The sequence below is a fragment of the Candidatus Kurthia intestinigallinarum genome (assembly GCF_003991225.1).
Lineage (GTDB): Bacteria > Bacillota > Bacilli > Bacillales_A > Planococcaceae > Kurthia > Kurthia populi.
Genome location: NZ_JTFC01000026.1, coordinates 173015 through 230685, shown reverse-complemented (window position 1 = coordinate 230685; position 57671 = coordinate 173015). Strand labels below are relative to the sequence as shown.

Below are 57671 nucleotides of genomic sequence, written 5' to 3'. Positions count from 1 at the left end.
AATATTCACATTATGGGCATGAAATATATTTATATCCCGAATGTAGATATTGAACGTGCATTACAGGCGATTCGCGTCTATCACCTACAATGTACGCTTGAAGAGGGACTGCGTAATTACTTATCCCTTTACGAAGGAGCAACGGCAACGGTCCTAGGCATTATTGATTTTATCAATGAGGAAAATGCGCGCTTATATGGTGAAAAAGAGCCGCTCATTTTTGCGAATAATCAGCGCTATTTAAACTTATTCTTTAACGATTATTGCTTTGAACATCAAATCGAAGAAGGCAAGGACTCACCACGCGTTCGTCAATTTTTACATGCGCTAGCAAAAGATTATACACGTCAAAAAAGTAAACAAGACGGTGGCATGATGAAATGCACCGCCATTATTAAAAATGCGCTCAGCAAAAACCGCTTAATGGGGCGCGAAAAGTAACGAAAATAGGGATTTTGTGGTATAGTGATACGTGGAAACGTAGCATAGCTACAAGCCTAACAGGACATGTTAGGTTGAATATAAAGGAGTCTTACCATTGAATAGTCGAATCGTAGAACAATTTTTAGAATTAGTACAAATTGATTCAGAAACGTATCATGAAGAAAAAATTTCACCTGTATTACAAAACATTTTAAAAGAGCTAGGATTTGATGTTTATGTAGATGATGCCGATACGAAAAACGGCCATGCATCAGGTAATATTATCGCGACATTAAAAGGCAATACAGAGGGCATTGATGCGATTTACTTCACAGCTCATATGGACACTGTTGTTCCAGGCGTTGGAATTAAACCAATTATTAAAGAAGACGGCTATATCTATTCAGATGGCACAACGATTTTAGGTGCTGATGATAAAGCAGGTCTTGCTGCATTAATCGAGCTTGCACGTCGCATTCAAGAACAAAAAATCGCACATGGTGACATTCAATATGTCATTACAGCTGGTGAAGAATCAGGCCTTGAAGGCGCGAAATTCTTAGACCATGAAAAAGTCTATGCAAAATATGGCTTTGCAGTTGATTCAGATGGCAAAATTGGTGAAATTGTTGTCGCAGCACCGTACCAAACAAAAATCTTTGCCACATTAAAAGGTAAAACAGCACATGCTGGTGTTGAACCAGAAAAAGGCATTTCAGCAATTACAATTGCAGCTAAAGCCGTTGCACGTATGAAACTTGGTCGTATCGATAGCGATACAACAGCAAATATCGGTCGCTTTGAAGGTGGTAAAGCAACAAATATCGTGGCGGACGAAGCAACGGTATTAGCAGAATGTCGTTCATTGGATCAAGACAAAGTAGAAGCACAAGCGGCATCAATGAAAGCTGCTTTTGAAGAGGCAGCTAAAGAAATGGGCGGCGCTGCTGAGGTAGAAGTGAAAAATATGTACCCTGGTTTCCGCTTCACAGAGCAAGATGTTGTTGTACAAATTGCACAACAAGCAGCTCGTGCTATCGGTCGCGAACCAAAATTAGCACAATCAGGTGGCGGTAGTGATGCAAACGTTATCGCAGGCTACGGCATTCCAACAGTCAACTTAGCGGTTGGTTATGAATTTATTCATACAACAAACGAACGTATTCCAGTAGAAGAATTAGAAAAATTAGCTGATTTATTAGTAGCAATCGTTAACGTAACAACAACTCTAAACTAATTTTTTAACGCAAACTACTTGGAAAAATATTATAAATAAAACCCCAGGAGTCGCTAAACGAAGCGGATTCTGGGGTTTTTTATGCGTTTATTGTTGTTTCTTTGTCGTCGTTGTTTGATTTGCCGCTTCTTGTTGTTGTGGGTCTTCTTGTGGGTTCCAAATAGTTAAAATAACTCCTTGATCGTTATCGCCAGAAACGGTGTAACTTTGTTCAAGTGGCACTTCAATTGTTGTTGTGCCCGTCGCTTTTACATCATGATGTTCAATCGTATACGTCATGCCATTTACTGTTGTTTTTAATGCGTCATGCTTTTTCAAATAGTTCATGTACTCTTCTAGTACCCAATCACGCTTTTGCATAATTAAACTATGTGGTAGGCCAACATAACGGAAATGCCAAGCTTCATATTGAATGCCTGTAATATCCGTTTTATCGCTAGGGTAGCGCAAGATAAAGCCATATTTTGCGGCATTTTTTGCTAACCATTTACCTTCTTCTGCATTTTCCATTAAACCAAGGCTTGAACCAATATCCATTGATAAGCCTAAGTTATGTTCGCTCGCACCGGCTGGTAGTGCAATGTCTGCACCTTTCGTACGGTAAAGTTCTGCTTGAACCTTTTTCGAACGATAGCTGCTATTGATAACAAAGTGTGTGACATTGTCTTTTTTCGCATCGTGAATCATCTGCTGAAAAGCGCTTAGCATGTCACGAGAAATCTTAATCGAATCATCTGCTGTTGTAAAATTTTTAATAAGCTTTGGATGCTTCGATAAGGTTACTAAATCTTCCGGAACTGCTTTGTCATTGACTTCATGATCGGCATTAATGAGTACAAGCTGTCCTTTTGAAATGTCATCGGCTGTAACAGAAACCGTTTGTGTTGTTGGTTTCTTTGGCACAGTTTTTTTCACTTCTTCGGTCGATTGTGTAGCTGATACGACACTGTAAACAACAAGAGCGAGAACGATGGCGACAAGTGCTAATGCAAGCTTCTTCATCTTTCTCCTCCTAAAACTCATTCGTTACTAAGTATATAGTAATTAACGAGAAAGTGTAGCAAAAAGTTACAGTTTATTTGGACATTAATGAAATAATTAATACAATGCCAAGAATTAAAGCCGCACCGAGCATTTGTAGACCGGAAAATGCGAGACCAAGCCAAATAATACTACTAAAAATCGCCATTAATGGTTCTACTGTACCGAGTAAGGTAGATTCTTTAGCCGATAAGTATCCAACGCTTTGGAAGAAAAACCAAAATGCGATGGCTGTACCAAAGAAGATAGTAAAGAACAGGCCAATATTGGTTTGCCATGTAAAATCGATCGTGCCGACCGCCCAAATCGGATGAATAAAGTTCATACCAATGCCGGCAATGAGCATTGCCCAACCGATAACGACAAGCGCTGAAAAATGCGCGAGTAGCGTTTTTGCATACAGTGTATAAAATGCTAACGTTACAGCCGAGATAAGGCCCCAAATAATGGCTGACATCGGCACCGAAAAATTAGCGAGAGAGCCACCTGTTAACAAAAGCCATGTGCCAACAAGTGTAGCGATAATCATCAGAACATCCATACGTAAAAAAGGTTGCTGACGAGAAAAAATTAAATACAAGATAATAAAAACGGGTGCCGTATATTGTAGTAGCGTTGCGACAGCAGAGTTACCGTACGCAATTGCCGCCATATAGGAATATTGCACACCAAGCATACCAACGATACTAAAAAATACTAAATGAAGCGCGAATTTCTTATAATGCCAAACCGCCATAATCGGCTTTTTACGAATTAATTGTAAACCGAGTAAAATAACACCTGCCCCGAGTAAGCGGGCGGTCACAAACCAGTTGACATCGACATGCTGATGCTGAAATAAATATTGTGACACCGTACCATTTAATCCCCATAAGCTTGCGCCGATTAGCGCGAGTACGATACCAAGAAATCGTTGATTCCTCACATTATCACCTATTTCTATCAAGATATATCGACTATAATGGAATGATAACGGAAAAAATAGCGGTTTATCCGCAAAAACTATCAAGATATTGAGGTGAGCAACATGCAACGACGTAATATTCCGATTAATCCTTTCGGTCAGGAACAAGTACTGTATGACAACCCAGAATTTCCATCGATTGTTTATAATACGTTGATTGTCGCAAATAGCGTAGGCTATATACCACTTCATTGGCATGATGAATGGCAAATGCAAATTGTTGAAGCGGGCAGTGTCGAAATGCATGTTCAAGGAGATGTACATACGATTGAAGCGGGTCAAGGTTTGTGGATTCATTCAGGCGTTGTGCATGAAGCGTATGCGCTAACGGACGACGCGAGATACCGCTGTTGGAATATTCAACCAGATTTATTGCCGCGTTTTTTACGTCAATGCTTTGAACAACGTGGGCCAAAGCATGGATATGTATTACTAACAGATGATGGATGGCAACAGGAATGTTTAGCCATCATCGCACATGCAATGGCGAGCGACGATGAATTTACCATTTACGATGATTTTGTTAAAGTCGCTCATTTGCTCTGTACACATGCTGAAAAAGGCGTGACAAAGCCGGCATTTGATGAGCGCTTAAAAGAACTACTAGCGTATATTCATATCCATTATACGGAGAAGCTAACGCTTGATGAACTTGCGGGCGTCGTGTATTTAAGCACTAGTGAAACGATTCGTCTCTTCAAGAAATCGCTTCAGATGACTCCTTTTCAATATATTTTAAAGTATCGTTTAGAGAAAAGTAGGGAATTACTGCAGCATACAGATGAAGCCGTAACGGATATTGCACTAGAAATTGGTTTTTCAAGTGCAAGCTATTTTATTCAAAAATTCAAAGAAGCATATGATATTACACCGAAGCAGTTTCAAATGTTATAATAAAAATAAGAACAAAAGTTCGGGAGGAATCTCTATGGCCATTTTATTCCATATTGATATGAACTGTTTTTATGCATCGGTTGAACAAGCAATTAATCCAGCGCTAAAAGGCAAACCGATTGCAGTTGGTGGTGACCCAAAAGAGCGGCGAGGAGTTGTTGTGACATGTTCCTATGAAGCGCGTGCACGAGGGGTTTATACGACGATGCGCGTAACAGAAGCGCGTAAGCAATGCTCGGAATTGATTATGCTAAAGCCTAATTTTGAGCGGTACCGCGCCGCATCGAATGCGATGTTTACGATACTACGGGAGTATACGGATTTGGTAGAGCCGGTATCGATTGATGAAGGCTATATGGATGTGACGGCGATTGTCCACGGAGCAGATGCGTTAAATCTTGCTGAGGACATTCAACAGCGCTTGAAAAAGGAGCTTGATTTGCCGTGTTCAATTGGCATTGCGCCAAATAAATTTTTAGCAAAAATGGCATCCGATATGAAAAAGCCGATGGGCATTACCGTACTTCGAAAGCGTCAAGTTGAAGCTGTTTTATGGCCTAAGCCAGTTATTGAAATGCATGGCGTTGGCAAGCGTACAGCAGAAAAGCTCGCGGCACACAATATTAAAACAATTGGGGATTTAGCGGCTACGAGTGAAGTAGATATGCGTGCTTGGTTTGGAAAAAATGGTGTACGGATGCGTGAAAAGGCATATGGTATCGACAATCGTGCAGTTGACCCAACTTCGATATATGATACGAAATCTGTTGGTAATTCGACAACACTTTCAGAAAATATTTTGTCTGAGCGCAAGCTAAATGACGTGATTTCACAGCTATCACAGCGTGTAGCCAATCGCCTACAAGCAAAAAATCTTGCAGGGAAAACCATATCCATTCAGCTTCGTAGCGCCGATTGGAAGCAGACGACACGTAGTAAGACGCTCGTCAATGCAATTTATGAGCAGCATGATATTGCACGTGAGGCGAAAGAGCTCGCGACCAAGCACTGGAATGGTGCGCCGCTACGATTAGTTGGCGTCAGTATTAGCCAGGTCGAGAATCGTCAGCAACGTATGGAACAGCTCGATTTATTTACATTTACGGACCATGTGCGAGATGAGCCAGTTATGAATATTATGAATGAATTACGCGATAAATTTGGACAAGATATTATTGTGCGTGGTGTACGTGTGAAAAAATCGACATATGATGCACCAACGAGTTTTTCAAAAGATTTTTTAGATGATCATAGAAAGTAGGAACGACAATGCAACTACAATTTTTAGGGACAGGTGCAGGAATGCCCTCAAAGGAGCGTAAGACAAGTGCGCTCGTTATGAAATTATTAGATGAACTAGGAACGATATGGTTATTTGATTGTGGCGAAGCAACCCAGCATCAAATTTTAGAAACGACCATTAAGCCACGTAAAATTGATAAGATTTTTGTGACGCATTTACATGGCGACCATATTTATGGGTTGCCAGGATTTATCGGCTCGCGCTCTTTCTTAGGTGGTGATACACCGCTAACGATTTACGGGCCAAAAGGATTGAAAGAATGGGTAGAGATGACAAATGATGTCACAGGCACGCATTTAACCTATCCGCTTGAATTTGTTGAAGTAGAGGAAGGTATTGTGTTTGAAAACGAGCAATTTATCGTACGTGCGATGCCACTACAGCACGTAGTCCCTTGCTTCGGCTACCGTATCGAGCAAAAGCCGTTAGCAGGGGCACTAGATATTAAAAAAGCAACTGCACTTGGTGTCCCAAAGGGGCCGCTACTTGGCCGCTTAAAAGCTGGGCAAGACATTGTACTAGAAGACGGGACCGCTGTTCGTAGTGTCGATGTTTTAAGCGAGCCGCAGCCAGGCTTTATTGTGACCATTTTAGGCGACACACGCCAATGTGACAATGCATTAGCATTAGCACAGCAAGCGGATGTCTTGGTGCATGAATCGACATTTGACCATGCGACAGCAAAGCTTGCACGCCAATATGGTCATTCGACGAATATAGAGGCGGCAACGGTTGCGCAGCAAGCAGGTGTTGGTACCTTGCTGTTAAATCATTTAAGCGCCCGTTTCTTAGCGAAGGATTTAGCGCGCATGACGAAAGAAGCGCGTGCTATCCATGAAAAAACATACTTAGTATCGGACTTTCGCACGTTTGAATGGCATCAACGTCAGTTAATTGAAAAATAATAAAAAACGAGGACTGCATTTTATGCATTTCTCGTTTTTTTCTTTTATAATCAAAAAAATTCTCTTTAATACATATTTTTTGTTTTCCTTTTTTAGTAAATTGGATTATAATATGGAATGTGAATAGCCATTCATTCCATATAAGGGGGAACAAACATGAATTTATCAACGCGTTTTACGGAAACAGCCCGCGAGTGTGCGGATAAACATGCGTATGTTTTTATGGACCAAGGAACGACGTATCAAGAGCTTGATGCACAGATTAGTCGTTTTGCAGCAGGACTTCAGCATCTAGGTTTACAAAAAGGGGACCATATAGCGCTATTATTAGGGAATTCACCGCATTATATCGTGGCGTTATATGGGGCATTCCGTGCAGGCATTACCGTCATTCCGATTAATCCCATCTACACAGCGGATGAGATTTCATACATTTTAAATGATGGCGATGTACGTGTGGTTGTTGCATTAGACCGTGTCGTGCCAGTTATTGAAAAATTAGAGAATAGCACGCATACGGAAACATATATCATTTGTGAAACAACACCGGATACGAGCTGGGCGACGAGTCCAGTGGCTGAAAAGTTTATTCCGTTTATGTCATTTATGCAACAAACGCATCCACTAGAAGATATCGAGACAGTCGGTGACGATACGGCAATTATTTTATACACATCCGGCACGACAGGAAAGCCAAAAGGTGTGATGCTAACGCATGATAATTTATATGCTAACGCAAGTGATGTTGGGAAATATTTAGATATTCGTCATGATGATCGCGTTGTAACGACACTGCCGATGTTCCACGTATTTTGCTTAACAGTGGCATTAAATGCACCGCTTATTCAAGGTGGGACATTGCTTATTGTGCCACAGTTTAGCCCAGCAGAAGTGACGCGTATTATTAAAAAATATAATGCGACAATGTTTGCTGGCGTGCCAACGATGTTTAATTTCTTATATCAATTCCCTGGTGCGACCAAGGAAGATATGCAAAGTGTTCGTTTATGGATTTCAGGCGGGTCATCACTACCAGTCGCATTATTACATGATTTTGAAGCGAAATATGATGTGAAGATTCGTGAAGGCTATGGCTTATCAGAAGCCTCTCCGGTGACGTGCTTCAATCCAATTGACCGACCAAATAAAGCAGGTTCAATTGGTCTATCAATCGTCAATGTCGAAAATCGTGTTGTGGACCCAGATGGTCATGATGTACCGGTCGGACAAGTTGGGGAGCTTGTCGTGAAGGGACCAAATGTCATGAAAGGGTATTATAAAATGCCAGATGCAACAGCTGCGGCCCTAAAAGATGGATGGCTCCATACGGGCGATCTTGCGCGTCGTGATGAAGAAGGCTATTTCTACATTGTCGACCGCAAAAAAGAAGTGATTATTGTCGGTGGGTACAATGTTTACCCACGAGAAGTAGAAGAGGTATTATATGAGCATCTAGCAATCGCCGAGGCTGCTGCGGTCGGGATGCCGGACCCAGAGCAAGGAGAGATTGTGATGGCGTATGTTGTGAAAACAGAGGATGCTTTGACGGAAGAAGAAGTAATCGCATATTGCCGTGAGCATTTAGCAAAATATAAAGTGCCACGTCGCGTTGCCTTTTTAGAAGAGCTACCGAAAAATGCAACCGGTAAAATCTTGCGCCGCGAACTACAAAAACTATCTTAAAAATTATGAAGAGGGACAACTAAATAGCTGTCTCTCTTCTTTTTTGTTATGCTGACATAAAGGAGTGATGATATGCTTTCAATAAATCCAAACGAGCGTACAGAACGCGAAAATTATAAGTTAATGACAGGGGCCATTATTCCGCGTCCCATTGCTTTTGTAACAACAAAATCATCAGAGGGAATTGTTAATGCGGCACCATTTAGCTATTTCAATATTGTATCAGCCAATCCGCCGCTAATCTCTATATCCGTACAACGAAAAGACGGGCAACCAAAAGATACGGCTCGTAATATTTATGCGACAAAGCAATTAGTCGTGCATTTAACGAGTGAGCAAAATGTAGATATGGTCAATGAAACGGCCGCTAGTTTAGCCTATAATGACAGTGAGCTTGCGCGGACGAATTTAACGGAAGTAGCTAGTGAGGTAATCGATGTACCAGGAATTTTAGAGGCACCGTTTCGTATGGAATGTACGCTTGAAAAAGCGGTCACACTTGATGAATATCCGACATTTGATTTATTTATCGTAAAAGTCGAGCGCTTTCATATAGAGGAAGCATATTATGATGTGGAAAAAGGCTATGTCGATGAGTATGGGCTTCAAGCCGTGAGCCGTTTAGCAGGTAATCATTATGCGAAGCTTGGCGATATTTTTACACGCGCACGTCCAAAATAAATAAAAGCAGCACGTGCGATTATGCGCGTGCTGCTTTTTGATAGCTCGTTATTCAGTGGCAAATACTTGTGTCCATTCATCGCGTTTATCTAAAAATTGCTGTGCTAATTGTTTTGCGCCTTCTAAGCTATGGCTTGCTGCCCAGCCACATTGAACTTCATTACAAGCAGGCACACTGTCAGCTTCTAGTACATCTTTCATTGTTGCTTCTAAAATTGTTAATACATCTTCATAATCATCGTGGTTAATGAGTGATACATAAAAGCCTGTTTGACAGCCCATTGGCGACCAATCGATAATTTGGTCCGAATGATTGCGAATACGGTCAGCTGTTAAATGCTCAAGTGAGTGGAGTGCAGGCATGTCCATATGTTCCTTATTTGGCTGCTTGAAGCGCACGTCGTATTTCGTTACGACATCGCCGTGCTGTCCCGTTTTGGTACCAGCAAGTCGTACGTAGGGCGCTTGCACTTTTGTGTGATCTAGGTCGAAGCTCTCGACATTTGTTTTATCTTTTGACATTTTAAAATCCCCTTTACGATCAATTCCACTTTATTGTACCACTTAATTATTTGAAATATCTAAATTTTTGCATAATGAAGCTGTTTAATTTCATTGGCAAGTGCCATGATACCATCAAAACTATCGCCGATGAATTCACTTTGGACGAAAGCAACTTGTAATTCCTCGCATAATACTTTGCAGTCACGTCCGATTTCAAAGAAAGACTCCATATCTGGAACAATCGATAATAATTCACATGTCACAAAGCCATCAAAGCCAGCAGCTGTATCGCGGCGAATCGCCTCTTTCACATCTGGGTCTAACCAGCCCTTACGACCGCTACGATATACCGCTTCAAAGTCGGGTACACCGGCCTTCTCGGATACAAGTTTCGCGAATGCTTCAAAAGCCGCAACATATGGCGCATTACGCTCTTGGTCAACAATTTGACTATGTACAGTATAAAACACTTTTTTCGTTGCCTCACGTGGTAAGAAATTATAGGCAGCTTTTACACGACGTGCATACATTTCAACAATGGATGCCGCTTCATAATAATTTTTCAGTGGTATAACGGGCATATCTGTTACTTTTTCAGCTACTTCTTCATGGAAGCTACCGCCACCTGAAGCAGAGTAAATGGGATTGACGGTCAGCGTTAAAAGCTCTGTACAGCCATCAGCACGTGCCGCTTGAATCGCATCATCGGTAAATGGTGCTGTATGCTTATAGGCATTGTAGACACGCACCGTGTTCGCGCCGTCTTGGTTGAGTACCGTTTCAAGTGCTTCTGCGATGCGTGGTGCGTACAGCGTGATTGGGTCCGCTGTTTGTAAATCTTTAAACTGCTGTGTAACATTCTCCATCATGGGAGCGGGTGGTGTACGACCGATAATGTGTTCAAAATAAGCGGGCACATCATCAATTGATTGCGGCGCACCGTAAGCATAAAACAAAATCCCTAACATAGAAAAAATTCCCCCTTTAACAAATTTCTTCTATTATAAATGAAAGTGATAATCAATATCAATTGAAATGTGAGAATTGCACTAAAAAAGAGACCGCATATATACAGGTCTCTTTTAACTAACAAGGTGTTAAAAATTTGGCAATTAGCTCGGCTGTTTTTTTCGTTTCAGTATCGAAAAATTCAATTTTACTAAAGTAGCTATGAATGAGTCCTTCAAGCTCAATGCGTTGTGCCGGTACACCAGCTCGCTGAAGATTGTCAATATAACGAATTCCTTCATCTACGAGCACATCATATTGTGCCGCAATTAATAGTGTACGTGGTAGCTGTGCAAAATTTTTCGCTTGAAGTGGTGCAACGAGTGAGTTTTTCTGATTTACAGCATCGACATATTGCTCCGTAAACCAAATCATCCCTTCTTTATCTAAGCCATAGTTTTCACCAAAGGTATTATAGCTTGCTACAGTGAAATCAGTATCAAGTACTGGGTAGATGAGTGCCTGCTGTTTAATCGGTGGCCCATCATAATCGGCACTTAATGCACTAACAACTGCTGCCAAATTACCACCAGCACTATCGCCGCTAACGGTAATATTCTCCTGGTCAATATGTAATTGCGCTGCATGCTCATGCACCCACACAAGGGCATCATAGGCGTCATTTACAGGTGTAGGGAAAGGATATTCTGGTGCTAAGCGGTAATCAACGCTTACAACAACTGCCTGTGTTGCAGCAGTTAAATAGCGGCACCCGCCATCTGCATATTCGGGGCTACCAAATACCCATCCACCCCCGTGATAATACACAATGACAGGGAAGGGACCTTTGCCCTCAGGTGTATAAATTCGCACATTAATTTCGCCGTCACGTACAGGGATTACACGATCCTCAATCGTTTGAATACCTGCAACCTGCACGCTAAATTTTGGTGCGAGTGCGCGCTCACGGCGTGCTTCTTCAGGTGTTTGTTCGTAATATTGTACGCCTTTATGTGCCTCGATATAGTCAACGGAACCTGGATGTAATGCCATGTGAAAAACCCCTTTTCGAATGATTGTAGCGTCAGTATAACATATACAATATTATTCCTACAAGTAAACTTGGTATTAAAATTAAAAAAAGATTCGGAAATAACCGAATCTTTTTATTCTATTATTTAATTAACTTACTAATCGTTTTAAAGTGAGGATGCTTTGCATGACCAAGTACATCAAACAAAATCATTTCAACGCTCGTAATGAGCGCACCCTCTTGTGCCATCCGATCAATGCCGATTTGTTTATTATCCGCTGTGCGAGAATCGACCGCATCTGCCACAACTTCAACAATATACCCAGCCTCCAGTAAATCACGCGCGGTTTGATAAACGCAAATATGTGCTTCAATACCACATAAAATAATGCGCTCTAAACCGTCAACTGCTTGAAGTGCGGCAATAAATGCCTCGCTTTGATATGCACTAAACGATGTTTTCGCAATAGCCTGTACATGTGGTAGAGCCGCTTGAATGGCTTCATCTGTTGGACCTAAACCATCGGGGTATTGCTCAAGTAAAATGGTCGGGATGCCAAGTGTTTGGACACCCGTAAGGAGCTTTACTAGATTTTCAGATGTTTGTGCGGGGTCATTCATTACCGATAAAATTTTTCCTTGTACATCAATAATAACGCAAGCTGTTGTCATAAAAAAACCTCCCTAGCATGAATATAGCTTCACTATACCATGCTAGGGAGTGTGGATTCATGTATTAGATGTTGAAAACAGCGATTGATTGGCCCATGAAATTGGCATTTGGGATGGCCATGATAACCGCATTTGCCACATCATCACGGCTAATTGATTGTGCAGCTTCAGGTACATCATCATAAGAGAGCGCATAGCGACGTTTTGGCTCATCATTTGTTAAGCCCATTGGACGAATAATCGTATATGTTAAGCCGGCCTCTTTGATAGCGTCAATTGATTTATTATGATCGATTAAATACGGTTTTAAATACGTCATCACTTGTTGACCACGTTCACCTTGAATTTCACCATCGACACCCGCACTCGCTGTATACACAATGCGTTTCACATTGTGTTTAGTCATGCCGTCGATAATATTTTTCACCATGACAGAGATTGGATTTTCGATATCACTATCCTTCGGTGTACCAAGTGTAGAAACAACCATATCCGCGCCTTCAATTGCTTGTGCGACCGCCTCCGCGTCAAAAGCATCTCCTTGAATGACCGTTAAATGTTCATCCTCAAGCGTTAATTTTTCAGGAGAGCGCACGAATGCGACAACCTCATATTCCTCTGATAATGCTTGGCGGACAGCATGCTGACCTACGCCACCTGTTGCGCCAAAAATAACTAATTTATCCATTATGTAAACACCTCCACTTCTATTATCGTAGCAATATAGAAAAATGTAAACTACTCTGCTTTTTGATGAATTTTCTGTTAATTCTCAAAAAAAAGTTGACATTTATTGTCTTACAGAATAGAATTGAAACAATTCTTGTTAAAACCTATTCGTTTACTAAGGATTGAAGGGGAGGACACGAACATGGCGCAACCAACACATGCAGAGCGTTTAGAAGCAATTGCAAAGGCAATTGAAGGAATTGAATTTGGTGAAGTACAAATTACAATTCAGGACGGCGTAATTGTCCAAATTAATCGAGTAGAAAAACAGCGATTTCAACAGCAACGTAAAACGCAAAAATAAATCCTAGCTATTGACTTTGTTTACAGTTTATTTTATTATCTGTACATGTTTACTAGGAATTAAAAATCGAACAGCTGACTAGACAACTAGAGGCGCTTATTTTACTTATGATGTGATAGTAATCATGTACCATGGGAGAAATGAGGGCTTTTTTTGTTCACTTACATAATTGCAGCATAGAAAAGGAGCAATCGCTATGACGAAAGTTTACATTGTTGGCGCGGGTCCTGGTGACGTAGAACTAATTACGTTAAAAGGCTTACGTGCAATTAAAGAAGCAGATGTCATTTTATATGACCGATTATTAAATGAAGAACTATTAACATATGCAAAACCAGGTGCAGAGCTTGTGTTTTGTGGCAAACTACCAAACCGTCATGCGATGATTCAAGAACATATTAATGAGTCACTCGTACGCTATGCGAAAGAAGGTAAAGTCGTAACACGTTTAAAAGGTGGCGATCCTTTCGTATTTGGCCGTGGTGCTGAAGAAGCAGCAGTGCTAGCAGACGAAAACATTCCATTTGAAATTGTACCTGGTGTGACATCAGGTATCGCAGCACCAGCGTATGCAGGTATTCCTGTGACGCATCGTGACTTAAGCGGCAGCTTTGCTATTGTGACGGGACATCGCCAAGCAGGCAAAGATGATGATTTAAAATGGGAATCATTAGTGAATATCGAAACATTAGCCGTTTATATGGGTGTAAAAAATTTACCATATATCGTTTCACAATTACGACGCTTCGGCAAAAGTCCACAAACACCGGTGGCGCTAATCCATTGGGGAACATATGATAAGCAGCGCACCGTGACAGGGACATTAGAAACAATTGAACGTATTGTCGATGAAGAAGGCATTGAAAATCCAAGCATGATTATCGTCGGGGAAGTGGTTCGTATGCGCGAGAAGATTGCTTGGTTTAATGAACAGTCCGTTTTGCAAACCGCTTTAAAGTAAAGGAGGAAAAGGCATGCAAGCAGTATTATATGTAGCACATGGAACGAGGGTAGCAGCAGGAATTGAGGAAGCGAGGGCATTCGTTGAACGTGCGAAAAAGCGCATACGTCTGCCAATTCAGGAGATGTGCTTTTTAGAGCTTGCGGAGCCGACAATTGAGCAGGGCGTAGCAAACTGTGTTGCACAGGGCGCTACATCGATTGCGATTGTCCCGATTTTACTGTTAACTGCCAATCACGCGAAAGAGGATATACCCGATGCAATTGAGCCGCTAAAAGCCCGTTTCCCGCATGTACGCTTTTCATATGGGAAGCCTTTTGGGATTGATCGTCGGTTGATTTTACAACTATTCCAACGTATTCAAGAATCACATGAAAAATTAACAGAAGATTCCGAAGTATTGCTAATTGGTCGTGGTAGTAGCGACCCAGCAGTATTACGTGATTTTACAGAAATTGCGACACGTCTAAAGTTGTTTTTTGGTGTACGCAATGTCAATATTGCCTTTTTATACGGCAATGGACCAAAATTCGAAGACTATGTTGCAAATTTACAACAAAATCGAGCGAAGAAAATTTTTATCGTTCCATATTTATTATTCCAAGGGTTATTGCGCAAACATATTGAAAAAACAATTGCAGAGGCAGAAGTCGAGCAACAGCTCGTTATTTGCGAAAGCTTAGGATATGGCAACAAAGTATTAGACGTACTTGTTGAGCGCACAAATGAAGCGGTAGTCAATGCTACCAACATTAATAATGAGGTGATTATTCATGGTTTTACAAGTCGAAAACAGTCCATTTACCGAGCAACAGGTGAAGCTATTAAATGAGCTACTCCCAAATTTAACAGATAATCAAAAAATTTGGTTGAATGGTTATTTAAGCGCACCACAGGCTGTAGCAGCACAGGCAACAGCCGTATTAGAAGGTCTGCAGCAAGTTAGCAAACCTAAAACGATTACAGCAACGATTCTTTATGCATCACAAACAGGTAATAGTCAAAAATTAGCGGAATGCTTTGGTGCTGAACTAGCACAAAATCAAGTAGATGTTAACGTCGCTTCCATGAGCGATTTCAAGCCAAAAGATTTAAAAAAGCTGGATAATTTATTCATTATCGCGAGTACGCATGGTGAAGGGGAAGCACCAGATAATGCGATTGGTTTCTATGATTTCTTGCATAGTAAACGCGCACCGAAACTAGACCAGCTAAATTATGCTGTGCTAGCACTAGGTGATAGCTCATATGAATTCTTCTGTAAAACGGGTGCTGACTTTGATCAACGTCTAAGTGAGCTTGGCGCTACAGCAATCGCACCACGTGTAGACTGTGACGTAGATTATGAGGATGATGCAGCAGCGTGGCTTACAACTGTACAACAAGCATTGTTAAAGCAGTCTGGCCAAACGGAAGTAGCCACTCAGACCGTTACAGCACCGGCACCAACATCAACCTACAATAAAAAGAATCCATTCCAGGCTGAGATTTTAGAAAAAATCAATTTGAACATGGATGGCTCAAATAAAGAAACGTATCATATCGAATTATCATTAGAAGGCTCAGGCTTAACGTTTGAACCGGGTGATAGTCTCGGCATTATTCCACAAAATGACCCGGCACTAGCGGCGCAATTAGTAGAAGTTTTAGGCTTTGATGCTACAGCGCAAGTAACGGTGCAAGACACGACAGTTACTGTACTTGAAGCGTTAACGAATACACTTGAAATTACGGTTGTGTCAAAACCGCTTGTACAAAAGCTAGCGGCGTTTACAAAAACGGACATTACACCGATTTTAGAAGGTGATTTCCATGCATATAGTTACGGCCGTGACCTAATCGATTTTGTGACAGAGTATGGTCCATTTGACTGGACACCACAGCAATTCGTTGAACAGCTTCGTGCAATTCCACACCGTTTATACAGTATTGCCTCTAGTTATACAGCGAATCCGGATGAAGTGCATTTAACAATCGGCAAAGTAGCGTATGAGGCAAATGGTCGTGCGCGTACGGGCGTTACAAGTGGTCAAGTTGCAGAACGCCTAGAAATTGGCGATACGGTATCAATTTTCACGAAGGAAAATCCAAACTTTAAATTGCCACAAGATGCAGATACACCGATTATTATGATTGGTGCTGGCACAGGCGTTGCACCGTTCCGTTCATTTGTTGAGGAGCGTGCAGAAACAGGTGCAGAGGGCAAATCTTGGTTATTCTTCGGCGACCAATGCTTCGTTTATGACTTCCTGTACCAAGTAGAGTGGCTAAATTATTTACAAGACGGCACATTAACGAAAATGGATGTAGCCTTCTCTCGTGACCAAGCACAAAAAATTTATGTGCAACATCGTTTATTAGAACATGCACAAGAAGTATACGAATGGCTGCAGCAAGGTGCTGTCATTTATGTTTGTGGCGACGAAAAAGCAATGGCGAAAGATGTGCATGAGGCATTACTACAAATCATTGAACAACAAGGCAATATTTCTCGCGAGGAAGCAGTAGAGACATTAGTGCAGTATCAACAACAAAAACGCTACCAACGCGACGTTTATTAAGAGGGGGCTTTACCATGACGAAGAAAGTAGAAGCACCGCAAGGCAAACCGAGTGCAAATGAAATTTTTAAAGACGAAAGTAATTTCCTACGTGGAACAATCGAGCAATCGTTTAAAGAGCCATTGTCAGGGAAAATTCCAGAGATGGATACACAGCTAATCAAATTCCATGGTAGCTATATGCAAGACAACCGTGATGAACGCTTAACACGTCAAAAGAAAAAATTAGAGCCATCGTATCAATTCATGGTGCGTGTACGTACACCAGGGGGGACGGCAACACCAGAACAATGGTTAATGATGGATGAAGCGGCAAATACGATCGGGAATGGTACATTGAAAGTGACGACGCGTCAAGCATTCCAAATTCATGGCATTGTAAAATGGAATGTGAAAACATTCATGCAAAAAATGGATTCCGTATTGCTTGATTCACTTGCAGCATGTGGGGACGTAAACCGTAATGTTATGAATGGTGTCAATCCGCATCAATCCGCAACACACGCAGAAATCTATGATTATGCCGCACAAATCAGTGAGCATTTATTGCCCCGCACACAGGCGTATCACGAAATTTGGTTAGACGGTGAAAAAGTAGCCGGTACACCAGATATTGAACCGATTTATGGTGAGCATTACTTACCACGTAAATTCAAAATCGGTTTAGCTGTCCCACCAAGCAATGATGTCGATGTTTATTCACAAGATATTGGCTTGATTGCTATCGTAGAAGATGGCGAGCTACAAGGCTTTAACATCGCTGTCGGTGGGGGTATGGGGATGACACATGGTGAACAAGAAACGTATCCACAACTAGCACGTACGATTGGCTATGTGGCAAAAGAAAAAATCGTTGATACATGTGAAAAAATCTTAACGATTCAACGTGACTACGGGAACCGTACAAACCGTAAAAACGCACGATTCAAATATACGATTGACCGAGTAGGTATCGAATGGTTTAAAGAAGAGTTAAACCGTCGTTTAGGTTATGACGTTGAACCAACACGTGAGGCAGTATTTGAAAGCCGCGGAGATGATTATGGTTGGACGAAGGGCACAGACGGTAAATGGCATTTCACATTATTTATCGAAAATGGTCGTATTAAAGATGTCGACGGCTACCCACTGATGACAGGTATTCGTGAAATTGCCAAAGTACATACTGGGGAATTCCGTATGACTGCGAACCAAAACTTAATGATTGCGAACGTGACACCACAGAAAAAACGCGTCATTCAAAAATTAATTGAAGATTATAACTTAACAGATGGTAAGCACTACTCAGCGATTCGCCGTAATTCGATTGCATGTGTATCACTGCCGACATGTGGTCTTGCGATGGCAGAGGCAGAGCGCTATTTACCAGGTTTAATTACGAAAATTGATGCTATCATTGACGAAGCGGGTCTTCACGAAGAGGAAATCGTTATTCGTATGTCAGGTTGCCCAAATGGCTGCTCTCGTGCCGCAATGGCTGAAATTGGCTTTATCGGTAAAGGGCCAGGGCGTTATAATATGTACTTAGGTGCTTCATTTATCGGTGACCGCCTAAGTAAAATGTATTTAGAAAATATCGATGAAGAACGTATTTTAGCAGAGCTTACGACATTGCTTAATCGCTATGCGACAGAGCGTGAAGAAGGAGAGCACTTCGGTGATTTCGTTGTCCGTATTGGCGTTGTGACAGCAACAACAGACGGTACAAACTTCCATGCAAATGCACCCGCACACGCGTAATAATAAAAGAGTAGCCATCATTCTTAGTGGATGATGGCTACTCTTTTTCTATTTGTAAAAAATAAATAGGAGAAAACACATCCATTTAATTTTAAAAGAACTAAAAACATACGTGTTACAAAATATTTTTTGGGTATATAGGTTCTAAATTAAAATTTTAACGATAAGTATGACGTATTATGCCGATAAAAAAAGTAGACATAAAGTAGTGCGAAATAAATAAGAATTTACGCATACTAATTAGATAGAGATTTGCATGGATGGAGAGGTAGCACATGAAGATTGAACAAACAAACGCGGAAAATATGCCAACATATGAGCAACAAAAACAATTTTTTGATAATGTCATCAAGCAGTTAAAAGACTTATATCAATTAATTAAAGAAACATCCTATGTAAAGCGTAGTGCACAAATTTTAAGTATTATTATCGATGATATAAAGCAACCAAAAAAAGTGTTAGTACTAAGCAGTGATAGTGAACGGCAAGCAACATTCATTAATAATCAGCTGCAGCGTCCGTTAATGCCACTATTACTTGAGAAGGGCGCTGTTGTTAGTGTCTCAATTATTCGCGCTGGCTTAGAGGAGCGTTTAGATGCCCATTTTTTAGATGGACAAGTAGCATCATTTGATTTGAGACATTTAGCGCTCTTTACATCGATGGCAAGTGAAGGTGCTCATTTACTTCAGGAAGCACTTGATTATGTTGATGTCTTTTTAAATGAACCTTTATTAGAGCACGTATCGCTCATTGATGTGCCAGCGATGTCAAAAGAGCATGCGCTATTTATTCCGCCAAGTGTATTACGCCGCGCGGATGATATTTACTGGTTACTAGAAGAGATAGATATGACACCGTCTGAAAAGCGTTTATTAAAGCGCCTTTCAAAAATGGGCTTTCAACCACTAGCGATTAGTAAAGAACCTTTAACAATTGAAGAAAGTCCTTTTAGAGCTGTTATTGCCGAATCTGACACAGCGAAAATTCAAGAAACATTACTAGAAAATGAACAATACAATAAAATACGTATTGTAAAATTAGCCGATCGCCTATTACAATGGCTAGAACGCTTTTATACGGAAATTTCAAATCTATTACAACGAGATCCATATTTAGAAGCACGTCAGCAATTAGAGCATGAGATTACGCAATTAGAACAAGTCCCTTCCCATGATAGTGAGGAATTTGATGCATTAAAACAACGTGCAGGTCGAGTTGTGACACAATATATGAACGCACAAACTTTATACCAAGTCGTGCAGTTTATTAAGCATCAATCATTTATTAAGGAACATATTTTATTAGAATTTGTCACGGTGAGTAATGACTATTTAGAAGCGGTTCATTATTATCGCCGTGTGCAGCAACAATATAATGAAGTAAAGGTAGAATTAGAGACGCTAGAGCGCAAATCGCGCAGTAAATTAATGCTGAATTTATTTACAAAAGAGCATAATGAGCGCTTACAACGTATTCGTGCTGAATTACCGGTGATTCGTGCGCAAATGCTTGATGCTTATAAGCGTACAAAACGTTATGAGGAGGCCGTTATTGAGGCATTGCCACTGATAGCGCAACGTCTTCAAGAAGTCGTAAATGCCGAGCTAGCAAGCTTAAGTGAGCGGGTAGAAGCGATTAACTATGCTGTTCCGAGTGGCCCGACAAAGCGTTTTAAAGCGATTCATCGTCTAAAGCGCTTTGATGGATTATGTGAGGCACAGGCCCTTTTAAATCAATTCTTACCCACAATTGTGCCGATGACAAAGCAGCATTTAGATGCGAAGCAACAATTGCGTTTACAAGCAAGTATCGCAAATATCGCATCATTACCATTAGATTATGTAAAGGTCATTGACGAAGCGTTGCAATTACCAGAAATTGTAGCGACCGATTATACATTATCACAAACAGTAGTTGATGCATTACCACTGACAATCGAGTCACTGCAATTGACCGTAGAAAAGCCTGTTATTTAAAAAACGGTATAAATAACTAAAAAATGAATACGTATGATGTGGTTATTAATAGTTACTTTTATAAAAAAATCATAAAATGATTAAAAAATATCATGTAAAAGTAAATAATATAAAATAAGTATGTTTTTATAACTATTAAAAAAACCTTAAAATTAAGTTGTTTATCTCATGAGCCCGTATTTTTTGTCTTGTATACTTGAGAGGATGATAAAGTAAAGGGTGAACTTGATGAACAAACAAAAATCAATACATCACCAAGAGTCAACAATGTTGACGAGCGATGAGCAAATAAAGCGCGCTGCTACATCATTACATTCAGTATGGCTTCAGTTAATACTGTCATTTGGATTAATATTCTATGCTGCGATTTGCCCTTTACTCTTTGCTTTTTTTATGTCGGGAAATACGTATGGACACAAAATAATGCAGGCAATGCATTATGCATGGACGACACGATGGACGAGTATTCTTTTAGGTTTATTTATTGTGGCGGGTGTATATTTATTTGCAGATGCTCTTCGAGTTCTTTATAAAAATTCAATTCGCACGAGACAATCACGTGAAAAACAAGAACTACCTAAAGAGCCAAAGCCTACTAAGAAAGATGCTTCAGTACCGTTGATGATTATGCGTGCATCGCTAGAAAACTGTACACATGAACAGGCACTTGAAGCGTTGATTTTTTATTTAGAGCAAATTGGCTTTAATGATATCGAAAAACCACCTTCAGAAGATTATGGTGTGCATCTAATTGCGAATTCAAATGAAGGACGTTTTGCTTTTATGCTTGGTGGCGTAACACAAATATTGACGATGACAGAAATTGAAAATTTTGCAACAGGTCGCGCTTATTTTGAATGTCGTGATGCGCTATGTATTGCTACGTCAAATGCTACAAAGGACACGAAACGCCGTGCAAACGAATTATTTGTACCTTATATTGATGCAGCCCATTATAGTGAAGAATTAAGTAAGTATTTTACAAGTATTCGTTCTAAAGATGCGTTTGTATAAGAAAAAGCAGGAACGTACATTCCTGCTTTTTCTTATGGTTGTTTATGCTGCTTTTGCTGTAATAATAAGGTTAAATCAAGTATTAATAATACGAAAAATGCCACAGCACGTGCAAGTGGATAAGGTCCTTCTGCGATAAAATAAGATACGATTGCGAAAACTAATAATAGATACAATACATTATGTGAAAATGCAGCTGGTTTTTTCCATTTATAATAAAATAGCGCAATATAAGCAATCATCGCAATAATATTCACATACCAAAAAATATTCATCTGTGGAGCCTCCAATCATTTATTAACGGACGAAGCGATTTTTTTCTATCCTCTTTAGTGTAAATCAATGATAACTTATGCGTCAAAAAATAACAGTGTACATATTGTTATCTAGTTCATGGATTCACTAGAAGAGTGTAAAAATAGAATGATTGCCAAAAAAAACTAAAATTATGAACACATCTTGACATTTTATAAAAAAAGCCATTTTTTTTCAAAAAAAACAACATTCCTTGTTCGTAAAATAGAAAAAATGTGCTAAAATAGTGAACTTGTAAGAAGTATTTTGTTATACTACACATTCATTATTTAATGGGTTCTAGTAACACAGTGGACGCCATTAAATCCCCATAGATAACTATCTACTAAATAATTCATTTCTCAACTTAACGTATAGCTAAAAAAACATATACTTTTACGACATACTCTTGTAGGTCGTTGTTTTTATATGCACGTTTTTGTGAATTGAGCTTGGGGTTGTAGGCATATGCCTAATTTTAAAGGAGGATATTCGTACAATGAATCATTGGCCAGAAGGTGTTGCGCGCCCTGCAATTCGTGCGTTACATACGGCAGAACTGTATAAATTGGAAGATTTACAGTCCATTTCAGCAACAAAACTACAACGTTTACATGGTATTGGACCAAAAGCATTTACAACGTTGAAAAAAGCGATGGATGAGCAAGGCTATCGTTTTTTAGAGGAAGCATAACATCGATTTCGCTCCTTGAAGGGGCATTACATAGACAAGAATGGTCGTCACGTCCATTCATTTATGAAACGACGAATAAAACACCGGCACCGTCTGAATAGACAATACCGGTGTTTTATTATGCTTGTTCGTAAAGACCAATTTGTTTTAATGCAGATAAAATTTTTAGTGCTTCTCCGTTACTAGAGATCGGTTCCTCATTTGCATGATCCTGTTGTTTTAAAATATTAATTTCTTGGTTTAAACTTTCCATTTTATAATCAAGTTGTGCTGCTGCAATAGCTGCTTCCTTCAATTCATCTGTTAAGCGCTTAGGGATTTGCTTATTGTATTTATAATAGATTTTATGCTCAAGTGATGCCCAAAAATCCATTGCAATGGTACGGATTTGGAGTTCTACACAGACATGTTCCTCACGATCAGATAAGAAGACCGGTACTTTTAAAATCATGTGTAAACTTTGGTAACCATTTTCTTTTGGATGTGCAATATAGTCTTTTACTTCAACAATTTCTAAGTCACTTTGACGCTCAAACATTTCTTTTAAGCGATAAATATCTGATACGAATGAGCAAATAATACGTATGCCAGCAATATCGGTTAGACTCTCTTTAATAGCATCTAGTGTATAAGGAAGATTGCGTTTTGCAACCTTTTTCAAAATACTTTCGGGTGATTTTAAGCGCGTATTCACATGTTCGATTGGATTGTATTCATGCATTAACTGAAATTCCTCTTTTAAAATGCGAACTTTCGTATCCATTTCATCAAGCGCAAATTTATACGCCATCATAAAACGTGTCATTTCTACACGAAATTGACGCATTTGTTCACGTTGTTCTGTTTGAATGCGAACCATTGTAATAGCCTCCTTGCACGTTCTACTAATAGTATACAAAATTTCTCAGCAATTGACACATAATAGACTTAATATTGTTCTATGCTTATCTTATTAAGGCAGAGAGGTTGAACAATGAAAAAGAAAATTATAGTATGGATGTTTGCCATGATGATGTTTCTACTTGCACTCGGTGTCATAACAGTGGAACAATACATTGAAACGGAGCATATCGTCGGTATTTCAAAATATGGGTTTGTAACAGAAATTGATTGAAACCTTTAAGTACTTCATTCGTATAGTTATGTATAGCGAATAAAAAGGAGTGAACGCAATGTTTTTATTACCAACGATTGTCGGTTTTTTATATGAATTCTTTTTTGCCATCCCTGTTTTGAGTGATATCGTGACGTGGGGAACGGGCTTTGCAACGATTACAACAGCATTTATTATTCACTGTGTCATTTTAGCCTTCCGTTTTGCAACAGGTGATTCAAAGGTTGTACCGATTTTAGCGATTATTGCCACATTATTTACATGGATTCCGATTGTTAGCTGGTTTGTACATGGCTTTATTGCACTGGCTTATTTTATCGATCTATTTACAGGTCGTCGTAGCCATCGTGCTTCATAAATCATTCGAGGAGTTGCGTTATGACGCGATTCCTTTTTATTTTGTATAGAGCATTGTAGAACATTTTACTTTTCCATATAATGAGAGTAATAAGGATGATTAGGGGGAATTGTATGTCGGAAATTAAAATGAGCTTCGATTCAAAAGTAACATTCATTAAATTACCAGATGAGAAGTTAACGAAGCGCTTAGAAGTGAAAAGTAAAGTGAAAAATATCGCCAAAGATACGACAAATAAAATGAAAGTATTTTTTAATCATCCACTCGTTAAAGTATCAAGCAATGGGACCTTTTCCAATATCTATTTAGATACCGCCTTTTATGAAAGCCAGGGTGTTTATGAAGTAGAAATTTATTGTAAACATTGCGGAGCATCAGTAAAACGTTCATTTGCTGAAATGGAGCGCAAGCTAAATGCATTAAATAATGGAGCACCAGTAGAGGAAGCGTCTATTTTACATGTGACCTACCCTTACCACTGCGTCTGTGAGCTTGAAACGCGCACACCAAGCTTTTACCAGTTTAACTACCGATAACAAATTAAAAAGAGGCTGGGACATATGTATAAAAACAACCGTTCATATGAGCATAAGAAAAACCGGAATCGCGCTGTAGCGCGGTTCCGGTTTTTCGTTGCGAACGCTCAAAAAGGAAAATGACGTGTTTTGTCCCAGCCTCTTTTTTTAGCGTTTAGTTTAATTTGTTTTCTTCTTTCCAATCAAGGAAATCATCATATGATAATTGTTTATCTAAGATTGAACCGTCTTCACGGATTTCAATTACACGATTCGCAATTGTTTGGATGAACTGATGGTCATGAGATGTAAAGATCATCGCACCTTTAAAGTTGATTAATCCTTCGTTTAATGCTTGGATTGATTCAAGATCAAGGTGGTTAGTAGGTTCATCTAATAGTAATACGTTTGCATGAGAAAGCATCATGCGAGAAAGCATGCAACGTACTTTTTCGCCACCTGAAAGAACAGAAGGATTTTTCTTCACTTCGTCACCACTAAATAGCATACGGCCTAAGAAACCACGTAAGAATGTTTCTGTTTCGTCTTCTGGTGAGAATTGACGTAACCATTCCACTAGTGTTTTTTCAGAACCTTGGAAGAATTCTTCATTATCAAGAGGGAAGTAGTTTTGAGAAGTTGTTACACCCCATTTGAATGTACCTTCGTAATCTTCGTCCTCACCAGCAATAATTTTTAAGAATGCTGTTTTCGCGATTGGATTACCAAGAAGGATGACTTTGTCTTCAGGGTTGATTGATAAGCGGACATCTTTAAATTGTTGCTCGCCTTCAATCGTTTTACCTAAACCTTCTACAGTTAATACGTCATTCCCAATTTCGCGTTCCATTGTGAAGTTAATGAATGGATATTTGCGGCTTGATGGACGAATATCATCTAATTCGATTTTGTCTAACATTTTTTTACGAGATGTTGCTTGTTTAGATTTAGAAGCATTAGCAGAGAAACGTGCAACGAATGCTTGTAACTCTTTAATTTTTTCTTCTTTTTTCTTGTTTTGATCGTTTAACATTTTTTGTGCTAATTGACTTGATTCATACCAGAAATCGTAGTTACCAACGTAAATTTGGATTTTTGAGTAATCAAGGTCAGCGATATGTGTACAAACTTTATTTAAGAAGTGACGGTCATGGGATACGACGATGACTGTGTTTTCAAAGTTAATTAAAAATTCTTCTAACCATTGGATCGCTTTTAAGTCCAAGTGGTTGGTAGGTTCATCTAGTAATAGTACATCGGGTTTGCCGAATAGTGCTTGAGCTAATAACACTTTAACTTTTTCAGAACCAGTCAGTTCAGCCATTTTCATATAGTGCATTGAATCTGAGATACCAAGACCTTGTAATAGGATAGCGGCATCTGATTCCGCTTCCCAACCGTTCATGTCAGCGAATTCGCCTTCAAGTTCAGCTGCGCGGATACCATCTTCATCTGTGAATGGATCTTTCATGTAGATAGCATTTTTCTCTTGCATAACTTCATATAATCGTTTGTGACCCATCATCACTGTTTCTAAAACGGTAAACTCTTCGTATTCAAAGTGATTTTGTTTTAAAACAGTAAGACGTTCACCTGGATTCATACTAACGTTACCTTCTTGCGCTTCGATTTCGCCAGAAAGAATTTTTAAGAATGTTGATTTACCTGCGCCATTTGCGCCGATTAAACCGTAACAGTTACCTGGTGTAAATTTGATATTAACATCTTCGAATAGCTTACGATCGCCATAGCGAAGACCTACATTACTTACTTGAATCATGTAGTTATGTTCCTCCCTTTTTCACAATGATTCCATTATAACATGCACAATGTTTTCAAGATAGCGTTTCGCTTGAAATAGTAGGGATAGTGCATGAAAAAAGAAGCTGTCGATTTCGACAGCTTCTCATTTAATAAAAAGAAATTATTTTGCTACTTCTTTTTTCATTGTTTTGTTTTCAGCTAGGTTTACGTGCCAAGATAAAGCTTCCTCTAAGATGTGAGGCGTTTGTACGTTACCTAATTTTTCAACTGCACGGTTGTAGTAATCCCATAATTGTTCTTTGAAATCTGGGTGTGCACAGTTTTCGATGATTAATGGAACGCGTTCTTTTGGAGCTAGGCCACGTAAGTCTGCGATACCTTGTTCTGTAACGATAACATCAACGTCATGTTCAGTGTGGTCAACGTGAGAAACCATTGGCACGATTGAAGAAACGTCGCCGCCTTTAGCGTATGATTTTGTTACGAAGATACCAAGACGAGCGTTACGTGCGAAGTCACCAGAACCGCCGATACCGTTCATCATTTTTGTACCTGATACGTGAGTAGAGTTTACGTTGCCGTAGATATCTAACTCAAGTGCAGTGTTGATCGAGATTAAGCCCAAACGACGGATAAGTTCTGGGTGGTTTGAGATTTCTTGTGGACGAAGTAAAATCTTGTCAGCGTATGCTTCTAAGTTACCGTACACTTTTTGTTGTAGCTCTTCAGTTAATGTGATAGAAGTTGCCGCTGCGAAGCGTACTTTACCAGCATCGATTAAGTTGAATACAGCATCTTGAAGTACTTCTGAAGATACGACTAAGTTTTCGAAATCTGAGTTTGCAAAGCCATCAAGTACAGCGTTTGCTACAGAACCTACGCCTGATTGTAGAGGCATTAATTCTTTTGTTAAACGACCAGCATCAATTTCAGATTGGAAGAACTCTAATAATTGGTCCGCCATTTTTTGTGTTTCTTCGTCTGGAGGAACGATTAATGAAGGTGCATCTGGCTCTTCAGAAATAACGATTGCTTGGATTTTTGCAGGATCAATTTTGATACCTTTTGTACCAATACGTTGGTCAGCGTTTGTGATTGGGAATGGTTCACGTTTACCTTGTTCACCTGGAACATAAATATCGTGGATACCGATTAATGTTTCTGGGTGTGTAATGTTTAATTCTACGATGATGTTTTCAGCGTAATCAGCGAAGATTGGTGAGTTACCAACTGAAGTTGTTGGGATTAAGTAACCATCTTCAGTGATTGCTACAGCTTCAATGATTGCGTGTTTAATTGGACCGATAACACCTTGACGAACTAACTCAGCGTTGTGAGAAAGGTGGGCATCGACATAAGTGATTTCACCAGTGTTGATTAAGTTACGCATTACACGGTCACCTTGGAAAGGACCACGTTTGTTAATAACACCAGCAGCAGCTAAGTGATTATCAACTTCTGGACCTAATGAAGCACCAGTGTATACATCAATTTTAATTTGTTCGTTTTTAGCGCGTTCTACTAATGCCATAGGAACGACTTTCGCGTCACCAGCACGTGTGAAGCCTGACATACCTACAACAGTACCGTCTACGATAAGTGCAGCAGCTTCACTAGCAGTCATTACTTTTTCTTCTAATCCTTTAATGCCTAAGCGTTTTGCGATTTGTTCTTTCACAATAACTCCCCCTAAAAAAGATATTTAATGACACGGTCATTAATTACTGTGGACCTCTTTATGTATAAAGATATGGATGCCACGATGGATGACTTAAATATGCTAATTCATCCGATGAATTCACGTATTGATGTAATTAAATCCTAATTCAATTACCTACGTACATTTTTACACAAAATAGACACATTCCGCTAGCCCTAACATATAATTTTTTTATTTTCTGACAAAAGTAAACGGTTTCATTTTACCTAAAAATAAGAGAAAACCGCATTGCAGCGCGGTTTTCTCTTAAAATCAAATTTTGTCCAAAATGTGAATGAAAATAATGGGATAGTGCCGTTTTTTGTAAAATTACTATTTTTTAATAGCTTTCGGTGCATTTTGGATGGCAACGATAAAGTCCATACCAAGTGCTGATAGGTCACAGCCTGATGCATTAGGGTGTCCGCCACCATTATAGTGCTTCGCTACTTCTGATAAATTGACTGCTTTGCCAATTGAACGAAGGGATACACGATTTTTAACAAGACTAACAATAAAGACGCAATCAATTTCTTCAGCGAATTTTTCCGCTAAATGATTGCCAAGTTCGCTAATATACGAATCGGTTTCAACAACACCGATATTAAGTGGTGTGTCATGGCCTTCTAATGAATAGTCTTTTACAATAACGAGTTGTTTTTCTTTTTTCTTCAACACTTTGCGTAATTCATCTTTTGAGAACGTTAAGTACGTGTCATCGGCTTCTGTAAATAGTTGGCCAGTTAAGATGTAGTTAAAACGGTCTTTAATGAATTCATGGCGTCGACGTGCATAGAAAATCGTATTTAAGTCAGCAGCTTCTTGAATTTTTAATGCGTGCCAATCCCATGTATCGTATAGACGTACATTTTCAACGAAGCGTGCTAAACGATCAAAGAATACAGCAATTTGCTGTGGGCTATAATCGATGACTTCTGCATCTTCTTCTTGAGACTGAGGATTGACCACATAGCCAGCCTCATCTAAGTATTTGAAAATTAATGTAGTAGCAGACATTTTAATGTCATCTAATAGAGGAATCTCAGATGCCCATGAGTAATCATTTAAATAAAGAGCAGAGGCATGATGGTCAATAAGGCAAACAAAGCGTGCATTTGGTTCTTTGTTTACTTTCGTAATCGCTTCAGCGACTTCTTCACTTACACTTAAATCGGTAATGATTAATAATTCATTATCTTGAAGCTCCTCTAAACGAGCAAGGACTGCTTCATCGACTTTACGTGTTTCAACAAAATCAGCTTCGTGCATAATGCCATAAGCTTGCAAGACGATTGAGGGTCCAACGCCATCTAAATCTGTATGCGAGATTAAGTGAACTTTATCATAGTGACCAATTTTTTTTGGTAAATTTTTTAATTTCAACGTGTTCACGCCTTTCTTTAAACATAGTGCTCATTATACCACAGCGCGTACAATTGAGGCGTCGTGCGCAACAAAAAAAGAGGCTGGTCGCAACCAAGCCTCTTTAACGTTTTTGCGTTATTTTACTAATTTAACAAGTGCCTTCCCATTTTCACGTAATTGGATTAGCCCCTTGTTTGGTGCGTAGTAATATTGTTGGCCGCCATTTTTAATGATAACGACGTTTTTATATGTTTTACCGTGAAGTTTTACAGTAGCTGTTGTCGAAAATACAACTGACTTTTTATGATCAAAGCCTTTAAATGAAGTGCCTTTTTTCGCTGGGTATGGGACAGCTAGCTCTAGCTTTCCTGTATCCACATTCCCAACATATAAACCTTTCGCTGTATCGTACTCTGTTACCCCTTGTGCATCTGGCTCAGAATTATAGAACCAGAAGTTAACAGATGAGTCGTTATACGCCATTGCCTTTTTAAATTGTGCAACATATTGTGTTGTGAATTCAGAGCCTTTGTTTTGTGGCATTGCATACGTATATTTTTTTGAAATATTTTTTGCGTATGATGTAGACGTGTTCGCAGCCGCTTTTTTTAGCGCGGATGTTTTCACATATCCTGTCTCAAAACCGAAACGGATTTTCGTCCAACCATTTGCCACATTTTTGTTAATAACAACTGCTTCCGTTGAACGAAGTGAGCCTACTTTTTTGGCTGTTTGCGATGGTTTAGAATATACCGAAGTCTGCGTATGTACAGTACGGAAATCCTTAATTGATGCGGTATCATACGTTGCTGCATTCACAGTGCCTGTCGCGATGGTCGTTGAAAGTAATCCTAGCGATAATGCGATAGTACCGAATGTTTTTGTCATTTTTTTCATCTTAAACGCCTCCTTGTAGGTCATGCTTGTCTTATAGTTATTCATAACCTTTTCTTGTAATAATTAAACGTTTTGGCACGATGAAAAGTTTGTATAATAGAAAATTTTTTTTGCGAAAAATCATCAAATGTATGTAGGGCGGTGGTTTGCGCGGTAAAAATTATTTTTCAGAAGATGCGAAAGACTTTTTAAGATGCAAGCTCGTTGTATAAACGCCTGCGATAACAAACAAGCCACCAGCGATTTGGGACCATAGTAGGGATTCATCTAAAAAAGCCACAGCGAAAATAGATGCAAATACCGGAATGAAGTTTAAATAAATACCAGCGCGGTTCGCTCCGTAACGAACGACACCAGTATTCCATGCTAAAAAGGCAATGATTGATGCGAAAATACCGGTGTAAAAGATCGCAAAAAAGCTTAAGCCATTCCAGACAATTGCTGCTGTGACAGTTATTTGCTCATAAATGAAAAATGGTGCGAGCATAATCGTGCCGATGACAATCGACAGAAAAAAGGTCGCTTGTCCGGGAAGGCGCGTTGCGTATTGTTTAACTAGAAGTGAATAAATACTCCACAAAATGACCGCAATAATGACGATAACGTCGCCCTTATTAAACGTGAAATGAAGCAGTGATACAAGAGAACCATGTGAAATAATTAAGCAGACGCCGATGAATGACATGGCCGTGCCGATTAACTGAAAGCGATTTAAATGCTCCTTTAAAAAGATAAAACTTAATAAATAAATGAACACCGGCGTTAACATATTCATAAGTGAAGCATTAATCGATGTCGTATAGTGAACGCCAATATAGACGAGTGTATTAAAGGCGGCGACGCCAGTAAATCCTAGTAGGAGTAAAATTGGCCAGTGCTGAATGATTTGTTTGAAATCACGCTTTAAGGGCTTCCAAACGATCGGTAAAAAGATGATAAGGGCCACACACCAGCGAAGAAATGCAAGCGTGAATGGTGGCAAGTTAGTAGCGACAGCTTTCCCGATAACAAAATTTCCACCCCATAATAAGGTGGCGGTTAGTAATAATAGTGATGGTGGAATTGCTTTCAATGAACATCCTCCTTTTAAGCTAATAAAAAGTGTACAACAGCAGCTGCTGCTATACACCAAGGAAAAAGAGTACAACCGGAATGCTAATAATACTAACAATCGTTGTCATAAATGTTGTGAATGATACAAGGTCTGGCTCTGTATCAAATTGCAATGCGAGCATTGTTGTATTTGCAGCTGCAGGCATCGCCGCTTGTAAAATAAGCACCGATTTAATTAACGGATCAAGTGGCATAAAGTATAAAATGGCAGCGGCAATTAGTGGCGACGCAACAATACGAATGACGCTTGTAACACCCATAACGGGATAGTTGACACGACGACGTGACATCGATGCTAATTGCATACCAAGGACAAGCATGACAACCGGAATCGATGCATCGGCGACGAGGCTAAGACCATCCATAATCGATTGGTGGATTGGAATATGCAGTAATTGGAGGGCTACACCTGCCACGGCACCGTATAATACCGGCATATGAAATACTTGCTTGAGTGCTTCTTTCACCGAGGCATTGTCCTTTGAACCTATTGATGCAAAGAAAATGCCGAGTGAGTTCATAAAGAGCGAATGGATGACCATAATAATGACGGCGACATGAAAGCCTTCATTCCCAAATGCAAATAATGCGACAGGTGCGCCGTAATTGCCACTATTCATAAAGACCGCTCCGAGCATCATGGCAGAAGACTCTGAACGCGACGTGCGTAAGCTCTTTGAAGCAAACCATGTCACAATAAATAATAGAAGACATAGTAAAATTGCAAAGGCAAAAATATATGCATAATCTTTTGTAATCGGCGTTTGATAAAAAGTACGAAAGGCAAGTGGTGGCGACATTAAATAAAGAGACATCGTCGAAATCGTTTTAATATCAAGCTGTAGTTTCTTTTGCCCGATATATCCAATCGCAAAGACGATCAACACCGGCAAGATAATCAGAATCAATGCCATATATTCCATCTCCTAGCGTGTTTTATAAAATTTTGACGAGGGTACTACATAAAAGAACCTTTCATACATAGATACGTCTTAATAACGAATTATTTTTGCCAATGTGCATCGATAAAGTCATCACGACCTGATTGCTTCCGGTCGTCATGATATTCTTGTGGACTCTTCTTATAGAAATCCTGATGATAATCTTCGGCCTTATAAAAGGCTTGTGCGGGGACAATTGGTGTGACAACTTGTGCAAAGCGCTTGCTGGCAATTAATGCTTGCTTGGACGCTTCAGCAGCTTGACGCTGCTTTTCATCGTGATAAAAAATCATTGCACGGTAATTGTCACCGCGGTCTTGGAACTGCCCTTCATCATCAGTAGGGTCGACTTGCTGCCAATATAATTCAAGCAATTGTTCATATGAAAACAGAGTAGGGTCATAGGTTATTTGGACAACCTCTTTATGCCCCGTAGTGCCTTTTTTAACTTGCTCATACGTAGCAGTAGCGGCTGTACCGCCCATATAACCTGAAATAACGGATTCGATGCCATCCCATTCAACGAATGGTTTGACCATACACCAAAAACAACCACCTGCAAATGTGGCTTTGTGTAAAGTTGACTGTGTCATTATAAAATCTCCTTCGTGGGGGAATGATTGATAACGCTTGATTCTACTACAAATCACTACTAATATGTAGAAGGGCGTTTATACGTTTTCATTGTAAACATACTTGCTTTCGTTAGTAAAGATAATTCTTAGTGTTTATATAAGGAATAAAGGAGGCTTCTCGATGACAGAACAGCGTAGACAGCAGGCAAAAAGAAAAAAACGTAAATTGCGTAAAGGACGTGTCTTTGGCGTATTTTTCCTCGCTATTTTGCTTGCACTAGGGGGATATTTTTATTTCCAATACAAGGCGGGGCATAATCTCGCGTCAAAAGAAAATAAACAAGAAATTGAATTTAAAGGAGATCCTTCGATTAATAATGTTGAAAATATTTTATTAATTGGGATCGATACGCGTGGTGAAGAACAATCACGTTCCGACACGATGATGCTCATTTCTTGGAACCAGGAAACAAATGATGTACGCATGGTATCGTTTATGCGCGACATTTATAGTCATTTCCCAGGATACGAAACAGGCTATAAATTAAATACGGCGTATTATTTAGGTGGCGTTTCTTTACTGCAGCAAACATTAAATAATATGTTTGGCGTAACAGTTAATCACTATGCAATTATTGATTTTAAAAATTTTGAGCAATTAGTGGATGTTGCAGCACCAAATGGGGTAGAAGTAAATGTACCGCATGACATGTCGAAAAATATTGGCGTAAGCCTTAAAAAAGGCACACAGCGCTTGAACGGGAAAGAATTACTGGGCTTTGCACGTTTCCGTTATGATGCAGAGGGTGATTTTGGTCGTGTAGAACGCCAGCAACAAGCGATTGAGGCATTGAAAGACGAAGTATTATCTGCTTCAAATGTAAAAAACTATCCAAAACTAATTGGTGCGCTTGAAGGCTATATTCAAACGGATCTAACGACAAGCCAACAAGTAGGGTTAATGTTTAATGCCGTAAAAGGCGGCGGTGTGAACATCGACCGTATGACGATTCCACTAAAAGGGACGTATCAATATGGACGTTATCCGCAAGCAGGCTCTGTGCTAGATATTAATGTGGATGCGAATAAAGAGTATATGTCACGCTTCTTCAATGGTGAAAGCTCAGAAACGTTAAAGAAAGAAGCGGAAAGCAGTACAACGAGCACACCAACACAATAAATAATGTCACAGGGGGGAGTTAGATGGAACAAAAAGACCCACATGAACCACAACGAAAAGATTTCTTCGCAACGCGTTTCATTCAATTTCTAGGGGGACGAAACTTATTATATGGCATGCTTGTAGTACTCTTAGCAGGAATTGTTATTGCGGTATATGATCAAATTGAATTTGTTTTTAAGCCATTAGCGATTCTGTTCCAAACAGTTATTGTACCAATTATTTTATCTGGTATTTTATTCTATTTACTACGACCAATTTTACGGTTAATGATTAAATGGGGAACGCCTAAAGTCGTTGGGATTTTCATTATCTATCTAGCTGTTATTGGACTTATTACAATTGCAATTACACTCGTATTCCCATTTGTAAAAGAACAATTTTTAGATTTAGTACGAGAATTTCCGGCATATATTATGCAGCTCTTTGAGAATATCCAAAACTTTATGAAGAGTTCATTTGTAACGTCAACGATGGACCGCTTTGGCTTAGATGTGACAAGTGTCGTTGATAAAACAATGAATGAATTTACACAAAAAATTACCGAGTGGTCAAGTGATATTGGCTCGACACTTGCGACAGGGGTTGGCGGTTTTGTTTCAACATTGACAAGCCTTGTTGTAGCGATTGTCACGACACCATTCATTTTATTCTATCTATTAAAAGATGGTGAAAAACTACCAAAATTCTTTGTGAAAATTTTACCGAAAACAGTTCGTCCTGAAACAGCATTATTACTAAAACGTGCAGATACACAAATTTCTGGCTATATTCAAGGCCAGATTATCGTAGCCATGTGCATTGGGATTTTAATGACAATCGGCTTTTTAATTATCGGCATGGATTATGCGGTTGTTCTCGGAATCTTGGCGATGGTCACAAGTGTTGTACCATATTTAGGACCAATGATTGCCATTACACCAGCGATTATTATTGCGATTGTTACGTCACCATTTATGCTAATTAAGTTAGGGATTGTATGGACAGTCGTGCAATTGCTTGAAGGGAAATTTATTTCACCTCAGGTCATGGGGAAATCGTTACACATTCATCCGATTACGATTATTTTTGTTTTACTCGTGAGTGGTAAATTATTTGGTGTAGCAGGGGTTGTACTAGGGATTCCAGGATATGCGGTTCTTAAAGTATTCGTATCGCATATTATTTACTTGTACAAACGCCGTTACAATAAATATCAACCAGATCCATCAAAGCATTATGAATTAGATGAAGAAATGGAAAAATTACGCGACAATTATTGAAAAAAGGTGTTAGGGTAAGTAATAGCCCTAACACTTTTTGTTTGTTTGCGGTAAAATAAGGGAACAGAACGTCTAGCTACAGACAAAACACAGGAGTGAAATAGCAATGTATACGACGAAAATTGTGAAAGACGAGATGGAGATTACGACCATCGTTGACCAGGCAGAGGTCGCATTTGGTGAAAATCTAAGTGGTACGGTTTATATCGAAGGCTGCGAGGATGAAGCAAAAATTGATTTTATTCAATTAGAGGTTGTTCGCAAAGACCGTATAACGGGAGATGAAAAAACGTTATTAAAACATGATATTCAAATGGTTGGGAATGTCAAATCGAAACAAGCTGAAATGATCGTGTTTGAAATCGTACCAGATGACCGCTGGATGGAGGAACCAACGACAAGTGAGCTTATCTTGCGTACTTCATTGCAATTATTTGGCGAAGAGATTATGCGTGCAGAAGATAATTTTGTGTATAATAATCAATAAAAAATGCATATAATAAACTAAATATACAAAAACAGCTTATTTTTATACAAAAAATAAGCTGTTTTTTATTATGCGAAAAATTTTTTTGCGCTATAAAAAAATTTTTTGCGTCGTAAAAAAGCTATTCTGGCGCGATTTTCTAAGTTATTATGTATTGAATTTTCTAAAAATAAATAATAATGCAGTTGACATTATATTTATTCATTTGTATACTTTTCACATCAAAAACGAGAGGTGATTGGATGAAAGTCGGAATTATTGGAGCAACGGGATATGGTGGTTTAGAGTTGATTCGCTTATTGCATAATCATTCAAAAGTAGAGTCGATTACGCTCTTTACATCATCAGATGAAGGCGCATTATTCTCAGCTAAATACCCTCATTTGAAAGGCTTATACGATTTTCCACTAGAAGCCATTACAAAAGAGGCGATTGCAAAACTAGATGTTGTCTTCACAAGCACTCCATCCGGCGTCTCTGGTCAGCTATTGCCGGATGTGGCGAATGCGCACACAACATTTATTGATTTGTCTGGTGATCTTCGTTTGAAAGACATTGCAGATTACGAAACATGGTATCACAAAAAGCCCGCACCACAAGCATTTGTCGATAAGGCGATGTATGGCTTAGCAGAATGGCAAGATACAACTGGCGCGAAAGTTATCGCCAATCCAGGATGCTATCCAACAGCGGTATTATTATCATTACTTCCATTATTAAAAGAAAACTTAATCGATGGCTCACAACTGATTATTGATGCAAAAAGTGGTATTTCAGGGTCTGGTAATAAACCTTCCCAAGGCACACATTTTACAGAAAATACAGAAGCGACATCGATTTATAAAGTAAATAAACATCAGCATATCCCAGAAATTGAGCAGGCGATTGCGATGTATGCAGGAGAAAGTTATCCAATTACATTTTCGACACATTTAGTGCCGATGATTCGCGGCATTATCGCGACAAGCTATGCACCATTAAAAGACGGTGTGACAGAAACCGATTTATATGCAGCATATGACAAATATTATGCACAGAAACCATTTGTACGTGTTTTACAAGATGCTACGCGCGTCAGTACCAATCAAGTACGTGGCACGAATTTCTGTGATATTCATGTTAATGTCGATGCACGAACAAATCGGGTCACCATCGTTTCGGTAATTGATAACTTAGTAAAAGGGGCAGCCGGGCAAGCGATTCAAAATATGAATCTATTATTTGGCTATGACGAAACAGAGGGATTAACGCAAGTACCAATATTCATTTAAAGGGGAGTGTTCCATATGACAACAGTTGACGTGAAACAAGTCGTTGCAAAACATATCGTGTCACCGAAAGGCTTTACAGCTGCAGGGATGCATTGTGGCGTAAAACATAAAAAGAAAGATTTAGCGTTATTATTTAGTGAAGTACCAGCGAGTGTTGCAGGTGTATTTACTACAAATGCGATTAAAGCAGCACCTGTGGTTGTGACGAAGGAAACAATTTATGACTCACGCACATTACAAGCGGTCGTGTTAAATTCAGGCAATGCTAATGCATGCACAGGAAAGCAGGGCTTAGCGGATGCGAAACAAATGCAACAATTAGTTGCAGATAAATTCATGATTCCAGCGAATACAGTTGGCGTTTGTTCAACAGGAGTTATCGGACAGCACTTACCAATGGAGCCAATTATTAAAGGTATTCAAGAAATCGAATTAGGAGATTCTGTCGAACATGGGGTCCATTTTGCCGAAGCATTACTTACAACGGATACCGTAATGAAAAATACAGCGTATACCGTTATGATTGATAACAAAGAAGTAACCATTGCTGGTACGGCAAAAGGTTCGGGCATGATTGAGCCGAATATGGCGACAATGCTTGGTGTCATTACGACAGATGCGAAAATTGATTCGGATACATTACAAACATTATTAGCAGCTGCGACAAATGTGACATTTAATGCAATTACAGTAGATGGTGATACATCAACAAATGATACTGTTCTCGCTTTAGCAAACGGTTTAGCGGGTAATGAATCATTAACACCGGAACATGCAGACTGGGATGCATTTAAGGAAGCGTTCCGTCTTGTCAGCCAAGACCTTGCAAAAATGATTGCAAAAGATGGCGAAGGCGCAACGAAGTTAATCGAAACAACGGTTATTGGCGCAGCGACAAATGAAGAAGCGATTAAGATTGCGAAAACAGTTGTCGGTTCACCACTTGTTAAAACAGCAGTATTTGGTAATGATGCAAACTGGGGTCGTATTTTAGCAGCGGTTGGTTATTCAGGTTGTGCCATTGATCCAACGAATGTTTTTATTAAAATCGGGGACGAAGCCGTAGTAGATGGCGGTGAGCCGTTAGATTTCTCAGAAGCCTATTTACTTGAGTATTTAAAGCAACCAGAAATAAAAATTGTTGTGGACCTTCATGTTGGCGAAGGCCAGGGCAAAGCGTGGGGATGTGACTTAACGTATGACTACGTACAAATCAACGCAACCTACCGCTCATAAGAAGTTGGTCATTAAGCTTGGTGGGAGTATGCTCGCGAGCTTAACGGACACCTTTTTTGATGAAATTAAAAAATTAAAAGCTGCGGGTGCTGAAATCGTTATCGTACATGGTGGTGGTCCAGCAATTAACCAAGCACTCAAAGAACGTAAAATTAATACGTACACGCATAATGGGATTCGTGTGACGAATGAGGATGCGATTTCGATCGTTACAGGGACACTTATTGGGACGGTTAATCCTTATTTAACCGGGCGCTTAAATCGTGCAGGTATTCCTGCAGTGGGCTTAAACGGTGAGGATGGCACACTAATTGAATGTACGTATTTAGACCAAGACACATATGGCTATGTTGGTCATATTGAGTCGATTAATATTGATTTACTTGAGCAATTACAAAAAATCGATTATATCCCAGTAGTAGCATGTATCGGTGCGACAATTGATGGTACGGCATTAAATATTAATGGGGATACCGTAGCGAGTGAGATTGCGCTTGAATGGGGAGCGGATGAATTATTACTTGTTACGGATACACCAGGCGTTAAATTCCATGAAGAAACGGTAGAAGAATTAACACCGGAACAAATTGATTTATGGATTTTATCCGGCGATATTTATGGCGGAATGATTCCGAAAGTACGCGCTGCTGTAGAATGTCTTGAATCAGGCATTCCACAAGTGAATATCGTGAATGATTCATTAGAAGGTACATCTATTTTAGGAAAGAAGGTACTCGTATGACACAAGCACTTTTTAACAATTATAAACGTCGTCCCGTTCATTTAGTAAAAGGACAAGGTACAAAAGTTTGGGATGAAGCTGGCAAGGAATATTTAGATTTCGTTTCGGGGATTGCTGTACTATCACTTGGTCACTCCAATCCCATTTTAGTAGAGGCGATGAAAGAACAAAGTGACAAGCTATGGCATGTATCGAATTTATTTGATAATCCAGAGCAAGAAAAGTTAGCAGCAAGCCTTGTAGCAGATACACATTTAGCGCATGGTTTCTTCTGTAACTCAGGTACAGAAGCGAATGAAGCGGCAATTAAATTAGCACGTAAACATACAGGTAAGCATAAAATGATTACATTCCTACACTCATTCCATGGTCGTACATTTGCGGCAATGAGTGCGACAGGACAAGAAAAAGTGCATGCTGGCTTCGGTCCGATTGTCGAAAAATTCGAGTATTTACCATTTAATGATGTAGCAGCATTACAAGCAGCTGCAGATGAAGAAACAGCGGCAATTATGCTAGAAGTCGTGCAAGGCGAAGGTGGCGTCAACCCAGTCACAGCGGAATTTGCAGAAGCGATTCAAGCCATTTGTGATGACAAAGGCATTTTATTAATCGTCGATGAGGTACAAACAGGCATAGCCCGTACAGGTACGCGCTATGCATGGGAGCAAACGGCATTAAAACCAGACATCGTGTCATTAGCAAAAGGCCTTGGTGGCGGCTTCCCAATCGGTGCAATGCTTGCAACAGAAGCATTGTTTGATAGCTTTGGTCCGGGGACACATGGCACGACATTCGGTGGTAATCCAATGGCGACACATATCGCGCAAACAGTTATTGATACTGTATTTGACCAAGCATTCTTAGCAGATGTCGAAACGAAATCAATCTATGCAAAGCAACAACTTGCAAAAGCATTACCAAATTTACAAGTACGTGGCATGGGCTTACTACTGGGCATCGAATCACCACTACCGGTAGCAGAGGTGATTCAAGCGGCCGAAGAAAAAGGGCTATTATTAGTCGGTGCTGGCGAAACGACAGTGCGTCTATTACCACCGCTAACGGTGTCGAATGAAGAAATCGATGCAGCGGTTGCGATTTTAAAAGAAATTTTAGGATAGTTTCATATGAATTAATGTGCTTCGAGAACCACAATTCATTAGCATTAACCTCTTATAATAATAGTGATTTCAATTGACCGAATAGGAACAGGGACCTATTGAATTAGTTGTCTTACACGAAAAAAGATGCTTATCTATGAGATAAGCATCTTTTTTTGTTTCGTTTTGAAAAAATTCGGGGAAAAATCGGTAAAAGGAAGTGGTGAATGTGAAAAAAGGAAAATTTGCAACCTATAATGGTGCAGAATATGAAGTTACGACACAGCATAATGGCATGGTCGTGTTGAAATCACATGAGGCCGAAAGTTTACTGGACGGATTTTATCGTGTGAAACAATTTATTTCAACGGACTTTTTTATAAAAGAAGTAGCACTTGATGATATTGATCGCCTTTATACAATCGATACACATGCACGTTACAACGGAGAATTGTACGCAGTTTATTATGATGAAATTAAAAAAAGCTATCGCCTTGAAACCGACGATAGCCTAGCCGCGCATTTATATCATTTTGAATCTGTTGGACTGAATCATTATCGTAAATATGTGCAACCACATGAAATTGAACTTGTGGAGCATTATGAAACATTGCGTTAATTAGGAATTGAAAAATCCGATTGCAACGAGGTCGATTTTTAGTAATAAAATACCGAATAAAATAATAAGCATCACAACGAAGAAGAAGGGGACTTTTGCATCCTCTTCTTTTTTTTTCGTCTGAAAAGGCTTCCTCACCTTTTTCTAAAAATTCACGCTCGATTTCTTCATTGATTTTTTGAAGTTCTTCCTCTGTAGGTTCATGTTGTTTCACGATAGACACCTTCTTTGACTAATCTATAATGTAGCAAAACGTCTCAATGCTTCGCGAATTACATTTTCAGGCTGCACCAGTGCAATACGGACATAATTTGTACCTGACATGCCAAAAATAGATCCAGGAACGACAACGACACCTATTTTGGCAATGGCTTCATAGGCAAATTCAATATCATTTAGCGTTTGCTGTGGATATTTCGCATAGACGAACATCCCACCCTTTGATGGTACAACATCCCAGCCTAGTGCCGCAAGCCCTTGTGACAAAACATGGTGTCGCGCTGCAAATGTTTGGCGTAGACGCGCTGTGATTTCTTCTGCGTTATCGAGTGCGACGATAGCTGCGCGCTGAATCGGTTCAAATGTACCATAGTCTAAATTGGATTTTAATTGCTGTAAAATCGCAATAATCTCTGCGTTGCCGACGATATAGGCAATACGTGCGCCCGCTAAACTGAAACTTTTTGATAGCGAATTAATCTCAATCCCAACGTCGATGGCACCAGCTGCTTGTAGAAAAGACACTGGCGCCGTTTTATCAAAATAAAATTCAGAATAGGCCGCATCGTGTAGCACGATAATATTGTATTTTTTTGCAAAGGCAATGACGTCATCAAAAAAGCGGATAGAAGGCATCGCAGGTACTGGGTTCCCAGGTAAGTTTAAAATCAGTAATTTCGCGCGCTGTGCAACATCCTCAGGAATTGCCTGTAAATCGGGTAAAAAAGCATTGTCAGCACGTAACGGCATATAATAGGGCTCAGCTTGTGCTAAATGAATCCCAGCTTCATACGCCACATAACCAGGATCTGTCGTTAAGACAATGTCACCGGGGTTACAAAAAGCGAGCGGTAAATGTACAAGACCTTCTTGAGAGCCCATCGTCTGTAAGACCTGTGTAGATGCATCAAGCGTGACTTCCACGCGGCGTTTATAATAGCGTGCAACGGCCTCATTGAAATCCTGAATGCCACCTAGTGTATAGCCATACGAAGTCTCAGCGAGCGCATGATGTGCTAATGCCTGGCGAATTTTTTCGTCTGGTGGTAGGTCAGGGCTACCAAGACTTAAATCAATGATTTGATGACCGGTAGTAGCCGCTTCTTTTGAAGCTTTTTTTAAGTCACCAAAAATCGCTTTCGGAAATTTTGTCATCAGTGCGGAACGTTCAATTTTCATGGGTGGGCACATCCTTTGCTGTCAGTATAGTATAGAACAAGTTTAGCATAAAGAAATTAAAAGATGTCACAATTATCTAAATAGATAAAAAACAATGTGCTAGTTAGTTTTTACGTATTCAAGTAATGATATGGTAAATAGTCATTTGTTTAGAAGGAGAAAATAAAAATAAAGTATAAAACAGCATATTTAATACATAACGACAATGGATGATAATTATCTCATTGAAACATAGGTAGTTTTCGCGAAAAATGATGCGTTTTTGCAACAAAAATTGCATTTTATGCTTGTAATGAAATGTAGGATTGCTTTAAAAGTGAAGCTCTAACAGCGCTTTCGGTGATTTTAAAAGTTGGCACGAAAATTGCATAGTAAAGGGTGAGGGAAAAATATGGAGGTGTTGGAATATGGCGCAAGTAGAATTAGGCAAAACATTAAAAACACGTCACATCACGATGATTTCAATTGGTGGGATTATCGGAACAGGACTATTCGTCGGCACAGGGAAAAACATTATGTCAACAGGACCAGCTACAATCGTTTCGTACATATTGGCCTGTCTAATCATTGTCTTCATTATGCGAATGCTTGGTGAAATGGCTTCAACAAAACCAGAGAATGGCTCGTTTGCAGCGTATTCAAGTCGTTATATTGGCCGCTGGGCAGGTTATACAGTTGGTTGGTTGTACTGGGCGAGTTGGGTGTTCATTGTAGGTTTAGAAGCGGCCGTTATTGGTGGCATGCTGCATTCATGGGTACCGTCGATTCCAGTATGGGTCGGTAGTGTAGGGATTACGCTACTACTAACAGCCATTAATTTATACTCCGTTAAAACATTTGGTGAATTTGAATACTGGTTAGCATTTATTAAAGTAGGGGCTATCATCGTGTTCTTAGTAGTCGGCGCCTTAATGATTTTTGGTGTGTTACCGACGTTTGAACATAATGGCTTTGCATTTATACAAGAGGCAGGTGGTTTTGCGCCAAATGGTGTGCTACCAATCTTTACAGGGATTGTATTCGTTATTTTCTCTATTTGCGGGGCAGAGGTAGCTGCCATTGCAGCGGGTGAATCAGAGGATCCAAAGCGTAATATCGTCCGTGCTATTAATAATGTTATTTATCGTCTAGCATTGTTCTTCGTTGGTTCGGTATTAATTATGATTTGTATTATTCCGTGGAATAACACGGAACTACTAGCAGCGCCATACGCCAACATTTTAGAAATGGCCGGTCTTCCGATGGCTGCACAGCTAATGCAAATTGTTATTTTTACATCACTTATTTCCGTAATGAACTCTGCGATTTTCACAAGTTCACGTATGCTACTTGGTATGGCTGAAAAAGGTGATGCACCAGCGATTTTCATGAAGCTATCGAAGAAAAGCAGTGCACCAACATTTGCAATCATTGGCAGTACGGTTGTCGCATACTTTTGTGCCATTCTTTACTTTATTTCGCCAGATGTTATTTTCTACTTCTTAGGTAATGCAGTTGGTGCCTTAATGATTATCGTGTATATTTTTATTGCTGTCGCACATATTCGTTTCCGTAAACAGTATGAAAAAACCGAAACAGAGCCACTTGCGATTAAAATGTGGCTATTCCCGTATTTAACGTATGTCACGATTGCGATGCTTGCGGGTGTGTATCTTTGTCAGATGTTCATTTCATCTTTGCAGGCCCAGTTTTATATGAGTACGATACTCGTTATTTTCGTCGTTGGTAGCTTCTTCCTACGTGAGCGCCTGAAGAAAACAACGCTTACGACTGCAAGTGCTACACGAAATGCAGATGTAGAATAGCTTATGGAAATGGCAGGAATTCCTACTGGGGGATTCCTGTTTTTTCATGCGGACAAGTGCTTTTTTTTCCACAATGTTCATGTTAAGCTAGGCTTCGGAGGGGATTGTCGATGGAATTAAAACAAATGATTACGTATATTTTGACCGATCACCAGTTTCAGTGGATTTCTAGTAATAGTGAGCAGCCACCGCAGCAATATGCAGAGATTATTGAACAATTCCGTATAGAACAACAAACCTATTTGGATTTAGAACATTGCTTTGTACATATTATTGAACTTGAAGCGTCGTATTTATTTATTATTCACGATAAAGAGATGACGACATCGTGGCAATTTATCGAACATGTGTTGAACTCGGTTAGTGATGGATTGACAATCTGTAATTCAGATGGCATTATCGTTTTTCAAAATGAGGCCGATCGCAAGATGTTTGAGGTCGACGCGCGCTATTTACCAGTGATGGAATTTGTTGAACGCGGCATTATGAATGAGTCGGTGACCATGAAAGTGCTAAAATCGAAAAAGCGGGAAGACATCGTGCAAACATTCGCCAATGGACATGTCGTATTAGTAACGGCGCTACCGATTTTTGATGAGGCGGGCAATGTGGAATATGTTGTCGCCAATTCACGTGAAATGACTGAACTACGTGACATGGAGCGCACGATTGAACGCTTAGAGTCACAGAGTGCACAGTATAAGGAACAACTTGAAGCATTAAAGCAACAATCTTCAACGAGCTTGATTGCTGTTTCTAAAGCGATGCGCCAAGTGATTGAAAAAGCCACACGCATTGCCAACGTCGATTCGACGGTACTTATTTCGGGGGAATCAGGTGCAGGTAAGGAAGAATTAACGAAATTAATTCATCAGCTAAGTCACCGTGCACAAAAACCGATGATTACGGTCAATTGCGGTGCTATTCCAGAAAATTTATTAGAGTCGGAGCTTTTTGGCTATATGGGTGGTGCGTTTACTGGGGCGAATAAAACAGGGAAACCTGGTCTTTTTGAACTTGCCTCTGGAGGTACACTTTTCCTCGATGAAATTGGCGAGATGCCATTATCGCTACAAGTAAAGCTACTACGCGTATTACAAGAATCAGAAATCACCCGTGTAGGAGGGATTAAACCGATTCCAGTGGATGTGCGGATCATTACCGCAACGAATCGTAATTTATATGATATGGTGCAGCGCGGTGAATTTCGCGAGGATTTATTTTATCGTTTAAATATTATTCCGCTACGTATTCCACCACTGCGTGAACGTAAGGAGGATATTGTACCGCTTGCATACCGATTTTTACATTTAGTAATGGAGAAATATAGCATTGAGCGTACGATTGAGGAAGCAGCAGTCGACCGTCTTACGCAGTATTATTGGCCGGGAAATATTCGTCAGCTGAAAAATTTTATTGAACGCGTTAGTTTATTAACGCAGCAGTCGACCATTACCCTGCAATACATTCAGCGAGAATTTCAAAAGCCGGAGTATCAACAGCATAATCCAGTGCCGTTAGTCGATGATACGTTTACACAAACGCCTATTTATGATCAGAATCAGACACTAAAAAATCAAGTGGATGCCTTTGAGCGAAAAGTGATTAAAGAGGCGCTCGGACAATACCCTAGCATTCGTCAAACAGCGAAGGCATTAGGCTGTAATCAGTCGACACTTGTGCGTAAGATTCAAAAATACCAGCTCGAAAAACAAGTATCCTATGAATAATATTCTATTTTTTCAGAAAAGTTTGCAAAGTATTTGAAATTTTGCTATGATAACTGAAACTGCATAGTCTTATCAAGAGAAGCCGAGGGAAAAGGCCCGACGACGCTTCAGCAACCTCTACACTAGTAGAAAGGTGCTAACTCCTACAAGTTTTGTACTTGGAAGATAAGAAACGGATAAATTGCCCTTCTTATTTTTATTAAGAAGGGCTTTTTTTACGAATTTGAGGGGGTTCAGGAACATGCCAATTAACATTCCACAATATTTACCGGCAACAGAACGATTAAAAGAAGAGAAGATTTTCGTTATGGAGGAGGAGCGCTCAAAGAGCCAAAATATTCGTCCATTAAATATTTTAATTTTCAACTTAATGCCTGAAAAAGAAAAAACAGAATTACAGCTGTTACGTTTATTAGGAAATACACCACTACAAGTGAATGTCACGTTCTTAAATACCGCAACACATGAGTCAAAAAATGTGTCAAAATCACATTTAGAAACATTTTATTCAACATTTCATGAAATCAAAAAAGATCGGTATGATGGCATGATCATCACCGGTGCACCCATTGAATTATTTGAGTTTGATGAGGTCGATTTCTGGGAGGAGCATAAAGAAATTTTGGACTGGGCACAGGAGCATGTGACGTCAACGATGCATATTTGTTGGGGCGCACAAGCAGCACTGTATCATTATTATGGCATTGGAAAATACCCACTTGAAACGAAGTGCTCTGGTATTTTTGACCATGAAGTATATGATAGCACTGTGAAACTAATTCGTGGCTTTGACGACATTTACCCAGCACCGCACTCGCGTAATACATCGATATCAACGGAAGCGGTAAAAAATCATCCAGACATTGAATTATTATCCGAATCAGATGAAGCAGGTGCTTTTTTAATGATTTCAAAAGATGAACGTCATGTGCTCGTGACCGGGCATTTAGAATATGATGCGGATACACTAGCATTAGAGTATGAGCGCGATGTCGCACGGGGCTTAAATCCAGAACTACCAAAACATTATTTCCCTGAAGATGACCCAACGAAAAAACCGCGTAATACATGGCGTTCACATACGCATTTATTATTCTCAAACTGGTTAAATTACTATGTATACCAAGAAACGCCATATGATTGGGTAGACAAAGGAGAAAATCATTCGCTAACGTCTTCCTGTTTATAAATAGATGAAAAACTAAAAAGAGAACAGAAAAAGACACTTTCAGGGGGCAAGCTTTGGAAGTGTTTTTTGATGGACAAAAATGAAAAGCATATTTATACGAAAACAATATGACAGTTTTTCACATTTAGTGTACGATAAATAGGCAGAAAAATAAGGGAAGTGGCGACAGTGAACGAAACGAGTTTGATTTTAGAAGGAGGTACATTCCGCACCATTTATACGAGCGGTGTACTGGATGCCTTATTACGCGAAGAGATTATGATGCCCTATATTATTGGGATTTCAGCGGGGGCAATTAATTTATGCTCCTATATTTCAAAGCAGCCTGAGCGTACGATGCGCGTCTTTACGGAGTATCGACATGATAAGCGTTATGTAGGTATGCGAAACTTCTTAACAGAACGCTCATTATTTGGGTTAGACTTTGGTTGGAATGTGTTGCCAAATCAGCTTGAATTATTTGATTGGCAAACATTCCGTAGCTACGAAGGTACAGCACTTGCGGGCGTGACAAATGCTCTTACAGGTGAAGTGGAATTTATGGACGTACAGACGATGGATACTGATAGCCAGTTGCTACGCGCTACTTGTGCGATTCCGGTCATGTTTCCGGAAATTAAATTAAATGGCGTGCCGTATTATGACGGTGGATTAGCAGACCCGATTCCAGTGCAGCATGCCATTGATGAGGGATATGAGAAGCATGTTATCGTCTTAACGCGTCCAAAAGGTTATTACAAAACGATAGACCGCCAAACAAAAGCAGCAATGCAACTAATGCGTAAAAAATATCCGAAGCTAGTCGATGTCATGCTAGAACGTGTGGATCGCTACAATGAAACGGTTGCAAAATGTGAGCAGCTTGAACGTGAAGGCAAAGCATTTATTTTCCGCCCGCCATATGGCATTGAGGGCATGGAGAAGGATGTGGTGAAAATGCGAGCGAATTATCGTCTTGGGTTACATGAGGCGACACTACGTATGAATGATTTAAAGGAATTTTTAGGTTTAAACTAATAGAAAAGCTTCTTGCGTACTGGCGCGAGAAGCTTTTTTATTAGGATATGTTTTTCGGGATAAAGCCACTACCATTGCCTGTGGCGACGGTTTCATTTTCGGCATTTTTAAAAATAAGCGCCATCTCGACATGGAACGAATTATCAAGAGAGGTGACGCTCGTTATCGTAATTTTACAAGTCACTTCATCGCCCGTATAAACTGCCTTCATAAATGTATGGTCAAGTGTTTCTGAAAAGAAATTAAGGTCGCCGCCAATTTTAGTAGCAATGCTGGCAATTAATAAACTGTGTACCCGGACACGCCCACGACTATCCGGCATCGTATGCAATAAACCGAAATCGCCGGTAATATTACTAAATGCAAATACGTCACCGCGTGTAAATATTCGCTTCGCTGAAAACGTATCCCCTACCATCATCTATAAACCGCCTCCTTAGTATTCGTCATATGGAAGTATATCTTTAGATTACCCGTTTTCTAGACGGTTTATGCTTCGAGAAGAGAAGTGCTATAATAAAAGCAGTTTCAAGGAAATGAGGACGATAACATGTATAAAACGTTCGGGATATTTGCGCATGTAGATACCGGAAAAACAACTTTTTCGGAACAAATTTTATATTATGGCCAGGGTATTCAGGCACGTGGTCGTGTCGATCATCAAAATGCTTTTTTAGATTTGCACCCAATTGAACGTGAACGAGGCATTACCGTCTTTGCGGAGCAAGGGATTTTTACGTATAACAACAATACATATACGATGATTGATACACCCGGACACGTCGACTTCTCACCAGAAATGGAGCGCGCCATTCAAGTGCTCGATTATGCAGTAGTGCTCGTTGATGCCGTAGATGGTGTTGAGGGACATACGGAAACGGTGTGGCAATTACTTCGAAAACACCATATTCCGACGTTTTTCTTTATTAATAAAATGGATAGAGAAGGCGCTAATTTAGACAAGGCTATTGCAAGCATTCACGCATTGCTGACGCCAAATACGGTCGTATTAACGAATCATTTGACAAAAGAGATGGATGAGCCATTAGCAGAGGCTGTTGCGGCACTTGATGATACGTTAATGGAGCGTTATTTTGAGACCGGCTATACGCGCGATGTGTTTGAAGCGGCACTTTGCCAGATGATTCGTGACGAGCGAGTATTCCCGATCCATTACGGCTCAGCATTACAAGATGAGGGGATTTCAACGTTTTTACAGCATTTTGACCGCTTAACGGCTACAAATTATGACGCGGCTGCACCGTTTGCAGCGCGTGTCTATAAAGTCCGTCATGACGAAAAGGGTCAGCGTATTGCCTATTTGAAAATCGATGCGGGTCGTTTAAAAGCACGTGAAGCACTCGAAATCGATGGTGAAATGATGAAGGTAGGGCAAATTCGCTTATATAATGGGGAGAAATTTGAGCAACTTCAAGAAGCCATCGCTGGACAAAGCGTCGGGATTTATGGCTTAAAGAACGCCGTTATTGGTACGACATTTGGCGACGCGGTATCGTATAAGGCACCGAGCTTAGTACCGACTTTACAATCTCGTGTGGTGTTTGAAGACGGTGTTTCGCCGAAGGAAATGCTACGCTATTTCCGCTTGCTCGAGGCGGAAGACCCATCGCTTGAAATTGTGTGGCAAGAAGCGTTGCAGGAAATTCATCTGCATATTATGGGCGTCATTCAGCTTGAAGTATTGCAACAAGTGCTAGCAGAACGCTTTCAATTAATGGTGCAGTTTGAGGCACCAACGATTATTTATAAAGAAACGATTTTTACATCGACAAAGGGCTATGGTCATTTTGAGCCGTTGAAGCATTATGCAGAAGTGCATTTACGCATGGAGCCAGCGCCACGCGGACAGGGCATCACCTTTATCAATGAATGCCATGCAGATGATTTACTCGTCGGTCAGCAAAACCTGATTCAAAAGCATGTACTTGAACGTGCGCATCATGGTTTACTGACAGGCTCTGCTGTAACAGATATAATTGTGACACTTGTGACAGGGAAGGCACATATAAAGCATACAGAGGGTGGCGATTTCCGCGAGGCGACTCATCGTGCATTGCGACAAGGCCTAGAACAAGTAGAAAATGTGTTGTTAGAGCCGTATTATGCCGTTGTCATGCGTGCACATATCGACCATATGGGCCGTATGATGAGCGATTTACAGATGGCAAGTGGCACTTTTGACGCGCCGTTTACAGAAGGGGAATATGTAACGATTCATGCGCGAGTACCAGTGGCGAGCTTTTTAACGTATCCGACACATTTTGCAGCCTATACAAATGGTAAAGGGAGCATCCGTCTCGTATTTGATGGCTATGATCGCTGTCATAATACCGAAGAGGTCATTGAACGGATTGGCTATGATAAACAAGCAGACTCAAATTATACATCAAACTCTATTTTTTGCAGTCACGGAAAAGGCTATGTCGTGCCGTGGCAAGAGGCAGAAGCGTTAATGCATGCGAATACAGAATTATAAGGCTTGTGCGTGACAATTGAATTAGGCTATTTGTATAATACAAGTAACGTCTGAATTGCGAAAGGAAGAAAAAAATGAAAAAATCAGTCAAAGTAGGATTAGTACTAGGAATTGCTGCGGGTGCTACAGCGCTTGCAGTTAATCAAGCAAAGAAAAATGCTTCACCAGAGCCATTTGTGACGTTTACAGATGACACAAAATTATATGCATTAATGGATACAAATGCATCTGTTACACATATTTTACCGATTGCGACAGTCGTAACAGTGATCGCAAAAAAACATATCGATAAAAACGTTTGGTTTGAAGTTGAAACGCCATTCGGTCACGGCTTCATTTTAGACGAATCGGTTTTACCGCAAATAGCCGATGCCAAACATATTGAGCTTGATGTACCAGTGATCAATCAATACGCACCTGTTAACGCACCATTTGGCTGTGAGGGCGCGGCATTATTAATGGCACTACAATACAAACAATACACAGAAGATGATTTCAAAACACTATTAGCGAATATGCCAACAGCAGAACGCAATCCAAATGAAGGCTTTGTTGGCTCACCGTATGAAGCGTCACCAGCAGGCTATTATCAAACAATTTACCCAGCACCACTCGCAGCATATGCAAAAGAACGCTATGCACAAACAGTAGAAGATATTTCAGGTAGTGATATACAAGAGATTCAACATGAATTAGCACTTGGTAACCCCGTTATACTATATGTTACAAAAGATTTTGCTGCACCTGTTATCGGCGAATGGGACTTTGGTACACCGGGCTCAGAAGAAGCGGTAGATAATTTACACATCGTTTTACTAACAGGCTATGATTCAACAATTGGTGAATACAAAGTAGCTGATCCATCTTCAGAGCAAGGAACGTACTGGATCAATGGCTATGCACTTGAAAAAGCATATAATGCAAAAAAACAGGCCGTTGTCGTAAGATAAATAGGACATATGCGTAAAAACAACCGCTCCTAGGAGCATAAGAAAAACCGGAATCGCGCCACAGCGCGGTTCCGGTTTTTTGTTGTGAACACTGAAAAAGGAACATGACGTGTTTTGTTCCAGCTTCTTTTTACGCTTACTTGTTCTCTGGGTGATCTTTGCGGTCCCAGCATTCAACATTTTTAAGGTCCGGCATTGTATCCGCATAAAATACCGGGTCTTTGCCTTTTTTACGCTGTGCGCGATAATCTTTTAGTAAGCGGAATGCCGTTTTATTAAGCATGAAAATCGCTACTAAGTTAATTAATGCCATGATGGCCATAAAGAAATCAGCTAAGTTCCATACGAGTGATACTTTTGCCATGGCACCGAACATTACAAATCCTAATACAAGAAGACGATAAAATAACATCATTTTTTTGGATTTTTTAATGAAATCTAAGTTCGTTTCACCGTAGTAATAGTTGCCGATAACGGAACTAAAGGCAAACATAAAGATTGCCACCGTTAAGAAAATACCGGCCCAGTCGCCAAGTTGTACAACAAGCGATTCCTGTGTAATGTCAACACGTGAATTTTGGCCATCAACATTTTGGTAAACACCACTTAATAAAACGATTGCGGCAGTCGCGGTACAAACGAGCATCGTATCTACGAAAACGCCTAATGTTTGAATAAGTCCTTGTTTAACGGGGTGAGAAACATTGGCTGTTGCCGCGGCATTTGGCGCAGAACCAAGACCTGCTTCATTTGAGAATAACCCGCGTTTAAAGCCTTGCATAATGGCTGCACCGACGGCACCACCAGCACCGGCTTCAAAGGTAAATGCTTTCTCAAAGATTAACGCAAAAACGCTAGGAAGTGATGTGAAGTTTAAAATAATAATAACAATCGCAATGCCGATATAAGCAATCGCCATCACGGGTACAAGCCATTGTGTGACTTGAACGATGCGTTGTACGCCACCGAAAATAATCATCGCTGTTAAAATAACAACGACAATCCCAACCCAGACTTTGTCAAAGCCAAAACTGTTACCCATTGAAGCGGCGATAGTATTCGTTTGAACAGCATTAAATACAAAGCCATAGCAAAGCGTAATGGCAATCGCAAAGGCAATCCCCATCCAGCGCTTGTTGAGGCCACGTTCCATATAGTACGCAGGGCCCCCACGGAAGTCATTGCCATCGCGAATTTTATAAAGCTGTGCGAGTGTACTTTCGACGAATGAAGAAGCAGCGGCAATTAATGCCATTACCCACATCCAAAACACAGCCCCCGGTCCACCTAATGCAATCGCGGTTGCGACACCGGCAATATTACCAGTACCAATACGTGATGCGGCGGAAATCGTAAAGGCTTGGAAGGAAGAAACCCCTTTTTTGCCTTTACCATCAATTGTAGCTTTGTCCGTTAACACACGGAACATTTCAGGGAATAATGTGAACTGCATCCCGCGTCCACGAACGGTGAAGAAAATACCAACGATTAAAATAATCGCAATAATGACGTAAGAATAAAGATAATCGTTGACTGTAAGAATAAAATTGTCTAACCAATCCACTTTTTAATCAGTCCTTTCCATAGGACAGTATACCCCTAAACGAATTTAAAAAACGTTGATTATTTATTTGCAATAGTAAAATAATTTTTCACTATAAAAAAAGACCGTTGATAACGGCCTCTTACGAATGCTTTTTTAATTGTTCAAGCGCTTTATCAACAGCGCTTGAATCGGTTGCTTGTAAGCCTTGTAGGCGCCTTTGCTGAAATTCATTAAACAGCTCGGGGTCGTCCTTTAATGCTGCTTCGTAAATCGTTACTGTGGCATCTTTTTGTTCGTGCAATAATTGTTGCACTTTTTCTAGTTCACTTGTGACCGTTTCTTTTGTTAGCGGCGGCGCAAAGCCTTTCATACTATGTTTCATTAAAATACTCTCCTTTTGATATAGCTATTGGTACTTGTTATATACTAGAACGAAGATGATTGTCAATTTTAAAGGGGGATTTTTCATGTATGCATTAACAACAGCACAAATGCAGGCGCTTGAGCGCTATACGATTGAGACGATTGGTATCGATGGCGGCACATTAATGGAAATTGCCGGCAATGCCGTCGTGATGGCCCTGCGCGAGCATGAGTTACTTACGCATGAGCGCATTGCGATCGTGTGCGGTACCGGTAATAACGGCGGCGACGGTTTTGTCATCGCTAGGCGTCTCATTGATTTAGGCTATGATGTCCGGATTGGACTAGCTGTCGAGGAACAGCAATTACGTGGCGATGCCAAAACACAGTATCATATTTTAAAACGCCGTGGTATTCCGGTGACATTACTAATAGAAAAAGTGCAAACAACAGCTTGGTTGGCCTCTTGTGCCGTGCTAATCGATTGTTTACTAGGTACGGGTGCGAGCGGAGCATTGCGTGGGCATATGACATGGTTAATTCCGCTAATAAATGCGCTCGAAAAAATGGTTGTGGCGATTGATTTACCATCAGGTTTACATGCTAATAGTGGGGAAGTTGTCGATGCGGCGATTGAAGCGGATTATACGCTGACGCTAGCACAACCGAAAATTGGTTGCTATTTACAACAAGCTTCGCATTATATAGGCGAGCTTATAGTGGTCGATATTTCAGTGCCCGAAACCCTTGTGGACACACTTCACATGACGGCACCAACAATTGTTACGCCCGCGCTCGTCAAAGCGGCGTTACCGGCACGCCCGTTAGATGGTCATAAGGGGACATTTGGTCATGGTGCAGTGATTGGTGGCTCGCAGCATTATGTTGGCGCACCGCTCTATAGTGCTAAGGCGGCGTTTCATAGTGGCATTGGGCTTATTTCGCTTATTGTACCCGAAGGATTAATGCCAAGCATGATGTTACAAGCGCCGGAAGTATTATTAAAGAGCGCGGCGTCAGAAGATGGGTATATGACAAAAGAAGGCGTTGCGCTACATGATTTTACAAAAATACGCGCGGTAGCGTTTGGACCAGGGTTAGGGCGTGCAGCGCAGCTTCAAGAAGTTGCAGCATGGCTGTTGGCGCTTGAAGGACCGGAGACGATTATCGTTGATGCGGACGGTCTCTATATGATGAAACCGTTGTTACAACATGTTCGTGCGACGGGCAAATGTGTTATCTTGACGCCGCACCCAGGAGAAATGGCCATGTTATGCGATACGACCATTGCAGAGATTGAACAACATCGATTTTCGTATGCGCGCGATTTAGCACAGAAATTCGGGGTATATGTGTTATTAAAAGGGCATCGTTCGATTGTAGCGACGCCAGACGGAGCACAGTGGCTCATTCCAATTGGCAGCAGTGCTCTTGGAAAAGGAGGGAGTGGCGACGTTTTAACCGGCTTGATTTTATCATTCGTGACACAGCGCGTGCCGGCGGAGCAAGCGTTGTATACCGCGGCATATTTACAGGCAGAGACCGCGGAAAAACTTGCCGCACAGCATAGTCATTACAGCGTAACACCTGAAATGGTTGTGACACATTTAGGACAGCGAATTGCGTGTTTTGTGAAGTGAATTTGTCTAAGTTGAAACAGCAGTGTGACAGACTTTTGACGTCAGGCATTATTTTTTACCTTTAAAGTTAACGTAACCAATGATAACTAGTTTTTAGATTATAAATACCTATAAAACAGGTAGAAAAATGAATATAAAACTTTCCAAAAGTTTCACAATTTGAACACGTAATCGTGAAACTTTTTTTGAATTATAGGCTATTTTTCTTAAAATTGCGTAGTATACTATAACTGTAAAAATAAATGACAAGCTTCAAAAAAAGGAGGATGCACAATGGATGTTTTAGAGTTGGCTCGTGTGCAATATGCACTGACAACGATTTTTCACTTCTTCTTCGTTCCGCTTTCGATTGGGACTATTTTTATCGTCGCGATCTTCGAAACGATGTATTTATTTAAGAAAAAAGCAGAATACTTACGGATGGCAAAATTCTGGGGTAAGATTTTTTTACTATCCTTTGCGATAGGGGTTGTAACAGGGATTTTACAAGAATTCCAATTCGGCATGAACTGGTCTGAATATTCGCGCTTTATGGGTGACGTATTCGGCGCACCATTAGCAGTAGAAGCACTTTTAGCATTCTTTATGGAATCTACATTTATCGGTATTTGGATGTTTGGACGCGGCAAATTACCCGATTGGGTCATAACCGTTTCTGCATGGCTCGTTAGTATTGGGACATTACTATCGGCGCTTTGGATTTTAGCAGCTAACTCATTTATGCAAGAACCTGTTGGCTTTGAAATTCAAGACGGCAAAGCCGTATTAACCGATTTTATGGCGCTATTAACAAATCCACAGCTTCAAGTAGAATTTCCACATACGGTATTTGGCGCATTAGCAACTGGCGCATTCGTTATTGGTGGGATTAGTGCCTATAACTTGTTAAAGAAAAAAGACGTCGAGTTTTTCAAAACATCATTTAACGTCTCAATGATTGTTGCGGCGATCGCGTCACTTGCGATTGCGTTTTCTGGACACGCACAAGCAAAACATTTAATGGATTCACAACCAATGAAGATGGCTGCTTCTGAAGCGCTTTGGGATGACTCAGAGGACCCGGCGGCATGGACAATTTTGGCCATTGGTGACCAACAAGAGGAAAAAAATACGTGGAATATCGACTTACCATTCGCATTAAGTTATTTAGCATATGGTGAATTCAGTGGCTCTGTTGAAGGGATGAAAACACTGCAAGCGAAATACGAAGAAAAATATGGTGAAGGTGTAGACTACATTCCACCTGTATGGCCTGTATTTTGGAGTTTCCGTATTATGGCAGGCTTCGGTGGTGTCATGCTCGTATTATCAATACTTGGTTTATGGTTCGGTAATCGTCGAAAAGGTATTTTGGCAACACCTAAATGGTTCCTGCGAACAATGATGTTTGCGATGGCAGCACCATTTATTGCGAATACAGCAGGTTGGATTATGACGGAAATTGGTCGCCAACCTTGGACGGTGTTTGGCTACTATACAACGGCGCAATCGGTGTCACCAAACGTTTCAATGGGACAATTATTATTCTCAACGATTTCATTTAGTACCGCCTATGTTATTTTAGCGATTATTATGATTTACATGGTTGCACGCGTCGCAAAACAAGGACCGTCAATTATCGATACAGCACCAAAGCAAGAAAAGGTTGATTTAATGGATAAGGAGGCGTTTAAATAATGGATTTAACTGTATTTTGGTTTATCTTAATCGCCGTATTATTTACTGGATTTTTCTTCTTAGAAGGTTTTGACTTTGGCGTCGGCATGTCAACGCGCCTAATTGCCAAAAATAAAAATGAACGCAATCAATTAATGTCAACAATTGGACCGTTCTGGGATGCCAATGAAGTTTGGCTCATTACAGCAGGTGGGGCGTTATTTGCAGCATTCCCTAGCTGGTATGCCACGATGTTTTCAGGTTACTACACATTGTTCGTTATTTTCTTACTTGTCTTAATCGCACGTGGTGTCGCGATTGAATATAGTCACCACACACATACCGATAAATATATTAACTATTGGCACTGGCTTATTTTTGGTAGTAGTGCACTCGCACCGTTTTTACTAGGGATGTTATTTACGAGTCTTGTGCAAGGAATGCCAATCGATAAAGATATGCATTTATTCGGCACATTTACAGATTACGTGAACGTTTATTCTGTCGTTGGTGGTGTAGCGGTTATGCTCTTATCGCTCGTTCACGGATTAACGTTTATCGGCATTCGTACAGAAGGCGTTGTACGTGAGCGCGCACGCCAAATGTTAAGCAAGCTCTTTATCGTGTTATTAGCAGGCGAGGTTGTCTTCGCTGTCTTAACGTACACGAGCACGGACTTCTTTACAGTACGACCGGTTGCTACACCAGTATTTTTAGCGATTACAGTAGCATGTACATTACTTGCCTGGGCATTTGCGACAAAGAAAAAGGAAAGCATTGCTTTTACGATGACGGGTCTTGCTTTTGCCTCGGTTGTCATCATGTTATTCGTTGGGTTGTTCCCACGCGTCATGATTAGCTCGATTGACCCCGCATTTAATTTAACGATTGATAATGCGTCATCAGGCGATTACACCTTATCTGTTATGACAAAAATTTCAGTCGTCTTATTACCATTCGTTTTAGGGTATCAAATTTGGAGTTACTATATTTTCCGTAAACGGATTCACCCAACAAAGAAATAGGAGATGGAGAACATGATCGATCGAGCGCTATTTACATTACCACGCATTAAA

At 40.2% G+C, this 57671-nt stretch carries 55 protein-coding genes, 1 pseudogene and 1 riboswitch (2 of these 57 running past the window's edge); of the genes and pseudogenes, 36 read left to right on the top strand and 20 right to left on the bottom strand.

Annotated elements, in window-relative coordinates; all coding sequences use genetic code 11:
- Together QI30_RS07085 and QI30_RS07080 are read left to right on the top strand one after the other, a co-directional pair.
- A protein-coding gene (locus QI30_RS07085; RefSeq protein ID WP_126990233.1) for a hypothetical protein crosses the window boundary here: on the top strand, positions 1-441 show its 3' end. The gene continues 717 nt to the left of window position 1, outside the view; the window shows 441 of its 1158 coding nt (coding positions 718-1158); its start codon lies beyond the left edge, outside the window; it ends in the stop codon at positions 439-441.
- Positions 442-538: 97 nt separating this feature from the next.
- Positions 539-1660, top strand: coding sequence for a M20/M25/M40 family metallo-hydrolase (locus QI30_RS07080; RefSeq protein ID WP_126990232.1), 1122 nt, complete (start codon positions 539-541; stop codon positions 1658-1660).
- A 309-nt stretch (positions 1661-1969) separates the two neighbouring features.
- Here the strand turns inward: QI30_RS07080 and QI30_RS07075 are convergent.
- Both QI30_RS07075 and QI30_RS07070 read right to left on the bottom strand, forming a co-directional pair.
- A pseudogene (locus QI30_RS07075) lies at positions 1970-2662 on the bottom strand (D-alanyl-D-alanine carboxypeptidase family protein); the annotation flags it as partial.
- A gap of 73 nt (positions 2663-2735) precedes the next feature.
- Positions 2736-3626 carry a DMT family transporter gene (locus QI30_RS07070; RefSeq protein WP_126990230.1) on the bottom strand — a complete coding sequence of 297 codons (891 nt, stop codon included), beginning with the start codon at positions 3624-3626 and terminating at the stop codon, positions 2736-2738.
- Positions 3627-3728: 102 nt separating this feature from the next.
- Here QI30_RS07070 and QI30_RS07065 point away from each other — a divergent pair, with 102 nt between their 5' ends.
- From QI30_RS07065 to QI30_RS07045, 5 genes are all read left to right on the top strand, one after another.
- Positions 3729-4559, top strand: coding sequence for a helix-turn-helix transcriptional regulator (locus QI30_RS07065; protein WP_126990229.1), 831 nt, complete (start codon positions 3729-3731; stop codon positions 4557-4559).
- A gap of 34 nt (positions 4560-4593) precedes the next feature.
- Positions 4594-5820, top strand: coding sequence for a DNA polymerase IV (locus tag QI30_RS07060; RefSeq protein WP_126990228.1), 1227 nt, complete (start codon positions 4594-4596; stop codon positions 5818-5820).
- An 8-nt stretch (positions 5821-5828) separates the two neighbouring features.
- Positions 5829-6767, top strand: coding sequence for a ribonuclease Z (gene rnz / locus QI30_RS07055; protein WP_126990227.1), 939 nt, complete (start codon positions 5829-5831; stop codon positions 6765-6767).
- Positions 6768-6923: 156 nt separating this feature from the next.
- Entirely contained in the window at positions 6924-8450 is a 1527-nt protein-coding gene (locus tag QI30_RS07050; RefSeq protein WP_126990226.1) for a fatty acid--CoA ligase family protein, read from the top strand.
- A 72-nt stretch (positions 8451-8522) separates the two neighbouring features.
- Positions 8523-9131: a flavin reductase family protein gene (locus QI30_RS07045; RefSeq protein WP_126990225.1), complete on the top strand. Its 609-nt coding sequence runs from the start codon at positions 8523-8525 to the stop codon at positions 9129-9131.
- Positions 9132-9179: 48 nt separating this feature from the next.
- On the opposite strand, the gene QI30_RS07040 is transcribed toward QI30_RS07045, so the two are convergent.
- The 5 genes from QI30_RS07040 to QI30_RS07020 form a co-directional block, all read right to left on the bottom strand.
- Positions 9180-9653, bottom strand: coding sequence for an S-ribosylhomocysteine lyase (locus QI30_RS07040; protein WP_126990224.1), 474 nt, complete (start codon positions 9651-9653; stop codon positions 9180-9182).
- A gap of 59 nt (positions 9654-9712) precedes the next feature.
- A complete protein-coding gene (locus tag QI30_RS07035) occupies positions 9713-10603 on the bottom strand; it encodes a ferrochelatase (RefSeq protein WP_126990223.1) in 891 nt (296 codons plus the stop codon).
- Positions 10604-10721: 118 nt separating this feature from the next.
- A complete protein-coding gene (locus QI30_RS07030; RefSeq protein ID WP_126990222.1) occupies positions 10722-11636 on the bottom strand; it encodes an alpha/beta hydrolase in 915 nt (304 codons plus the stop codon).
- 121 nt (positions 11637-11757) lie between these two features.
- A complete protein-coding gene (locus QI30_RS07025; RefSeq protein ID WP_126990221.1) occupies positions 11758-12288 on the bottom strand; it encodes an isochorismatase family protein in 531 nt (176 codons plus the stop codon).
- Between the two features lie 64 nt (positions 12289-12352).
- Positions 12353-12976, bottom strand: a complete 624-nt coding sequence (locus QI30_RS07020; protein ID WP_126990220.1) for an NAD(P)-dependent oxidoreductase — start codon at positions 12974-12976, stop codon at positions 12353-12355.
- A gap of 183 nt (positions 12977-13159) precedes the next feature.
- On the opposite strand from QI30_RS07020, the gene QI30_RS07015 reads away from it, so the two are divergent.
- The 7 genes from QI30_RS07015 to QI30_RS06985 all read left to right on the top strand — a co-directional run bounded on the left by QI30_RS07015 (position 13160) and on the right by QI30_RS06985 (position 21575).
- Positions 13160-13321 carry a YezD family protein gene (locus tag QI30_RS07015; protein ID WP_126990219.1) on the top strand — a complete coding sequence of 54 codons (162 nt, stop codon included), beginning with the start codon at positions 13160-13162 and terminating at the stop codon, positions 13319-13321.
- Between the two features lie 196 nt (positions 13322-13517).
- Positions 13518-14282, top strand: coding sequence for a uroporphyrinogen-III C-methyltransferase (gene cobA / locus QI30_RS07010; RefSeq protein WP_126990218.1), 765 nt, complete (start codon positions 13518-13520; stop codon positions 14280-14282).
- A gap of 13 nt (positions 14283-14295) precedes the next feature.
- Complete coding sequence (locus QI30_RS07005) at positions 14296-15114, top strand: sirohydrochlorin chelatase (protein WP_126990217.1); 819 nt, start codon at positions 14296-14298, stop codon at positions 15112-15114.
- Positions 15056-16843 (top strand): assimilatory sulfite reductase (NADPH) flavoprotein subunit, encoded by a 1788-nt coding sequence (locus QI30_RS07000; protein WP_126990216.1) that lies wholly within the window; start codon positions 15056-15058, stop codon positions 16841-16843. Before QI30_RS07005 ends, QI30_RS07000 begins: the two co-directional genes overlap by 59 nt.
- Positions 16844-16857: 14 nt before the next feature.
- Positions 16858-18582 (top strand): assimilatory sulfite reductase (NADPH) hemoprotein subunit, encoded by a 1725-nt coding sequence (gene cysI / locus QI30_RS06995; RefSeq protein WP_126990215.1) that lies wholly within the window; start codon positions 16858-16860, stop codon positions 18580-18582.
- Positions 18583-18857: 275 nt separating this feature from the next.
- Positions 18858-20561 (top strand): hypothetical protein, encoded by a 1704-nt coding sequence (locus tag QI30_RS06990; protein WP_126990214.1) that lies wholly within the window; start codon positions 18858-18860, stop codon positions 20559-20561.
- Positions 20562-20789: 228 nt separating this feature from the next.
- Positions 20790-21575, top strand: coding sequence for a hypothetical protein (locus tag QI30_RS06985; RefSeq protein ID WP_126990213.1), 786 nt, complete (start codon positions 20790-20792; stop codon positions 21573-21575).
- A gap of 32 nt (positions 21576-21607) precedes the next feature.
- On the opposite strand, the gene QI30_RS06980 is transcribed toward QI30_RS06985, so the two are convergent.
- Positions 21608-21850, bottom strand: a complete 243-nt coding sequence (locus QI30_RS06980; RefSeq protein WP_126990212.1) for a hypothetical protein — start codon at positions 21848-21850, stop codon at positions 21608-21610.
- A gap of 518 nt (positions 21851-22368) precedes the next feature.
- Here QI30_RS06980 and QI30_RS06975 point away from each other — a divergent pair.
- Complete coding sequence (locus tag QI30_RS06975) at positions 22369-22563, top strand: hypothetical protein (RefSeq protein ID WP_126990211.1); 195 nt, start codon at positions 22369-22371, stop codon at positions 22561-22563.
- Between the two features lie 118 nt (positions 22564-22681).
- On the opposite strand, the gene QI30_RS06970 is transcribed toward QI30_RS06975, so the two are convergent.
- Positions 22682-23422, bottom strand: coding sequence for a GTP pyrophosphokinase (locus QI30_RS06970; RefSeq protein ID WP_126990210.1), 741 nt, complete (start codon positions 23420-23422; stop codon positions 22682-22684).
- A 114-nt stretch (positions 23423-23536) separates the two neighbouring features.
- Between QI30_RS06970 and QI30_RS20360 the strand changes: the two genes are divergently transcribed.
- The 3 genes from QI30_RS20360 (at position 23537) to QI30_RS06960 (ending at position 24571) form a co-directional block, all read left to right on the top strand.
- Positions 23537-23677 carry a hypothetical protein gene (locus QI30_RS20360; RefSeq protein ID WP_158620981.1) on the top strand — a complete coding sequence of 47 codons (141 nt, stop codon included), beginning with the start codon at positions 23537-23539 and terminating at the stop codon, positions 23675-23677.
- Positions 23678-23735: 58 nt separating this feature from the next.
- Positions 23736-24035 (top strand): hypothetical protein, encoded by a 300-nt coding sequence (locus QI30_RS06965; protein ID WP_126990209.1) that lies wholly within the window; start codon positions 23736-23738, stop codon positions 24033-24035.
- A gap of 113 nt (positions 24036-24148) precedes the next feature.
- Positions 24149-24571: a hypothetical protein gene (locus QI30_RS06960; protein ID WP_126990208.1), complete on the top strand. Its 423-nt coding sequence runs from the start codon at positions 24149-24151 to the stop codon at positions 24569-24571.
- A gap of 154 nt (positions 24572-24725) precedes the next feature.
- On the opposite strand, the gene QI30_RS06955 is transcribed toward QI30_RS06960, so the two are convergent.
- The 7 genes from QI30_RS06955 to msrA all read right to left on the bottom strand — a co-directional run bounded on the left by QI30_RS06955 (position 24726) and on the right by msrA (position 32922).
- Positions 24726-26330, bottom strand: a complete 1605-nt coding sequence (locus tag QI30_RS06955) for an ABC-F family ATP-binding cassette domain-containing protein (RefSeq protein WP_126990207.1) — start codon at positions 26328-26330, stop codon at positions 24726-24728.
- 144 nt (positions 26331-26474) lie between these two features.
- Positions 26475-27992, bottom strand: coding sequence for a succinate CoA transferase (locus tag QI30_RS06950; RefSeq protein WP_126990206.1), 1518 nt, complete (start codon positions 27990-27992; stop codon positions 26475-26477).
- Between the two features lie 354 nt (positions 27993-28346).
- Positions 28347-29405 carry a DHH family phosphoesterase gene (locus QI30_RS06945; protein WP_233600541.1) on the bottom strand — a complete coding sequence of 353 codons (1059 nt, stop codon included), beginning with the start codon at positions 29403-29405 and terminating at the stop codon, positions 28347-28349.
- Between the two features lie 108 nt (positions 29406-29513).
- Positions 29514-30275 carry an SH3 domain-containing protein gene (locus QI30_RS06940; RefSeq protein ID WP_126990204.1) on the bottom strand — a complete coding sequence of 254 codons (762 nt, stop codon included), beginning with the start codon at positions 30273-30275 and terminating at the stop codon, positions 29514-29516.
- Between the two features lie 160 nt (positions 30276-30435).
- Positions 30436-31347 carry a DMT family transporter gene (locus QI30_RS06935; protein ID WP_126990203.1) on the bottom strand — a complete coding sequence of 304 codons (912 nt, stop codon included), beginning with the start codon at positions 31345-31347 and terminating at the stop codon, positions 30436-30438.
- 49 nt (positions 31348-31396) lie between these two features.
- A complete protein-coding gene (locus tag QI30_RS06930) occupies positions 31397-32302 on the bottom strand; it encodes an AEC family transporter (protein WP_126990202.1) in 906 nt (301 codons plus the stop codon).
- An 89-nt stretch (positions 32303-32391) separates the two neighbouring features.
- Positions 32392-32922 (bottom strand): peptide-methionine (S)-S-oxide reductase MsrA, encoded by a 531-nt coding sequence (gene msrA / locus QI30_RS06925; RefSeq protein WP_126990201.1) that lies wholly within the window; start codon positions 32920-32922, stop codon positions 32392-32394.
- 163 nt (positions 32923-33085) lie between these two features.
- Between msrA and QI30_RS06920 the strand changes: the two genes are divergently transcribed.
- From QI30_RS06920 to QI30_RS06885, 8 genes are all read left to right on the top strand, one after another.
- The gene (locus tag QI30_RS06920) at positions 33086-34084 is read left to right on the top strand and encodes an LCP family protein (RefSeq protein WP_126990200.1); all 999 of its coding nucleotides are present in this window, start codon (positions 33086-33088) and stop codon (positions 34082-34084) included.
- 23 nt (positions 34085-34107) lie between these two features.
- Positions 34108-35346, top strand: coding sequence for an AI-2E family transporter (locus tag QI30_RS06915; protein ID WP_126990199.1), 1239 nt, complete (start codon positions 34108-34110; stop codon positions 35344-35346).
- 106 nt (positions 35347-35452) lie between these two features.
- Complete coding sequence (locus QI30_RS06910) at positions 35453-35833, top strand: sporulation protein (RefSeq protein WP_126990198.1); 381 nt, start codon at positions 35453-35455, stop codon at positions 35831-35833.
- A gap of 242 nt (positions 35834-36075) precedes the next feature.
- Positions 36076-37104: an N-acetyl-gamma-glutamyl-phosphate reductase gene (gene argC / locus QI30_RS06905; protein ID WP_126990197.1), complete on the top strand. Its 1029-nt coding sequence runs from the start codon at positions 36076-36078 to the stop codon at positions 37102-37104.
- 15 nt (positions 37105-37119) lie between these two features.
- Positions 37120-38340 carry a bifunctional glutamate N-acetyltransferase/amino-acid acetyltransferase ArgJ gene (argJ, locus tag QI30_RS06900; protein WP_126990196.1) on the top strand — a complete coding sequence of 407 codons (1221 nt, stop codon included), beginning with the start codon at positions 37120-37122 and terminating at the stop codon, positions 38338-38340.
- Positions 38303-39082, top strand: coding sequence for an acetylglutamate kinase (argB, locus tag QI30_RS06895; protein ID WP_126990195.1), 780 nt, complete (start codon positions 38303-38305; stop codon positions 39080-39082). The genes argJ and argB overlap by 38 nt, the downstream gene beginning before the upstream one ends.
- Positions 39079-40206 (top strand): acetylornithine transaminase, encoded by a 1128-nt coding sequence (locus QI30_RS06890; RefSeq protein WP_126990194.1) that lies wholly within the window; start codon positions 39079-39081, stop codon positions 40204-40206. The genes argB and QI30_RS06890 overlap by 4 nt, the downstream gene beginning before the upstream one ends.
- Before the next feature lie 208 nt (positions 40207-40414).
- Positions 40415-40804 carry a hypothetical protein gene (locus QI30_RS06885; RefSeq protein ID WP_126990193.1) on the top strand — a complete coding sequence of 130 codons (390 nt, stop codon included), beginning with the start codon at positions 40415-40417 and terminating at the stop codon, positions 40802-40804.
- Between the two features lie 237 nt (positions 40805-41041).
- On the opposite strand, the gene QI30_RS06880 is transcribed toward QI30_RS06885, so the two are convergent.
- Complete coding sequence (locus QI30_RS06880; RefSeq protein WP_126990192.1) at positions 41042-42202, bottom strand: aminotransferase class I/II-fold pyridoxal phosphate-dependent enzyme; 1161 nt, start codon at positions 42200-42202, stop codon at positions 41042-41044.
- Positions 42203-42609: 407 nt separating this feature from the next.
- Between QI30_RS06880 and QI30_RS06875 the strand changes: the two genes are divergently transcribed.
- The 4 genes from QI30_RS06875 to QI30_RS06860 all read left to right on the top strand — a co-directional run bounded on the left by QI30_RS06875 (position 42610) and on the right by QI30_RS06860 (position 47943).
- Positions 42610-44007 (top strand): amino acid permease, encoded by a 1398-nt coding sequence (locus QI30_RS06875; protein ID WP_126990191.1) that lies wholly within the window; start codon positions 42610-42612, stop codon positions 44005-44007.
- Between the two features lie 110 nt (positions 44008-44117).
- Positions 44118-45737 carry a sigma-54 interaction domain-containing protein gene (locus QI30_RS06870; RefSeq protein ID WP_233600540.1) on the top strand — a complete coding sequence of 540 codons (1620 nt, stop codon included), beginning with the start codon at positions 44118-44120 and terminating at the stop codon, positions 45735-45737.
- A gap of 66 nt (positions 45738-45803) precedes the next feature.
- Positions 45804-45909, top strand: a riboswitch (SAM riboswitch).
- A 69-nt stretch (positions 45910-45978) separates the two neighbouring features.
- Positions 45979-46926, top strand: a complete 948-nt coding sequence (gene metA, locus QI30_RS06865) for a homoserine O-acetyltransferase MetA (protein WP_126990190.1) — start codon at positions 45979-45981, stop codon at positions 46924-46926.
- A gap of 168 nt (positions 46927-47094) precedes the next feature.
- Entirely contained in the window at positions 47095-47943 is an 849-nt protein-coding gene (locus QI30_RS06860; protein ID WP_126990189.1) for a patatin-like phospholipase family protein, read from the top strand.
- A gap of 40 nt (positions 47944-47983) precedes the next feature.
- Here the strand turns inward: QI30_RS06860 and QI30_RS06855 are convergent, their stop codons facing one another.
- The gene (locus tag QI30_RS06855; RefSeq protein ID WP_126990188.1) at positions 47984-48364 is read right to left on the bottom strand and encodes a hypothetical protein; all 381 of its coding nucleotides are present in this window, start codon (positions 48362-48364) and stop codon (positions 47984-47986) included.
- Positions 48365-48493: 129 nt separating this feature from the next.
- Here QI30_RS06855 and QI30_RS06850 point away from each other — a divergent pair, with 129 nt between their 5' ends.
- Both QI30_RS06850 and QI30_RS06845 read left to right on the top strand, forming a co-directional pair.
- Complete coding sequence (locus QI30_RS06850; RefSeq protein ID WP_126990187.1) at positions 48494-50440, top strand: GTP-binding protein; 1947 nt, start codon at positions 48494-48496, stop codon at positions 50438-50440.
- 74 nt (positions 50441-50514) lie between these two features.
- The gene (locus QI30_RS06845) at positions 50515-51390 is read left to right on the top strand and encodes a C39 family peptidase (RefSeq protein WP_126990186.1); all 876 of its coding nucleotides are present in this window, start codon (positions 50515-50517) and stop codon (positions 51388-51390) included.
- A 136-nt stretch (positions 51391-51526) separates the two neighbouring features.
- Here QI30_RS06845 and QI30_RS06840 read toward each other — a convergent pair whose 3' ends face one another.
- Both QI30_RS06840 and QI30_RS06835 read right to left on the bottom strand, forming a co-directional pair.
- On the bottom strand, positions 51527-52954 hold the full coding sequence (locus QI30_RS06840; protein ID WP_126990185.1) for an alanine/glycine:cation symporter family protein: 1428 nt from the start codon (positions 52952-52954) through the stop codon (positions 51527-51529).
- Positions 52955-53075: 121 nt separating this feature from the next.
- Positions 53076-53318, bottom strand: a complete 243-nt coding sequence (locus tag QI30_RS06835) for a hypothetical protein (RefSeq protein ID WP_126990184.1) — start codon at positions 53316-53318, stop codon at positions 53076-53078.
- 85 nt (positions 53319-53403) lie between these two features.
- Between QI30_RS06835 and QI30_RS06830 the strand changes: the two genes are divergently transcribed.
- From QI30_RS06830 to cydD, 4 genes are all read left to right on the top strand, one after another.
- Positions 53404-54939 carry an NAD(P)H-hydrate dehydratase gene (locus QI30_RS06830; RefSeq protein ID WP_158620980.1) on the top strand — a complete coding sequence of 512 codons (1536 nt, stop codon included), beginning with the start codon at positions 53404-53406 and terminating at the stop codon, positions 54937-54939.
- Between the two features lie 273 nt (positions 54940-55212).
- Complete coding sequence (locus QI30_RS06825) at positions 55213-56616, top strand: cytochrome ubiquinol oxidase subunit I (RefSeq protein WP_126990182.1); 1404 nt, start codon at positions 55213-55215, stop codon at positions 56614-56616.
- Positions 56616-57620, top strand: coding sequence for a cytochrome d ubiquinol oxidase subunit II (cydB, locus tag QI30_RS06820; RefSeq protein WP_029499025.1), 1005 nt, complete (start codon positions 56616-56618; stop codon positions 57618-57620). Before QI30_RS06825 ends, cydB begins: the two co-directional genes overlap by 1 nt.
- 15 nt (positions 57621-57635) lie before the next feature.
- On the top strand, positions 57636-57671 hold the 5' portion of the coding sequence (cydD, locus tag QI30_RS06815) for a thiol reductant ABC exporter subunit CydD (protein WP_126990314.1). The gene runs 1674 nt beyond the window's last position; the window shows 36 of its 1710 coding nt (coding positions 1-36); the start codon lies at positions 57636-57638; the stop codon falls past the right edge of the window.

What these genes read in the sequence shown, in the direction of transcription:
- QI30_RS07060 (WP_126990228.1), top strand. Translation starts at nt 4,594, where the DNA reads ATGGCCATTTTATTCCATATTGATATGAACTGTTTTTATGCATCGGTT.
- QI30_RS07040 (WP_126990224.1), bottom strand. Translation starts at nt 9,653, where the DNA reads ATGTCAAAAGATAAAACAAATGTCGAGAGCTTCGACCTAGATCACACA.
- QI30_RS06850 (WP_126990187.1), top strand. Translation starts at nt 48,494, where the DNA reads ATGTATAAAACGTTCGGGATATTTGCGCATGTAGATACCGGAAAAACA.
- QI30_RS06890 (WP_126990194.1), top strand. Translation starts at nt 39,079, where the DNA reads ATGACACAAGCACTTTTTAACAATTATAAACGTCGTCCCGTTCATTTA.
- argJ (WP_126990196.1), top strand. Translation starts at nt 37,120, where the DNA reads ATGACAACAGTTGACGTGAAACAAGTCGTTGCAAAACATATCGTGTCA.
- QI30_RS07000 (WP_126990216.1), top strand. Translation starts at nt 15,056, where the DNA reads ATGGTTTTACAAGTCGAAAACAGTCCATTTACCGAGCAACAGGTGAAG.
- QI30_RS06880 (WP_126990192.1), bottom strand. Translation starts at nt 42,202, where the DNA reads ATGAAAATTGAACGTTCCGCACTGATGACAAAATTTCCGAAAGCGATT.
- QI30_RS06960 (WP_126990208.1), top strand. Translation starts at nt 24,149, where the DNA reads ATGTCGGAAATTAAAATGAGCTTCGATTCAAAAGTAACATTCATTAAA.
- QI30_RS07065 (WP_126990229.1), top strand. Translation starts at nt 3,729, where the DNA reads ATGCAACGACGTAATATTCCGATTAATCCTTTCGGTCAGGAACAAGTA.
- argC (WP_126990197.1), top strand. Translation starts at nt 36,076, where the DNA reads ATGAAAGTCGGAATTATTGGAGCAACGGGATATGGTGGTTTAGAGTTG.
- QI30_RS07030 (WP_126990222.1), bottom strand. Translation starts at nt 11,636, where the DNA reads ATGGCATTACATCCAGGTTCCGTTGACTATATCGAGGCACATAAAGGC.
- metA (WP_126990190.1), top strand. Translation starts at nt 45,979, where the DNA reads ATGCCAATTAACATTCCACAATATTTACCGGCAACAGAACGATTAAAA.
- QI30_RS07015 (WP_126990219.1), top strand. Translation starts at nt 13,160, where the DNA reads ATGGCGCAACCAACACATGCAGAGCGTTTAGAAGCAATTGCAAAGGCA.
- QI30_RS06975 (WP_126990211.1), top strand. Translation starts at nt 22,369, where the DNA reads ATGAATCATTGGCCAGAAGGTGTTGCGCGCCCTGCAATTCGTGCGTTA.
- QI30_RS07020 (WP_126990220.1), bottom strand. Translation starts at nt 12,976, where the DNA reads ATGGATAAATTAGTTATTTTTGGCGCAACAGGTGGCGTAGGTCAGCAT.
- QI30_RS07050 (WP_126990226.1), top strand. Translation starts at nt 6,924, where the DNA reads ATGAATTTATCAACGCGTTTTACGGAAACAGCCCGCGAGTGTGCGGAT.
- argB (WP_126990195.1), top strand. Translation starts at nt 38,303, where the DNA reads ATGACTACGTACAAATCAACGCAACCTACCGCTCATAAGAAGTTGGTC.
- QI30_RS06990 (WP_126990214.1), top strand. Translation starts at nt 18,858, where the DNA reads ATGAAGATTGAACAAACAAACGCGGAAAATATGCCAACATATGAGCAA.
- QI30_RS06910 (WP_126990198.1), top strand. Translation starts at nt 35,453, where the DNA reads ATGTATACGACGAAAATTGTGAAAGACGAGATGGAGATTACGACCATC.
- QI30_RS06965 (WP_126990209.1), top strand. Translation starts at nt 23,736, where the DNA reads ATGTTTTTATTACCAACGATTGTCGGTTTTTTATATGAATTCTTTTTT.
- QI30_RS20360 (WP_158620981.1), top strand. Translation starts at nt 23,537, where the DNA reads ATGAAAAAGAAAATTATAGTATGGATGTTTGCCATGATGATGTTTCTA.
- QI30_RS06955 (WP_126990207.1), bottom strand. Translation starts at nt 26,330, where the DNA reads ATGATTCAAGTAAGTAATGTAGGTCTTCGCTATGGCGATCGTAAGCTA.
- QI30_RS06980 (WP_126990212.1), bottom strand. Translation starts at nt 21,850, where the DNA reads ATGAATATTTTTTGGTATGTGAATATTATTGCGATGATTGCTTATATT.
- QI30_RS06915 (WP_126990199.1), top strand. Translation starts at nt 34,108, where the DNA reads ATGGAACAAAAAGACCCACATGAACCACAACGAAAAGATTTCTTCGCA.
- QI30_RS06870 (WP_233600540.1), top strand. Translation starts at nt 44,118, where the DNA reads ATGGAATTAAAACAAATGATTACGTATATTTTGACCGATCACCAGTTT.
- QI30_RS06830 (WP_158620980.1), top strand. Translation starts at nt 53,404, where the DNA reads ATGTATGCATTAACAACAGCACAAATGCAGGCGCTTGAGCGCTATACG.
- QI30_RS06875 (WP_126990191.1), top strand. Translation starts at nt 42,610, where the DNA reads ATGGCGCAAGTAGAATTAGGCAAAACATTAAAAACACGTCACATCACG.
- QI30_RS06930 (WP_126990202.1), bottom strand. Translation starts at nt 32,302, where the DNA reads ATGGCATTGATTCTGATTATCTTGCCGGTGTTGATCGTCTTTGCGATT.
- rnz (WP_126990227.1), top strand. Translation starts at nt 5,829, where the DNA reads ATGCAACTACAATTTTTAGGGACAGGTGCAGGAATGCCCTCAAAGGAG.
- QI30_RS07045 (WP_126990225.1), top strand. Translation starts at nt 8,523, where the DNA reads ATGCTTTCAATAAATCCAAACGAGCGTACAGAACGCGAAAATTATAAG.
- cysI (WP_126990215.1), top strand. Translation starts at nt 16,858, where the DNA reads ATGACGAAGAAAGTAGAAGCACCGCAAGGCAAACCGAGTGCAAATGAA.
- QI30_RS06920 (WP_126990200.1), top strand. Translation starts at nt 33,086, where the DNA reads ATGACAGAACAGCGTAGACAGCAGGCAAAAAGAAAAAAACGTAAATTG.
- QI30_RS06970 (WP_126990210.1), bottom strand. Translation starts at nt 23,422, where the DNA reads ATGGTTCGCATTCAAACAGAACAACGTGAACAAATGCGTCAATTTCGT.
- QI30_RS06835 (WP_126990184.1), bottom strand. Translation starts at nt 53,318, where the DNA reads ATGAAACATAGTATGAAAGGCTTTGCGCCGCCGCTAACAAAAGAAACG.
- QI30_RS06985 (WP_126990213.1), top strand. Translation starts at nt 20,790, where the DNA reads ATGAACAAACAAAAATCAATACATCACCAAGAGTCAACAATGTTGACG.
- QI30_RS06825 (WP_126990182.1), top strand. Translation starts at nt 55,213, where the DNA reads ATGGATGTTTTAGAGTTGGCTCGTGTGCAATATGCACTGACAACGATT.
- QI30_RS06855 (WP_126990188.1), bottom strand. Translation starts at nt 48,364, where the DNA reads ATGATGGTAGGGGATACGTTTTCAGCGAAGCGAATATTTACACGCGGT.
- QI30_RS06845 (WP_126990186.1), top strand. Translation starts at nt 50,515, where the DNA reads ATGAAAAAATCAGTCAAAGTAGGATTAGTACTAGGAATTGCTGCGGGT.
- QI30_RS07005 (WP_126990217.1), top strand. Translation starts at nt 14,296, where the DNA reads ATGCAAGCAGTATTATATGTAGCACATGGAACGAGGGTAGCAGCAGGA.
- QI30_RS06940 (WP_126990204.1), bottom strand. Translation starts at nt 30,275, where the DNA reads ATGAAAAAAATGACAAAAACATTCGGTACTATCGCATTATCGCTAGGA.
- cydB (WP_029499025.1), top strand. Translation starts at nt 56,616, where the DNA reads ATGGATTTAACTGTATTTTGGTTTATCTTAATCGCCGTATTATTTACT.
- cobA (WP_126990218.1), top strand. Translation starts at nt 13,518, where the DNA reads ATGACGAAAGTTTACATTGTTGGCGCGGGTCCTGGTGACGTAGAACTA.
- msrA (WP_126990201.1), bottom strand. Translation starts at nt 32,922, where the DNA reads ATGACACAGTCAACTTTACACAAAGCCACATTTGCAGGTGGTTGTTTT.
- QI30_RS07035 (WP_126990223.1), bottom strand. Translation starts at nt 10,603, where the DNA reads ATGTTAGGGATTTTGTTTTATGCTTACGGTGCGCCGCAATCAATTGAT.
- QI30_RS07025 (WP_126990221.1), bottom strand. Translation starts at nt 12,288, where the DNA reads ATGACAACAGCTTGCGTTATTATTGATGTACAAGGAAAAATTTTATCG.